The sequence below is a fragment of the Parafrankia elaeagni genome, assembly GCF_000374165.1.
Lineage (GTDB): Bacteria > Actinomycetota > Actinomycetes > Frankiales > Frankiaceae > Parafrankia > Parafrankia elaeagni.
Genome location: NZ_KB893671.1, coordinates 230,686 through 288,356, shown reverse-complemented (window position 1 = coordinate 288,356; position 57,671 = coordinate 230,686). Strand labels below are relative to the sequence as shown.

At 73.7% G+C, this 57,671-nt stretch carries 47 protein-coding genes and 1 pseudogene (2 of these 48 only partly in view); 19 read left to right on the top strand and 29 right to left on the bottom strand.

Annotated elements, in window-relative coordinates; translation table 11 throughout:
* Positions 1-641, top strand: partial view of an isoleucine--tRNA ligase gene (gene ileS / locus B207_RS0102970; RefSeq protein ID WP_018635023.1) — the end only. Its footprint begins 2,803 nt before the window's first position; only the last 641 of its 3,444 coding nucleotides appear in the window; the start codon falls outside the window, past its left edge; the stop codon is at positions 639-641.
* Between the two features lie 68 nt (positions 642-709).
* Here ileS and B207_RS0102965 read toward each other — a convergent pair whose 3' ends face one another.
* The 7 genes from B207_RS0102965 to ftsZ all read right to left on the bottom strand — a co-directional run bounded on the left by B207_RS0102965 (position 710) and on the right by ftsZ (position 6,311).
* Positions 710-889 carry a hypothetical protein gene (locus tag B207_RS0102965; protein WP_018635022.1) on the bottom strand — a complete coding sequence of 60 codons (180 nt, stop codon included), beginning with the start codon at positions 887-889 and terminating at the stop codon, positions 710-712.
* Between the two features lie 103 nt (positions 890-992).
* Positions 993-2,018 (bottom strand): DivIVA domain-containing protein, encoded by a 1,026-nt coding sequence (locus B207_RS0102960; RefSeq protein ID WP_018635021.1) that lies wholly within the window; start codon positions 2,016-2,018, stop codon positions 993-995.
* Between the two features lie 93 nt (positions 2,019-2,111).
* Entirely contained in the window at positions 2,112-2,366 is a 255-nt protein-coding gene (locus tag B207_RS0102955) for a YggT family protein (RefSeq protein WP_018635020.1), read from the bottom strand.
* 95 nt (positions 2,367-2,461) lie between these two features.
* A complete protein-coding gene (locus B207_RS0102950) occupies positions 2,462-3,019 on the bottom strand; it encodes a cell division protein SepF (RefSeq protein ID WP_018635019.1) in 558 nt (185 codons plus the stop codon).
* A 10-nt stretch (positions 3,020-3,029) separates the two neighbouring features.
* Positions 3,030-3,965, bottom strand: coding sequence for a YggS family pyridoxal phosphate enzyme (locus B207_RS0102945; RefSeq protein ID WP_026310607.1), 936 nt, complete (start codon positions 3,963-3,965; stop codon positions 3,030-3,032).
* Positions 3,966-3,983: 18 nt separating this feature from the next.
* Entirely contained in the window at positions 3,984-4,658 is a 675-nt protein-coding gene (gene pgeF, locus B207_RS0102940) for a peptidoglycan editing factor PgeF (protein WP_018635017.1), read from the bottom strand.
* A 6-nt stretch (positions 4,659-4,664) separates the two neighbouring features.
* Positions 4,665-6,311, bottom strand: coding sequence for a cell division protein FtsZ (gene ftsZ, locus B207_RS0102935; RefSeq protein WP_018635016.1), 1,647 nt, complete (start codon positions 6,309-6,311; stop codon positions 4,665-4,667).
* Between the two features lie 578 nt (positions 6,312-6,889).
* On the opposite strand from ftsZ, the gene murC (B207_RS32275) reads away from it, so the two are divergent.
* Together murC (B207_RS32275) and B207_RS0102925 are read left to right on the top strand one after the other, a co-directional pair.
* Positions 6,890-8,407 carry a UDP-N-acetylmuramate--L-alanine ligase gene (murC, locus tag B207_RS32275; RefSeq protein ID WP_018635014.1) on the top strand — a complete coding sequence of 506 codons (1,518 nt, stop codon included), beginning with the start codon at positions 6,890-6,892 and terminating at the stop codon, positions 8,405-8,407.
* A 113-nt stretch (positions 8,408-8,520) separates the two neighbouring features.
* Positions 8,521-9,087 carry a nitroreductase/quinone reductase family protein gene (locus B207_RS0102925; RefSeq protein ID WP_026310606.1) on the top strand — a complete coding sequence of 189 codons (567 nt, stop codon included), beginning with the start codon at positions 8,521-8,523 and terminating at the stop codon, positions 9,085-9,087.
* 60 nt (positions 9,088-9,147) lie between these two features.
* Here B207_RS0102925 and murC (B207_RS0102920) read toward each other — a convergent pair whose 3' ends face one another.
* The 11 genes from murC (B207_RS0102920) to mraZ form a co-directional block, all read right to left on the bottom strand.
* Complete coding sequence (gene murC, locus B207_RS0102920) at positions 9,148-10,608, bottom strand: UDP-N-acetylmuramate--L-alanine ligase (protein WP_018635012.1); 1,461 nt, start codon at positions 10,606-10,608, stop codon at positions 9,148-9,150.
* Positions 10,609-10,618: 10 nt separating this feature from the next.
* A complete protein-coding gene (gene murG, locus B207_RS0102915) occupies positions 10,619-11,749 on the bottom strand; it encodes an undecaprenyldiphospho-muramoylpentapeptide beta-N-acetylglucosaminyltransferase (RefSeq protein ID WP_026310605.1) in 1,131 nt (376 codons plus the stop codon).
* Between the two features lie 128 nt (positions 11,750-11,877).
* Complete coding sequence (gene ftsW / locus B207_RS32270) at positions 11,878-13,464, bottom strand: putative lipid II flippase FtsW (protein WP_018635010.1); 1,587 nt, start codon at positions 13,462-13,464, stop codon at positions 11,878-11,880.
* A gap of 57 nt (positions 13,465-13,521) precedes the next feature.
* Positions 13,522-15,066, bottom strand: a complete 1,545-nt coding sequence (locus tag B207_RS0102905; RefSeq protein WP_018635009.1) for a Mur ligase family protein — start codon at positions 15,064-15,066, stop codon at positions 13,522-13,524.
* A 2-nt stretch (positions 15,067-15,068) separates the two neighbouring features.
* A complete protein-coding gene (gene mraY, locus B207_RS0102900; RefSeq protein ID WP_018635008.1) occupies positions 15,069-16,136 on the bottom strand; it encodes a phospho-N-acetylmuramoyl-pentapeptide-transferase in 1,068 nt (355 codons plus the stop codon).
* 58 nt (positions 16,137-16,194) lie between these two features.
* The gene (locus tag B207_RS0102895) at positions 16,195-17,625 is read right to left on the bottom strand and encodes a UDP-N-acetylmuramoyl-tripeptide--D-alanyl-D-alanine ligase (protein ID WP_018635007.1); all 1,431 of its coding nucleotides are present in this window, start codon (positions 17,623-17,625) and stop codon (positions 16,195-16,197) included.
* On the bottom strand, positions 17,622-19,238 hold the full coding sequence (locus B207_RS0102890; RefSeq protein WP_018635006.1) for a UDP-N-acetylmuramoyl-L-alanyl-D-glutamate--2,6-diaminopimelate ligase: 1,617 nt from the start codon (positions 19,236-19,238) through the stop codon (positions 17,622-17,624). The genes B207_RS0102895 and B207_RS0102890 overlap by 4 nt, the downstream gene beginning before the upstream one ends.
* Before the next feature lie 136 nt (positions 19,239-19,374).
* Positions 19,375-22,041 (bottom strand): peptidoglycan D,D-transpeptidase FtsI family protein, encoded by a 2,667-nt coding sequence (locus tag B207_RS0102885; RefSeq protein ID WP_018635005.1) that lies wholly within the window; start codon positions 22,039-22,041, stop codon positions 19,375-19,377.
* Positions 22,038-23,825: a hypothetical protein gene (locus tag B207_RS39440; RefSeq protein ID WP_026310603.1), complete on the bottom strand. Its 1,788-nt coding sequence runs from the start codon at positions 23,823-23,825 to the stop codon at positions 22,038-22,040. The genes B207_RS0102885 and B207_RS39440 overlap by 4 nt, the downstream gene beginning before the upstream one ends.
* The gene (gene rsmH / locus B207_RS0102875; RefSeq protein WP_018635003.1) at positions 23,822-24,805 is read right to left on the bottom strand and encodes a 16S rRNA (cytosine(1402)-N(4))-methyltransferase RsmH; all 984 of its coding nucleotides are present in this window, start codon (positions 24,803-24,805) and stop codon (positions 23,822-23,824) included. Before rsmH ends, B207_RS39440 begins: the two co-directional genes overlap by 4 nt.
* A gap of 240 nt (positions 24,806-25,045) precedes the next feature.
* The gene (gene mraZ / locus B207_RS0102870; protein ID WP_018635002.1) at positions 25,046-25,477 is read right to left on the bottom strand and encodes a division/cell wall cluster transcriptional repressor MraZ; all 432 of its coding nucleotides are present in this window, start codon (positions 25,475-25,477) and stop codon (positions 25,046-25,048) included.
* A 507-nt stretch (positions 25,478-25,984) separates the two neighbouring features.
* Between mraZ and B207_RS0102865 the strand changes: the two genes are divergently transcribed.
* From B207_RS0102865 to B207_RS0102855, 3 genes are read left to right on the top strand one after another with little or no spacing between them, the layout of a single operon-like run.
* Positions 25,985-27,013: an AAA family ATPase gene (locus B207_RS0102865; protein WP_018635001.1), complete on the top strand. Its 1,029-nt coding sequence runs from the start codon at positions 25,985-25,987 to the stop codon at positions 27,011-27,013.
* A gap of 6 nt (positions 27,014-27,019) precedes the next feature.
* The gene (locus tag B207_RS0102860; protein WP_018635000.1) at positions 27,020-28,648 is read left to right on the top strand and encodes a DUF58 domain-containing protein; all 1,629 of its coding nucleotides are present in this window, start codon (positions 27,020-27,022) and stop codon (positions 28,646-28,648) included.
* Complete coding sequence (locus tag B207_RS0102855) at positions 28,642-31,188, top strand: transglutaminase family protein (RefSeq protein ID WP_018634999.1); 2,547 nt, start codon at positions 28,642-28,644, stop codon at positions 31,186-31,188. Before B207_RS0102860 ends, B207_RS0102855 begins: the two co-directional genes overlap by 7 nt.
* Before the next feature lie 108 nt (positions 31,189-31,296).
* Here the strand turns inward: B207_RS0102855 and B207_RS0102850 are convergent, their stop codons facing one another.
* The 4 genes from B207_RS0102850 to B207_RS0102835 all read right to left on the bottom strand — a co-directional run bounded on the left by B207_RS0102850 (position 31,297) and on the right by B207_RS0102835 (position 34,343).
* Positions 31,297-31,725 carry a DUF3040 domain-containing protein gene (locus tag B207_RS0102850; protein WP_018634998.1) on the bottom strand — a complete coding sequence of 143 codons (429 nt, stop codon included), beginning with the start codon at positions 31,723-31,725 and terminating at the stop codon, positions 31,297-31,299.
* Between the two features lie 208 nt (positions 31,726-31,933).
* A complete protein-coding gene (gene dinB / locus B207_RS0102845; protein ID WP_026310602.1) occupies positions 31,934-33,157 on the bottom strand; it encodes a DNA polymerase IV in 1,224 nt (407 codons plus the stop codon).
* Positions 33,158-33,164: 7 nt separating this feature from the next.
* Positions 33,165-33,365: a hypothetical protein gene (locus B207_RS32265; protein WP_018634996.1), complete on the bottom strand. Its 201-nt coding sequence runs from the start codon at positions 33,363-33,365 to the stop codon at positions 33,165-33,167.
* A 318-nt stretch (positions 33,366-33,683) separates the two neighbouring features.
* A complete protein-coding gene (locus tag B207_RS0102835) occupies positions 33,684-34,343 on the bottom strand; it encodes an SAV_6107 family HEPN domain-containing protein (protein WP_018634995.1) in 660 nt (219 codons plus the stop codon).
* Between the two features lie 271 nt (positions 34,344-34,614).
* Here B207_RS0102835 and B207_RS32260 point away from each other — a divergent pair, with 271 nt between their 5' ends.
* The 5 genes and pseudogenes from B207_RS32260 (at position 34,615) to B207_RS0102810 (ending at position 40,112) form a co-directional block, all read left to right on the top strand.
* On the top strand, positions 34,615-35,400 hold the full coding sequence (locus tag B207_RS32260; RefSeq protein WP_018634994.1) for a hypothetical protein: 786 nt from the start codon (positions 34,615-34,617) through the stop codon (positions 35,398-35,400).
* A gap of 170 nt (positions 35,401-35,570) precedes the next feature.
* Positions 35,571-36,185, top strand: coding sequence for a GNAT family N-acetyltransferase (locus B207_RS0102825; RefSeq protein ID WP_018634993.1), 615 nt, complete (start codon positions 35,571-35,573; stop codon positions 36,183-36,185).
* Positions 36,186-36,316: 131 nt separating this feature from the next.
* On the top strand, positions 36,317-37,213 hold the full coding sequence (locus tag B207_RS0102820; protein ID WP_230204800.1) for a carotenoid biosynthesis protein: 897 nt from the start codon (positions 36,317-36,319) through the stop codon (positions 37,211-37,213).
* 14 nt (positions 37,214-37,227) lie between these two features.
* Positions 37,228-38,025 (top strand): annotated as a pseudogene (locus tag B207_RS41030) (glycosyltransferase family 2 protein); the annotation flags it as partial.
* Positions 38,026-38,540: 515 nt separating this feature from the next.
* The gene (locus B207_RS0102810; protein WP_018634990.1) at positions 38,541-40,112 is read left to right on the top strand and encodes a phytoene desaturase family protein; all 1,572 of its coding nucleotides are present in this window, start codon (positions 38,541-38,543) and stop codon (positions 40,110-40,112) included.
* On the opposite strand, the gene B207_RS0102805 is transcribed toward B207_RS0102810, so the two are convergent.
* Positions 40,074-40,790, bottom strand: a complete 717-nt coding sequence (locus B207_RS0102805; protein ID WP_018634989.1) for a CDP-alcohol phosphatidyltransferase family protein — start codon at positions 40,788-40,790, stop codon at positions 40,074-40,076. The genes B207_RS0102810 and B207_RS0102805 overlap by 39 nt on opposite strands.
* A 25-nt stretch (positions 40,791-40,815) precedes the next feature.
* Here B207_RS0102805 and B207_RS0102800 point away from each other — a divergent pair, with 25 nt between their 5' ends.
* The gene (locus tag B207_RS0102800; RefSeq protein ID WP_018634988.1) at positions 40,816-41,067 is read left to right on the top strand and encodes a hypothetical protein; all 252 of its coding nucleotides are present in this window, start codon (positions 40,816-40,818) and stop codon (positions 41,065-41,067) included.
* Positions 41,068-41,310: 243 nt separating this feature from the next.
* Here the strand turns inward: B207_RS0102800 and metF are convergent, their stop codons facing one another.
* Positions 41,311-42,213, bottom strand: a complete 903-nt coding sequence (gene metF / locus B207_RS0102795) for a methylenetetrahydrofolate reductase [NAD(P)H] (RefSeq protein WP_018634987.1) — start codon at positions 42,211-42,213, stop codon at positions 41,311-41,313.
* A 238-nt stretch (positions 42,214-42,451) separates the two neighbouring features.
* The gene (locus tag B207_RS0102790; RefSeq protein WP_018634986.1) at positions 42,452-43,138 is read right to left on the bottom strand and encodes a DUF4097 family beta strand repeat-containing protein; all 687 of its coding nucleotides are present in this window, start codon (positions 43,136-43,138) and stop codon (positions 42,452-42,454) included.
* Positions 43,139-43,271: 133 nt separating this feature from the next.
* Here B207_RS0102790 and crtI point away from each other — a divergent pair, with 133 nt between their 5' ends.
* From crtI to B207_RS0102765, 5 genes are all read left to right on the top strand, one after another.
* Positions 43,272-44,792 carry a phytoene desaturase family protein gene (crtI, locus tag B207_RS0102785; protein ID WP_018634985.1) on the top strand — a complete coding sequence of 507 codons (1,521 nt, stop codon included), beginning with the start codon at positions 43,272-43,274 and terminating at the stop codon, positions 44,790-44,792.
* A gap of 137 nt (positions 44,793-44,929) precedes the next feature.
* Positions 44,930-46,129, top strand: coding sequence for an AAA family ATPase (locus B207_RS0102780; protein WP_018634984.1), 1,200 nt, complete (start codon positions 44,930-44,932; stop codon positions 46,127-46,129).
* A gap of 149 nt (positions 46,130-46,278) precedes the next feature.
* Positions 46,279-47,343: a DUF58 domain-containing protein gene (locus B207_RS0102775; protein WP_018634983.1), complete on the top strand. Its 1,065-nt coding sequence runs from the start codon at positions 46,279-46,281 to the stop codon at positions 47,341-47,343.
* Complete coding sequence (locus B207_RS0102770; RefSeq protein WP_018634982.1) at positions 47,340-48,299, top strand: VWA domain-containing protein; 960 nt, start codon at positions 47,340-47,342, stop codon at positions 48,297-48,299. Before B207_RS0102775 ends, B207_RS0102770 begins: the two co-directional genes overlap by 4 nt.
* A gap of 31 nt (positions 48,300-48,330) precedes the next feature.
* Positions 48,331-49,371: a phytoene/squalene synthase family protein gene (locus tag B207_RS0102765; protein WP_018634981.1), complete on the top strand. Its 1,041-nt coding sequence runs from the start codon at positions 48,331-48,333 to the stop codon at positions 49,369-49,371.
* On the opposite strand, the gene serS is transcribed toward B207_RS0102765, so the two are convergent.
* Positions 49,344-50,606 (bottom strand): serine--tRNA ligase, encoded by a 1,263-nt coding sequence (gene serS, locus B207_RS0102760; protein WP_018634980.1) that lies wholly within the window; start codon positions 50,604-50,606, stop codon positions 49,344-49,346. The two genes, B207_RS0102765 and serS, sit on opposite strands and share 28 nt — an antisense overlap.
* Positions 50,607-50,793: 187 nt before the next feature.
* Here serS and B207_RS0102755 point away from each other — a divergent pair, with 187 nt between their 5' ends.
* Positions 50,794-51,651: a peptidylprolyl isomerase gene (locus tag B207_RS0102755; protein ID WP_026310596.1), complete on the top strand. Its 858-nt coding sequence runs from the start codon at positions 50,794-50,796 to the stop codon at positions 51,649-51,651.
* 25 nt (positions 51,652-51,676) lie between these two features.
* Here B207_RS0102755 and B207_RS0102750 read toward each other — a convergent pair whose 3' ends face one another.
* Entirely contained in the window at positions 51,677-53,467 is a 1,791-nt protein-coding gene (locus B207_RS0102750; RefSeq protein ID WP_026310595.1) for a DEAD/DEAH box helicase, read from the bottom strand.
* A 192-nt stretch (positions 53,468-53,659) separates the two neighbouring features.
* Here B207_RS0102750 and B207_RS0102745 point away from each other — a divergent pair, with 192 nt between their 5' ends.
* On the top strand, positions 53,660-55,129 hold the full coding sequence (locus tag B207_RS0102745; protein ID WP_018634977.1) for a helix-turn-helix domain-containing protein: 1,470 nt from the start codon (positions 53,660-53,662) through the stop codon (positions 55,127-55,129).
* Positions 55,130-55,210: 81 nt separating this feature from the next.
* On the opposite strand, the gene cutA is transcribed toward B207_RS0102745, so the two are convergent.
* Complete coding sequence (gene cutA / locus B207_RS0102740) at positions 55,211-55,540, bottom strand: divalent-cation tolerance protein CutA (protein WP_018634976.1); 330 nt, start codon at positions 55,538-55,540, stop codon at positions 55,211-55,213.
* Positions 55,541-55,736: 196 nt separating this feature from the next.
* Positions 55,737-57,671: the 3' portion of a RelA/SpoT family protein gene (locus tag B207_RS0102735; protein WP_018634975.1), read on the bottom strand. Its footprint extends 618 nt past the window's final position; 1,935 of the gene's 2,553 nt are visible here — the last part of the coding sequence; its start codon lies beyond the right edge, outside the window; its stop codon occupies positions 55,737-55,739.

Genomic DNA, 57,671 nt, shown 5'->3' with positions numbered 1-57,671 from the left:
TCGCCGAGGAGCTGAACGTCGTCGCCGTCGAGGCGGCGACCTCCGACCTGGTCGACATCAGTGTCAAGCCGAACTTCCGCGCACTCGGCCGGCGGTTCGGCAGCCGCACCAAGGCGGTCGCCGCCGCCGTCGCCGCCGCCGGCACGCCGGTGGACGGCCGCCTGACGGTCACGGTGGACGGCGAGGCCATCGACCTCGGCGGCGACGAGCTGATCATCACCGAGACGCCGCGGGAGGGCTGGTCGGTGACCAGCGAGTCAGGGCTCTCGGTCGCTCTGGACCTGACGGTCACTCCCGAGCTCGCCCGCGCCGGCCTGGCCCGCGACGTGGTGCGGGTGCTTCAGGACGCCCGCCGTGCGGCCGGGCTGGAGATCACCGACCGGGTCACGCTGCGCTGGTCGGCCAGCCGGGAGGAGACCGCTGCCGCCCTGCGCGAGCATGGCGGCACCGTGGCCGACGAGATCCTCGCCACCACCTTCGAGGAGGCACCCGGGGGCGCGGCCACGCCCGCGGAGACCCACGCCGTGGTCTCCGCCGCGATGCCCGCTACCACCGACGGTAGCGGGCGCTACGAGGGCGCCTCCGCGGAGCTCGGTCTGACCTTCACGCTCACCCGGACGACCCCCGCCGCCGTGGGCTGACCCGAGACGGCCCCCACCCTCGACAACCCTCCGCGCCCCGGCCCGGCTTCCCACCGGGCCGGGCTGGCCTAGCCGGCGCCGGCGCCGGGCCCTGCGGCGCCGGCCCGACGGGCTGCGGCGACCGGCAGCAGCGCTGCGGCGAGGCAGAGCAGCACCAGCGAGGCGTAGGTCCAGGTGGTCGCGACGAACAGGCCGACGACCGCGAGTACCGCGGCGACCGCTATCAGAGCACCGCTGACCATGACCATGCCGCACCGACTCTCAGCTCAGCCACCGAAAAGACCACAGAACGCCTCCGACGCCCGGCCCGTGAGTACTGGGGCAGGACGTCGGAGGCACGCGGAGCAACGATCAGAATTCCTGCATACCGGCTGCGTCCCGCCGGCTCGGGTCGAGGTCCGGACGCCCATGGTGGCCGTTGCTCTCGCGGGCGAGGGCAGGTGCGCCCATCGGCGGAGCGGTCTGGAAGGCCTGTGCCCCGACGTGCTGGGGTGGCTGCTGGCCGGGGCCGGTGTTCTGCGGACCACCGACGTTCGCCGGAACCGGCGTCGGGTTCGACGCACCCGGGTTGAGGCCGGGACGGGACGGACCGCCGGGGCCGACGGCCGGCTGGGTCGGCATGCCGTCGAGGTCGCGGAGCTGCATCTCCAGGTAGGCGCGCAGCCGGGTGCGGTACTCGCGCTCGAAGGCGCGCAGCTGCTCCACCTGGCTTTCCAGCCGGCGCTTGTCGTCCTCCAGCCCACCGAGCTGCTCGGCCACATGGGCACGTGCCTCGCCGATGATGCGGTCGGCGTCCGCCCGCGCCTCACGGCGGGCCCGCTCGGACTCCGCCCGCGCCTCCCGCAGGGCCTCGTCAGCGGTGCGCTGCGCGAGGACGAGCGTGCGGGCGACCCGCTGCTCGATGTCGGCGTCGTTCTGGCCGGCGGCGCCGGGGCCCGTCCGGGCCGGGCCCTGCCCGCCGCCGCCGACGAGGGCCGGCATGACGGTGGTGGGGCCACCCGGGGCGGGCGGGGCACCGCCCGGCCCGCCCGCAGGCGGGCCCGCCTGCGGGCCGGGCGGACCCACGGGCTGCGGGCGCTCACGGACGGCCTGCGCTGCCTGGGCCTGCGCCTGGGACAGGTGCCGCCGGGACTCCTCCAGCTGGCGTCGGAGCTGCTGGTTCTCCTCGAGGAGATGCGCCGGGACACCGGGACCACCGCCACCCGAGCGACGGGCTTCGTCGAGCTGCCTGCGCAGGTCGCTGCTCTCATCCAGCAGACGCGTCAGCTCGGCTTCGACCTCATCGAGGAAGGTGTCCACCTCGTCCTCGTTGTAGCCCGTACGGAACCGTGTCGGGCTGAAGACCTTGTTCTGAACGTCCTGCGGTGTCAGCGCCACGTCGCCTCCTCGTGCGGCATCGCCGCTCCCCGAAGAGAGGGCGGTCTGCGGGCAGTCTGCCGTGCCCGCTCTCGCGGTGTGCACATGACCTCGTCACAGCCTCTGCGCATAGCCCTGCAGTATGAAGATCACTATGACGAGCAGCATGAAACCGAGGTCAAGAGCAACGCTACCTACCCGCAACGGCGGAAGGAAACGCCGGATGAAGCGCAGCGGAGGGTCAGTCGCCGTGTACACGATCTCGAAGAACAGGACCAGGGGGCCGCTTGGCTGGAAGGACCTGTTGAGTGTTCGCACCAGGTCGATGATCCACCGGGCGATCAGGAGCAGCAGGTAGGCCGTCAGCACCCAAAAAAGCAGCGTTCCTAGTGTGCTGATGGTGCTCTCTCCCGGGGTAGCGAGGGGAAGCCTCTGGGCGACCCTACCGGACGGTCACGCCCTGACTATGACTGGTTGTAGAACCCACCCTCACGGATGCGTCGCTTGTCCGTCTCGGTGACCTCGACGTTGTGCGGCGAGAGCAGGAAGACCTTGTTGGTCACCTTCTCGATGTCGCCCCGGAGGCCGAAGATCAGCCCTGCGGCGAAGTCGACCAGCCGCTTGGCGTCGACGTCGTCCATCTCGGTGAGGTTCATGATAACGGGCGTGCCGTCACGGAACTCCTCACCGATCTGACGCGCCTCATTGTAGCTGCGCGGCTGGAGCGTCGTGATCCGGTACGGCCGGGGCTCCTCGATGGGCGCGACGCGGCGCATCGGCGTGGGTGCGGACGGTCGCAGATGCTCCACCGGCGGACGTCGCGGCATGGCGACTGGCTCCTCACGTACGTCGAGCCGGCGGACCGACCGGTCTATCGGGACCGGGTCCAGCGTGGTCCGTCGATCGTCCCTGACGGCACCTCGGGCGGCGTCGTGCCCGTCATCGTCATAGTCGTCATCGAGGTAGTCCTCGTCCTCCTCGGCGAGCCCGAGGTAGACCATCGCCCTGCGACCGAGCCCCATGGGCGCGACTCTAAGGGACACCGTGCCGTTCACCGAACAAAGCGGTGCCGATCCGAAGGTGTGTCGCGCCTTCCGCGACCGCGTCTTCAAGATCACCGGACATTCCAGCACTCACCATCGTCGCCGCCGGAAAGTCAGAACGCAACCGCTCGGATACTTCACGCAGCCGCGCAAAGGCGGGCCGGGACGGTGCCCCGCGCGGCGCCACGGCCATCACGCCGGCCAGAACAAGCCCCTCCGCCCGGGCGACGAGCTCGGCGAGCGCCGGCACGTCCGCCGGCAGCGCCCCGCCGCGCGCCGCCCCGCCGGCACCCGCGACAGGCGCGTTCTCCCCACCCGGAAGGGATTTCCGCACTCCGGGCCCAGGCCGCGCCCCGGGCGACGCCTCCTGGTCGAGATTGACCTGAATACAAACAGCAGTGATACAGCCACGCTCTGTAGCCGCTCGGGAAAGGGTCTCGACCAGTCGCGCTCTGTCCACGGACTGCACATAGTGCGCCCAGCCAGTCACGGCTCGGGCCTTGTTCCGCTGAAGCTGGCCGACGTAATGCCAGACCGGCACATCGAGCACGCCAGGTGACCCGAGGGTGGCAGGACCGTCGGCACGTGACGGAAACCATGCCCCCGGCGTGCCGCCGGGGAGGCCCGGATGGCGGATCCGGTCGCCGGGCGCGGGCACGCCGGCCCCGGCCCCGGCCCCGGCGAGGGCCGCGTGGACCGCCGCGGCCTTGGGACCGGCCTCCTGCTCCCGGTTCTCAGCGAAGTGCCGAACCCCAAGAGAGCACAGCGCGACCACATCCTCGAACGGCCGGGTCTTGCTGACCGCGATCAGCGTCAGCGCGTCCGGGTCGCGTCCGGCGGCCCGCGCGGCAGTCACGAGCCTGTCCCGGACGACTGTCAGGCGGGAGCGCAGCCCCTCCACCCGGCGCGCATCCAGCCCGGACACTCAGGCCAACCCGGGCACTCAGGCCAGCCAGGCGAGGCCGGCGAAACGCCCGGTCCGCCCGTCCCGGCGGTACGAGAAAAGATCGTCGGACTCCGCGCTGCACCGGTCGGAGACCGTCACCGCCCCGACGCCGGCCGCCGCAAGCTGGCCACGCAGACCAGCCCGCAGATCAAGCGAGGGAGTACCGGCGCGAGTCGCCGCCGCACTGCCCGGAACGATCCGCTCGACCTCGGAACGCATCAGCGCGGGCACCTCGTAGCAGTGCGCGCAGATCGCGGGCCCGAGGGTGACCCTGAGGGCGCCACGGTCCACGCCCAGCTCGTCGAAGGCCGCCAGCGTGGCTGCGAGGACACCCGAAGCCATCCCCTGGCGCCCGGCGTGGGCCACGCCGACAGCGGCCGGCGACTCGAACATCACCGGCACGCAGTCGGCCACCAGGACGGCGAGGGCCACCCCGGCCACGTCCGTCACCATCGCGTCGGCCTCCGGCGGCGGGCCAGCCTCGCGAACGAGGCTGACCTGCGCGCCGTGCACCTGCCGCATGAACTGGACCGGCCGACCGACGCGGGACGCGACCAGCCGCCGGTTCTCGGCGACGGCGGCCGGCTCGTCACCGACGTGGTCGCCCAGGTTCAGCCCTGTGTACGGCGGTCCGCTCGTTCCACCGCCACGCGAGGTCACCAGAACGGGCACGGCCGGCTACTTCAGGAAGTCCGGGACGTCCAGCTCGTCATCGTCGGCCACAGGACGCACCGGGCGGCGTGGCGGGTAGTTCGGGCGCGGGCCCGACCGGGCCGCCTCGGCCCGCTGGGCCGCGGCGACAGCGGCCGGCCCGGGCTCCTGCCCGCCGGCCATGCCGGCACCGCCCACACCCGCCGGGCCGCCGCCGCTCGGCGGAGCACCGTGGGCGAAGCCGGGCCGGGGCGGCATGCCCGACGCCGTGGCCGGCGCGGCGACGCCTGGCTGGCCCGCGGGAGCGCCGGCCGCGGCCGGCGGCCGGGCGAACCCAGCGTCGGCACCCGGACCGGGGTACTCCCGGCGCGGCGGCCCGCCGGCAGGCCGCTGGTCGCCGGCGCCACCCGGCTGGCCCCCACCCCCGGCCGGGGCCGCGGGGCGACCGTCCGGCAGCGGTTCCGGCACGTAGTGGCCGGCGGACCCGCCGGACGGCGGCTGGTAGGTGGAGTGAGCCGGCGCGGGCCGCGCAGCCACGGGCATACCCGGAATGGGCGGTAGCACGGTGGTGCTCGGCGCCGCGGTCTGCGGCGACTGACCCGGGCCCTGACCCGGACCCTGGCCCGGGCCGGAGTCAGGCGCACCCGGCTGCGGCGGCCCCGTCGGCCCCGTACCGCCGGGGCCTGGTGGGCGCCGTTGGTTGGCCAGCGTTCGGGTACGCCGGTCCTGGACGGTGTCGAAGCCGGCGGCGATCACCGTGACCCGGACCTCGTCACCGAGCGCGTCGTCGATCACCGCACCGAAGATGATGTTCGCCTCGGGGTGCGCCGCGTCGGCGACCAGTTCCGCGGCGGCGTTGATCTCGAACAGGCCCAGGTCGGACCCGCCGGAGATGTTCAGCAGGACGCCCTGGGCGCCGTCCATGCTGGCCTCGAGCAGGGGTGAGGCAATGGCCTGCTCGGCGGCGACGGTCGCCCGGTCGTCGCCGCGGGCCCGCCCGATACCCATGAGGGCGCTGCCCGCATGGGACATGACGGTCTTGACGTCGGCGAAGTCCAGGTTGATCAGACCGGGAGTGGTGATCAGGTCGGTGATGCCCTGGACACCGGAGAGCAGTACCTGGTCGGCACTGCGGAAGGCGTCCAGGACGCTGATGTCGCGATCGGTCATCGCGAGCAGGCGGTCGTTCGGGATAACGATGAGGGTGTCGACCTCGTTGCGCAGAGTGTCGATACCCGTATCGGCCTGGGTGGCGCGGCGGCGGCCTTCGAAGGTGAACGGACGGGTCACGACGCCGATCGTCAGCGCGCCGAGCGACCGCGCCACGTTGGCGACCACGGGGGCGCCGCCGGTACCGGTGCCACCGCCCTCGCCAGCCGTGACGAAGACCATGTCGGCCCCCTTGAGGACCTCCTCGATCTCCTCGCGGTGGTCCTCTGCGGCCTGCCGACCCACTTCGGGGTCGGCGCCGGCGCCGAGGCCCCGGGTGAGTTCACGGCCGACGTCGAGCTTGACGTCGGCATCGCTCATCAACAGCGCCTGGGCGTCAGTGTTGATGGCGATGAACTCGACACCCTTGAGCCCGACTTCGATCATCCGGTTGACGGCGTTAACGCCGCCTCCGCCTATCCCGACGACCTTGATGACCGCGAGATAGTTCTGGGGGGCTGCCATGCGGTGTCGGTCCTCCAGCGGCGTCGGGTGGGCAGGCAGGGGGCTCCCCGGCTCCGGAGCCCGCGGCCTCTGGAGGCCGATGGAGCGGGGAAGCAGCCGAGCAGCCTCAACCTTCACCGTCAGCTAGACGGTTACAGTTATGTCAACTTCCGACTGTGGATCGGACAGTAGGCACGGCTTCGGCAGTGGTCAAGGACGCTGTCGGCGCGTCACACCATTGGGATTCACGTCCCCTTCGTCACACCGGTCCCAGCTCGCCCGGGCGCCTTCGCACAGGCCCGGCCGGGTGGTGTGTACTGCGTGGCGTGACCGGTCAGAACTCCGCGGACCCGCCCGCCGTGACGACCCCGCGGCCGGCCCCGGCCGGCCCCTCGACCGAACCCCCCGCGGTCCGCTCCGCGGAGCCGGCCGCCAGCCCCGTTCCCAGCCAGGGCTCCGGCCCGGGCACGAGTCCTGGCGCAGGCCCGGGCCCTGGTGCGAGCCCGGACCCTGGTGCGAGCCCGGACCCTGGTGCGAGCCCGGGCCCTGATGCGAGCCCGGACCCCGCTGCCCACGGTGCCGGCAGGCACGGGAGGCGCGTGCACTTCCTCGGTATCGGCGGCTCGGGCCTGTCGCCACTCGCCCGGATTCACCTGGCCGGCGGCGGTCTGGCCTCCGGCAGCGACCAGGAGGACTCGCCGCGGATCACCGCGCTGCGGGCGCTGGGCGTCCCGGTGCGCGTCGGCCCGTCCGCCGGCCCGGCGGCGCTCGCCGCGGAGCTGAGCGGAGCCGAGGTGGTCGTGGCCTCGAGCGCCCTGCGTGACGACCACCCCGAGGTTGTCGCCGCCCGCGCGCTGGGCATCCCCGTGCGGCGCCGCGCCGACTGGCTGCCGGAGCTGACCGCCGCCTACCGGCTGGTCGCGGTCGCCGGCTCGCACGGCAAGACCACGACAGCCGCCATGCTCACTCTGGTACTGCGGGCCGGCGGGTTGGACCCCACCGCCGTGATCGGGGCCGAGGTGGCCCAGCTGGGCGGCAGCGCCGTCACCGGGACGAGTGACGTGTTCGTCCTGGAGGCCGACGAGTACGGCGGTGCGTTCGCCGGTCTGGACCCCGAGCTCGCCATCATCACCAACGTCGAGTGGGAGCATCCCGACCTCTTCCCCGACGAGGCCTCCGTCCAGGCCGTGTTCACCGACTTCGCGGCCCGGGTCCGCCCGGGCGGGCGGCTCGTCGTCTGCGGCGACCACCCGGGCGTCGTCGCCGTGCTCGACCGGCTCGGCCGGCGTACCGGCCAGGGCGTTGAGGGCGGCGCGGGCGGCGCGGCGGGCCGAGCCCGGGTGGTGGACTACGGCTTCGAGGCCGGGCGGACCTGGCGGGCGGCGGGCTACACCCCCCGTCCGGGCGGGGGGTCGGTGTCGACCGTGCTGCGTGCCGGCGCCCCGGTGGGGCAGCTGTCGCTGGCGCTTCCCGGCCCGCACGTCGCCCTCAACGCCCTCGCCGCCCTCGCCACCGCCGTGGAGCTCGGCGTGCCGCCAGGCCGGGCGCTGGAGGCCCTGGCGACGTACACGGGTGCCGCGCGGCGGTTCGACACCATCGGGCGGGCGGTCACGCCGGCCGGCACCCCGGTCGAGATCGTCGACGACTACGCCCACCACCCGACGGAGATCCGCGCCACCCTGCGGGCGGCCCGCGACCGGGCGGCCGGGCGGCCGGTCTGGGCGGTGGCGCAGCCCCACACGTTCAGCCGCCTGGCGGCGCTGCTGGACGACTTCGCGACGTCCTTCGGCGACGCCGACCGCGTCTACGTGACCGACATCTACGCGGCGCGTGAGACCGACGACCTCGGCCTGCACGCGGCCGACCTGACGGCGAGGATCAGCGAGCCGGCGGACACCGGCTACGTGCCGTGGCCGGACCTGCCCGCCCGGCTGCTCGCGGACCTGGACGCCGCGGCGGGTGACGCGCCCGGCGGCGTCCTGCTCCTCACTCTCGGGGCGGGCACGGTCACCACGGTGGGTCCCGGCCTGCTCGACCGGCTCGCGCGGCCCGCCGGAGCAGCCCATTCGGGAGGCAGCGGGACAGAGTCCCAGGACGCGACCGGCCTGCCGGCCTGACCCTGCGGAGCGCCTCCCCGCGTCAATGGTTGACTGCGCCGCGTGACGTTCACAGGTGAGCGGGCGTGTGCCAGCCCTCCCGGCAGCCCGACGGCGAAGGTGAGGACCCGACGATGACCGAGACGCGTGACGCGCAGAGCCGCGGATTCGACTTCCGGGTGGTCAACCAGGCGGTGATCACCGAGTACCGGGCCACCGGCGGGAAGCTGGAGAAGACCCTGGCCGGTTCACGGCTCCTGCTGCTGACCACCGTCGGCGAGCGCACCGGCCGCGGGCACACCACTCCGCTGGGCTATGTCGTGGACGAACCGGCGAGCGTGGGCGAACCGACGAGCGTGGGCGAACCGACGAGCGTGGGCGAACCGGCAGTCGAGGGCGGATCGGAAGCCGAGGACGGATCGGAAGCCGTCGACGAACCGGAGGCCGGGCGTCGTCTCGTCGTCTACGCCTCGAACATGGCGGCCGCGGAGCACCCGCAGTGGTACCGCAACCTGCTGGCGCAGCCGAAGGTCACGGTCGAGCTCGAGGCCGACCGGTTCGACGCCGAGGCGGCCACCGCCACCGGACCGGAACGCGAGCGTCTCTACGCGGCGCTGGTCGAGGGCATGCCGGGGCTGCGCACCCACCGGGACCAGGCGACCAGGGAGATCCCCGTCGTCGTCCTGACCCGGCTCCCCTGAGCGGGGTGGCCGCGGCTGCGCCGGCGGCATCGGCCACCACCACGCGGCGAGCGGCACCGGCTAGCCGGCGCGGCCCGCCAGCAGACGCAGCAGCTCGGGGCCGATCTGCGTCACATCGCCCGCACCGAGGGTGAGGACGAGGTCGCCCGGGGCGGCCCGGTCGAGCAGGACGCCGGGAACCGCGGACCACGACGGTTCGTAGACGACCTCGGCCGCCCCGCCCCGGGCGGCCGACGCGACCCGGGCACCGCCCGCGCCGGGCTCGGGCCGCTGGGCACCGCCGTAGACGTCCATCACCACCACCACGTCGGCGGGCCGCAGCGCGGCGCCGAAGTCCTCCGCGAGCAGCGCCGTGCGACTGTAGAGGTGCGGCTGGAAGGCGACCACGACCCGGCCGCCGCCGGCCAGCGCCCGCGCGGTGGCGATCGCCGCGGCGACCCGGTCGGGGTGGTTGGCGTAGTCGTCGACGACCCGCACCCCGCGGGCCGACCCCAGTGGCTCGAACCGGCGCCGGACCCCGGCGAACGAGGCCAGGCCCGTCAGCAGGCCCTCCGGCCGGGCGCCGAGCGCGAGCCCGGCCGCGAGCGCCGCCGCGCCGTCGAGGAGATGGTGGCGGCCGGGGACCCTGAGCACCATCCGGCCGAGCGGGACGCCGTGCGCCACGACCTGGGCGCTGGTCCGGGTGGGCGAGATCTCCACGGCGGAGAGCCGGACGTCCGCCGACGGGTCGAAGCCGTACCCGATCAGCCAGGACGGCCGCTGCACAGCCCCGTCGCCGGGCGCGCGGGCCGCGGCGGCGTCACGGGCGGCCTCGGTGGCGAGGGCCCAGCCGGCCTCGTCGTCCACACAGGCGACCAGGAACCCGGCGGGTTCGATCCGGTGCAGGAAGGTCGCGAACGACGCCCGCAGGGCGGGCACCGTCCGGTAGTAGTCGAGATGTTCGGGGGCCACCCCGGTCAGCACCGCGCCGTGTGGCTGGAGCTGCCAGAAGGCCGCGCCCTCCTCCTCGGCCTCCACGACCATCAGGTCGGAGCTGCCCGCGTGGGTGTGCGAACCGGCCTCGCCCGGGTCCCCGCCGACCGCGAAGGTGAGGTCCTCCCCGCCGGCCTGCAGCGCGGCGGTCAGCATCATCGCCACCGTCGTCTTGCCGTGGGAACCGGCGACCGCCACCCCGCGGTGCCCCTGCATGAGCCCCGCCAGCGCCGCGGACCGGGTCAGGATCCGAAGTTCGCGCCGCTGCGCCTCGGCGAGCTGGGGGTCGTCGAGACGCACCGCGGGTGCGACGACGACCAGCTCCACACCGTCGAACCGGGCCGGGTCGACGGCGGCCGGATCGCGGCCGACGGTGATGGGGATCCCCAGCGCACGCAACGTCGCCAACTGGCGGGACTCGACCGCGTCACTGCCGGACACCACCGCGCCCCGGGCGACCAGCAGCCGGGCGAGGCCACTCATGGCCACCCCGCCGATGCCGACGAGATGTACCCGCCGCCAGCCGTCGGGGAGATCTCGCGCCACCACGCCGCGGCCCTCAGCCTGCCGCGTGCCGCGGTCCGGCGTGCCGGCGGCCCGCCTCCGCCTGCCTGATCATGGCGACGATCGCGCGGGCGGCGTCCGGGTGGCCGGTGCCCGCGCAGGCGGCGGACATCTTCGCCAGCCGCTCGGATGAGGTGAGCACCGGGAGCAGGTTGGCGGTCAGCCACCCGGGGCTGAGCTCGGCGTCCTCGACCAGCAGGCCGCCGCCCGCCTCGACCGTCGGCAGCGCGTTACGGCGCTGCTCTCCGTTGCCGTGTGGCAGCGGGACGTACACGGCCGGCAGCCCGACCGCCGCGAGCTCGGCGCAGGTCATCGCGCCGGAGCGGCACAGACTCATGTCGGCGGCGGCGTAGGCGGACGGAATGTGGTCCAGGTAGGGCACCACCCGGTACGGCGCCGGCAGGCCCGGTGGCAGCGCGGCGACCACCTCGTCGTAGTTCTTGGGCCCCGCCGCGTGCAGGACCTGGACCCCGGCCGCGGTCAGCTCCCGTGCCGCCCCGGTGAGCACGGTGTTGAGCGAGCGGGCGCCCTGCGAGCCGCCGAACACCAGCAGCGTCGCCCGGTACGGATCCAGGCCGTAACGGGCCCGCGCCGCGCGGGCCGCCGGCGCCGAACGGTCCAGGGTGAGGATCTCCGCACGCAGCGGGATGCCGGTCAGCGTGCCGCCCCGCAGCGGGGTGGCCGGGTAGGAGGTGGCGACGAACGGCGTGAGCCGCGCGCCGAGCCGGTTCGCGAGCCCCGGCAGCGGGTTCGCCTCGTGCACCACGATCGGCAGCCGCAGCCGGCGGGCCGCCAGGTAGGCGGGCACCGAGACATAGCCACCGAAGCCGACGACGACGTCGGCGCGGACGTCCCGCGCCGCCGCGCGCGCCGCCGACACCGCGGCGAGCAGCCGGTTCGGCACCGTCAGCAGGGCCGGGGTCGGACGCCTGGGCATCGGCACCTTCGGCACCGTCGCCAGCTCGTACCCGCGGGCGGGGACGAGCTTCGCCTCCAGGCCCGTCTCGGTACCGAGCAGGGTCACCCGGATCCGGGGCTCGTCCGCGCGCAGCGCGTCAGCCACCGCGAGGGCTGGTTCCACGTGGCCGGCAGTTCCGCCGCCGGCGAGCAGCACACTTCGCAACATCGGCCCTGACGATTCCACATCGGCACCGCCCACACGCAACATGGTCGCCCGAGAGCGTCGGCGCGCCGAGACCGTTGGCGTGCTGAGACCGGCGGCGTGCCGAGACCGGCGGCGTGCCGAGACCGGCGTCAGCCGGCGTCGAGCGCGGCGCCTCCGGCCCCGGCAGCCGCGGGCCCCTCGCCCGTCGCGGCGGTCGCGCCGCGCGCGGCGGGTTCGGCCCGGCGGCGGCGCAGCCAGCGGCCCGTCCGGCCGGCGCGGCGGGCCTCCGCGCGGGCGGCCAGATAGCTGGCGGCGTCCGGCTCGCAGCGTGCGAAGGCCAGCAGCATGCCGAGCGCGCCCATGGTCGGCAGCAGCGCCGAGCCGCCGAACGACACCAGCGGCAGTGTGACCCCGGTGATCGGCAGCAGGCCGACGACGGCACCCATGTTCACCACGGCCTGCGCGACGAGCCAGGCGGTCACCCCCGCGGCGGCGAGCCGGATGAACAGGTCGTCGGTGCGGTGCGCGATGCGCAGGCCAGCGTAGCCCAGCACCCCGAACAGGCCCACCGTCACCAGGCTGCCCAGCAGGCCCAGCTCCTCCCCGATGATCGCGAGGATGAAGTCCGTGTGCACGGCGGGCAGCAGGTCGGGCCACTTCTCCTTGGAGGCGCCCAGCCCCTCACCCCACCAGCCGCCCGAGGACAGCGCGTAGATGCCCTGGACCGCCTGGAACCCCGTGTTGTCCGGGTCGGCGAACGGATCCCGGAACGACATCAGCCGTTCCAGCCGGTAGGACGCGCTGACCGCGAGGATGGTGGCGCAGAGGACCATGCCGCCGAGCAGGCTGGCGTAGATCCGCAGCGGGGTGCCGATCACCCACAGCACCGCCAGTGGCACCACCGTCACGCAGATGGCCCCGCCCAGGTCGGGCTCGAGCATGAGCAGCAGGTCGACGAACAGGAAGCCGGGCACCACCGGGATGACCAGGTGCTTCCAGTCCACCAGCAGCCGGCGCTTGCGGACCAGCACGTCGGAGCACCACAGCAGCAGCGAGATCTTGGCGAACTCGCTCGGCTGCAGCGTGTACGGGCCGATCGGGATCCACTGCCGGGCGCCGTTCTCGACGTGCCCGATGCCGGGGACGAGCACCGCCAGCAGCAGCACCAGCGTGATGCCGAGCAGCGGGTACGCCGCCGCCCGGAAGACCCGCACCGGCAGCCGGCTGGCGATCATCAACAGCGGGAGACCGATCGCCGCCCAGGTCGCCTGGCGCAGGAAGAGCGTGTAGGACGAGCCGAAGTCCTGGAACGACCGCACGCTGGACGCCGACAGCACCATGACCAGGCCGAGGAGCAGCAGCAGGCCGGCCGAGGAGAGCAGCAGGTAGTAGGAGGCCATCGGGCGGTCGAGGATCGGGGTCCGGGGATCGCTGGCCCAGGCCTGGCCGGCACCGTCCGGGCCGGCACTGCTCTGGCCGGCACTGCTCTGGCCGGCTCCGGACCGGTCGGCTTCGTCCTTCCCCGCCGCACCCGCCGCACGAGCCGCGCCAGTCGCCCGGCTGCTGGCGCCCGCGCGTTTCGCCGCACCGGTGCCGGCCGCCGCGCCGCGCGCTCCGGTGCCGGGCGGCGCGGGGGTGGCGCCCGCGGCGGCGGCCGACGGGACGGGGGTCGCCGCGGCCCCCGCCGTGGCTCCGCTGGGGACCTTGTGTGGTCCGGTGGTCCGCGCGCCGGTCATGCGCTCTCTCCGCTCCCCATCCCCGGCGCGTCGGTGGGGACGGGTCCCGCCTGCCGGTCAGCCTCCCCGCACCCGCACGGCCGCGGCGAACAGGTCACCGCGCTCCGCGTAGTCACGGAACATGTCCATCGAGGCAGCCGCCGGCGCGAGCAGCACCGTGTCGCCCGGTACCGCGAGCTTGGTGGCGGCCTCCACCGCATCGTCCATGCTGCCGGCGCGTTCTACGGGGACATCGGGGGCGTGTCGGGCGAGAGCGGCCGCGATCTCATCGGCGCACCGGCCCATCAGCACCACCGCACGCAGGCCGCTGCGGGCCCTGACCACCAGATCGTCGAATTCCAGGCCCTTGTTCAGGCCACCGGCGACCCACACCACCGAGGGGTACGCGCACAGCGACGCCGCGGCCGCGTGCGGGTTGGTGGCCTTGCTGTCGTCGACGTAGCGGACGCCGGCGAGGCGGCCGACCGTGACATTGCGGTGGGCGCCGGGCCGGAACATCGCCAGCGCGGCGCCGATGGCCGCGGGATCCACCCCGTCGGCGCGGGCCAGCGCGGCCGCGGCCAGCGCGTTGGAGATGTTGTGTGGGCCCAGGTCGGCGCCGACCGCCGGCGCCGGGCCGGCGCCGAACCCGGGCGCCCCGGCCCCCCGCCGCCCGCCCGGACCGGACCCGGCCGAGCCGCTGGTGCCGCCTGGGCCGCCCGCGGCCCGCGGCCCGGAGTTGCGCCCCGGGGAGTGGCCGGCCGCGCCGAGATCGGCGACCGCGATGAGACGTCCGCCGGAGAAGGCCCGGTCGACGAGGTAGCCGTCGACGACGGTGAGATCGGGGCGGGGGTCGCCGTCGGGGTCCAGGCCGAAGGTCACCTGCCGGCCGGGTGCCCGCGCCAGCAGCGCCAGGCTGGCGGGGTCGTCGGCGTTGCCGACCGCCACGGTCTGCGGGGCCGCCCAGATCCGGGCCTTGGCCTGCGCGTAGGCCTCGGCGCCGCCGTGCCAGTCGAGGTGGTCGGGGGCGACGTTGAGGATCGCCGCGGCGTGCGGCGCGACCGTCGTCGTGTAGTGGAGCTGGAAGCTGGACAGCTCGACGGCGAGCACGTCGTAGGGCGGGCGGGCGCCGACCGCCGTCACGATCGGCGTGCCGATGTTGCCGGCGGTCGTGGCGCGCCGGCCACCGGACAGGAGCATCGCACCGAGCATCTCGGTGGTGGTGGTCTTGCCGTTGGTGCCGGTGACCGCGAGCCACCGGGACAGCCCGCGCCAGTGCCAGGCGAGCTCCACCTCCCCCCACACCGGCACGCCGGCGGCCCCGGCGGCCCGCAGCAGCGGCGTGGTGGGCGGCACCCCCGGCGAGGTCACGACCAGCGAGGCCGGTCCGGCCTCGGCGGGGAGGCCGCCGAGGCGCACCTCGATCCCGCTGGACCGCAGCCGCTCGGCGGCGGCGCGCTGGGCGGGGCCGTCGGCCGCGTCGACCACGAGCACGCGGGCGCCGCGGGCCGCCAGGGCGTCCGCCGCCGCGGCGCCCGACGTCCCGACCCCGACCACCAGGACGTCCGTCCCGGACAGCGCGGACGAGTCGGCCGGGTCGTGCCGGGCCTCGGACGTGATCATCGTCAACCGCCCCCGTGGGAGAGATACTCGGCGTAGAACAGGCCCAGCCCGAACGCGACGGCCAGGCCGGAGACGATCCAGAACCTGATGATCACCGTCGTCTCGGGCCATTCGGCGAGTTCGAAGTGATGGTGGATGGGCGCCATGTTGAACACCCGCCGTCTGGTCGCCTTGAAGAACGCCACCTGGATCATCACCGACAGGGTCTCGATCACGAACAGGCCACCGAGCACGAACAGCAGCAGCTCGGTACGGCTGACGATGGCGATGCTGGCGAAGGCCCCGCCGAGCGCGAGGGAGCCGGTGTCACCCATGAAGATCTTCGCCGGGCTGGCGTTCCACCACAGGAAGCCGAAACAGGCTCCCATCGCGGCCGCGGAGACCAGCGCGACGTCGAGCGGGTCGCGGACGTAGTAGCAGCCCTGGGTCAGGGCCCCGGCCTCGCAGACGTTGCCGAACTGCCAGAACGAGATCACGACGTAGGCACCGAACACCATCGCCGAGGTCCCGGCCGCCAGCCCGTCCAGGCCGTCGGTGAGGTTCACCGCGTTCGAGGTCGCGGCGATGATGATCCAGGCCAGCAGCGGGAAGCCGATCAGCCCGATCGAGAACCCGGTGTCGCGCACCACCGAGATGAACGTCGAGCCGGGCAGCAGCCCCGCGTCGTTCTTGAACCGCACGGCCAGCAGGCCGAAGGCCAGCGCGACGGCGGCCTGGCCGGCGAACTTCGTCCGCGCGGTCAGCCCGAGGCTGCGCTGTTTGCGGATCTTGATGTAGTCGTCCAGGAAGCCCACCAGGCCCAGGCCGGTCATCACCATCAGCACCAGCAGCCCGGAGGCGGTGAACCCGATCCCGGTCACCAGGTGCGAGACGAAGTAGCCGGCCAGCGTGGCGACGATGATGACGGTGCCGCCCATCGTGGGCGTCCCGCGCTTGGTCAGGTGGCTCGACGGGCCGTCCTCGCGGATCTCCTGCCCGTAGCCCTGCCGCCGGAAGAAACGGATCACCGACGGAGTGCCCAGCAGGGAGATGACCAGCGCGACCAGTGCGGCGAAGAGAACGCCTCTCACCCGAGCGTCACCCGCGCGTGCCAGGTTCGCCGGAGTGTCCCACCGTGTTCCACGTGTACTAGGTCCCCTCGATCGCGGCGCCCGGGACGCCGTCCCGCCGGCCCTCACGGCCGGCACCACCACCCGCGGCGAGACCCGCGGCCACCCTTTCGAGCCCGAACGACCGGCTCGCCTTCACCAGAACGACATCACCGCCGCGGACCCGCCCGGCCAGATGGGCCACCGCCTCCTCGACACCGGGCACCCAGGCCGACTCCCCCCGCCAGCCGGCCGTTCCGGCAGCGGCATCGTGCACCCCCCGTGCTCCGGGCCCGACCGCGACCAGCCGGGGCACACCGAGCTCGGCGACGAGGCTCCCGAGGGAGCGGTGCGCCTCGTCCGCCGCGGCACCCAGCTCCCCCATCGGGCCCAGCACCGCCCAGGCGCGACCCCCGCCGCGAATGTCGAGGAGGGCGGTCAGCGCCGCCCGCATCGACTCCGGGTTCGCGTTGTAGGCGTCGTTCAGCACGACCACACCGTCCGGCGTGGTCGTCACCTCCATCCGCCACCGGCTGCGCGGGCGGGCCCGTTCCAGGGCCGCCGCCGCGTCCGCCGGCGCGAGGCCGAGGCCGATCGCCACCGCCGCCGCGGCCAGCGCGTTCGGGACCTGGTGCGCGCCGACGAGGCCCAGCCGCACGCGGTGGCGCTCACCACCGGCGAGCAGGTCGAACGCGGCCCGCCCGGTTCCGTCCACCTCGGTCCGCCCGGCGCGGACGTCCGCCCCGGCGCTGGTCCCGAACGTGACCACCGCGGCGCGGGCGCGGGCCGCCATCGGTGCGACGAGCGGATCGTCCGCGTTGAGCACGACCAGGGTGCCGGCCGCCTCGGCCAGCTCCCCCTTCGCCACCGCGATGCCACGCCGGCCGTCGGCGTACTCGCCGACATGCGCCGACCCGACATTGAGCACCAGCCCGACCTGCGGACGGGCCAGCGCGCACAGTGCGGCGATGTGCCCGATGCCGCGGGCGCCCATCTCCAGCACCACGAAGCGGGTGTCGGCCTCGGTGCGCAGCATGGTCAGCGGCAGGCCGATCTCGTTGTTGAACGAGCCCTCGGCCGCGACCGTCGGACCGAGGCCGGCCAGCAGGTCGGCCAGCAGGTCCTTGGTGGTCGTCTTGCCCGCCGAGCCGGTCACGCCGATGACGGTGGCCGGCGCGAGGTCACGCACCCGGGACGCGAGCGCCGCCAGCGCCGCCGCCGGGTCGGCGACGACGACCGCGGGCACGCCCGTCTCCCGGCCGGCCAGCACCGCCGCGGCGCCCGCTTCCCGCGCGGCGGCGGCGAAGTCGTGCCCGTCGACCCGCTCACCGAGCAGGGCGACGAACAGGGCGCCCGGCACGACGTGGCGGGAGTCGATCACCACGCGGGTGACCGGGGCCGCCGGGTCCGCGCCGCCGGCGAGCCGGCCGCCGGTCGCCGCGGCGACGTCCGCCAGGCTCAGCGCGATCATCGGTCGGCCGCCGACCGAAGCGCCGCGGCCAGCACCTCGCGGTCGTCGAACGGGGTCACCACGCCGGCGACGTCCTGCCCGCTCTCGTGGCCCTTGCCGGCGACCACGACGGCGTCGGCCGGCCCGGCCTCGGCGACGGCCAGCGCGATCGCCGCCGCCCGGTCGGGCTCCACGACGAACCGACCGGGCCCGCCGCCGGCACCGGCGGGCACGCCGCGGGCGCCGGCGACGATCTGGTCGAGGATCAGCGCTGGGTCCTCGGACCGCGGGTTGTCGTTGGTGAAGACCGACAGGTCCGCGAGCCGGGCGGCGGCGGCGCCCATCAGCGGCCGCTTGGCGCGGTCACGGTCCCCGCCGCAGCCGAGGACGATGATGACCCGCCCGGTCACCAGCGGCCGCACCGCGGCCAGCAGGGTGGCGACCGCGTCGGGGGTGTGCGCGTAGTCGACGAGGGCGAGGAACGGCTGGCCACCGTCCACCCGCTCCATCCGGCCGGGGACACCGGTCAGCGCCGAGATCCCCTCGGCGGCGGCTTCCAGCGGGACCCCGGTGGCGCTCAGCAGCGCCAGCGCGGTCAGCGCGTTCGCCGCGTTGAACCGGCCGGGCAGGGCCAGTGAGACGTCCGCCTTCGCGCCGTCCGGGCCGAGAGCCCGGAACACCGTGCCGGCCGGGCCGGCGACGACGTCCTCGGGCCACCAGTCGGCCTGGTTGCCGGCGACCGAACAGGTCCGCGCGTCGGGGCGCGAGGCCGCCAGCCGGCGCCCCCACTCGTCGTCGACGCAGATCACGGCGGCCGCGCTGCGGTCGGAGTCGAACAGCGCCGCCTTCGCGGCGAAGTAGTCCTCCATCGTCGGATGGAAGTCGAGATGGTCCTGGCTGAGGTTCGTGAACGCCGCGCCGGCGAAGCGCAGCGCGTCGACCCGGTGCTGGGCCAGGGCGTGGCTGGAGACCTCCATCGCCGCCGCGGTCACCCCGCGCTCGATCATCGTCGCGAGCAGGGCCTGCAGGTCCGGCGACTCGGGGGTGGTGCGCACCGCCGGAACCGCCGCCCCGGCGACGCGGGTCTGCACCGTGCCGAGCAGGCCGGTGGTGTGGCCGGCGGCGCGCAGGCCCGCCTCCAGCAGGAAGGCGGTGGTGGTCTTGCCGTTCGTGCCGGTGACCCCGAGGAGCGTGAGGGTGTCCGAGGGCCGGCCGTAGATCCAGGCGGCGACCGGCGCCAGGTCACGGCGCGGGTCGTCGGTGGCGATCACCGGCACGCCGAGGCCGCGGCCCGCCAGCCGGGCCGCGCCCGCCGGGTCGGTCAGCACGGCGACGGCGCCGGCCGCGACGGCGGCCTGGGCGAAGTCCGCGCCGTGCGCGTGCGCGCCGGGCAGGGCCGCGTACAGGTCACCGGGCAGCACCGCGCGGGAGTCGTGGGTGACGCCGCTGAGCAGGACGGACAGGCCCGCCGGGGCCGCCGGGGCGGCCTGGCCGAGCCGGCCGGGCGGGCGGGGGATGCTGGACGGGCCGGGCAGGCCGGCCGCGACAGCGACTGGGCTGGGGCGCAGGACACCAGGCAGCTCGCTGAGCGACCGCGGCGAGAGGGCTGCCGGACGTAGTGCCGGGGTGGTCACGGAGACGACCTTAGTGGGAGGCAGGTCGGGGGATCCGCACGGGCGTCGCCGACGCCGCTGGTCCCCCGGGACGATCCGGCCGTCTCCGGACAGCCTGCCCCGAACCGGGCGGTGCGCCTCGCGGCCCGCGGGGCACTCAGCGGTCCAGGTCGAGGACCAGTGAATCCGGCCGCGTCCCCGGCGGCGGCACGCCCAGGGTGGTGAGGGCGAACTTCATCACCTCGGCGAAGACCGGCGCGGCGACCTGCCCGCCGTAGTAGCGCGTACGCGGGTTGTCGAGGACGACCTCGACCACGACCTGCGGGTCGTCCGCCGGCGCGAAGCCGACGAAGGACGACACGTACCCGTCGTAGCGCTCGCTGACCGGGTCGTACCGCGTGGCGGTGCCGGTCTTGCCGGCCACCCGGTACCCGGCGACCTCGGCGAGCGGGGCGGTGCCGTCCTCGGTCGCGACCTCCTCGAGCATGCGGGTCAGTGTGGCCGCCGTCTCCGGCGAGACCACCCGCCGCTCGGGCTCGTGTGCCGTCTCCTGCTCCTCCCCGTCCGGGCTGATGACGGCGTCCACCAGGCGGGGGGCGACACGCATGCCGCCGTTGGCCACCGTGGCGTACACCGAGGCCATCTGCAGGGCGGTGGCGGACATCCCCTGGCCGTAGGCGATGGTCGCCGCCTGGCTCTCGGACCACTCCGAGGCCGAGGTCAGCGCGCCCGCCGTCTCGCCCGGGAAGTCGAGCTCGGTGACCGCACCGAGCCCGAACGCCCGCATCATCTCCTCCAGGCGCTGGTTCCCGACCTTCTCCGCGATGAGCACCGTGCCGATGTTGCTGGAGCGGGCGAGCACGCCGGCCGCGGTGAGGTGCTCCGTCCCGTGCGGCTCCGAGTCGGTGATGGTGTACCGGCCGCGCTCGATGGACGGCGGCACCGTGATCGGCGTCATCGCGTCGATCAGGCCCCGGTCGAGCGCCGCGGCCATCGTGATGACCTTGTTGACGCTGCCGGGCTCGAACGCCTGCCCGGTGGAGCGGTTCCCGATCGCGTCCAGGTCCCGTTCGGTGATGTTGTTCGGGTCGAACTGCGGGGCGTCGGCCATCGCCAGCAGCTCGCCGGTCCTCGGCTTCATCACCACGATGGTCCCGCCGTCGGCCTCGTAGGTGCGGACCGCCTCCGCGAGCTCTCTCTGGGCCTGCCACTGGATGTCGTTGTCGATGGTCAGCCGCAGCGTCGAGCCGTCGAGCGGCTCCTTCTCCATGCTCTGCGCCGAGGGGATCTCCCGGCCGGACGGGTCGGCCTCGATCTGGCGCCGGCCGTCCGTGCCGCGCAGCACGCTGTCGTAGGCCTGCTCCAGCCCGGCGCGGCCCACGATCGCGTCCTTGTCCCCGTAGTTGGTGAAGCCGACGAAGTTCGCGCCGAGCTCCCGCAGGGAGTACCAGCGGCCCCGCTCCTCCAGCACCCCGATGCCGTGCAGATCGAGCTCGGTCACCTCCTCGCCCACCGACCGATCCAGGCCCCGGTCCAGGTAGACGAAGCGCTTCTTCGCGTTGGCCGTCATCCGCGAACGCAGCTCGTTCTCGGACTTCCCGAGTACCGGGGCCAGCCGGCGCGCGGCATCGCCGATCTGGCTGGGAGTCATCAGCAGCGGGTCGGCGTAGACCGCCCGCTGCTCGATGTCATGCGCGAGGCGGCCGCCGCGCCGGTCGATGATCATGCCTCGGTCCGCCGGCAGCACGGACCTGTGTCGCAGCTGCTCCTCGGCCTGCTCGGCATAGGTGGAGGAGGCGAAGCCCTGCAGCTGCGCGAGCCGAGCGGCGATCACGACCAGCACGGCCACCATCAGGACGACGGCGACCCGCACCCGGCGGCGGGGGCTCGCGAGGACGAACGGCCGTGGTGTACGCGCCGCCGCCCCGCCCAGACCGCGCCGCGCCGCGCCGGCCCGTGCCCGCGGCGGCCCCCCGCGCGACGGCTGGGCCCGGCGGGCCGGATGGACCCGTACCGGTTCCGTCCGGCTCGCGGTTGCGCGGGTCGGGTTCCGCGGCACCGCCGCGCCACGCTGCGCCCCGGCACGGGCGGTACCACCGCGGGTCGTACCACCGCGGGTCGTGCCAGCGCGGGTCGTGCCAGCGCGGGGAGTACCGGCCCGGGCGGTGCCGGCCCGCGGCGCCGCACCGTGGGAAGTCACGCGGGAGATGTCGTTACGGGAGTTCGCGGCGGCATCGCGTGACGTTCCACCGCGTGACGCCGTGGTACGCGCCCCACGGCCCGCTGCGGCCCTGTCCGCCCTGTCCGCGCCGGCCCGCCCCTCCGTCATCCGGCCGGCTCTGGTCCGGCTGGACCCGGGCTGACCTGCACCGGTGCGGCCGGACCTGGCCGAGCCTGCTCCGGTCCGGCCCGCGCCGGCCCGCCGTCCACGCGCGGTGGGCCCGGTTCCGGATCGGCGGCTGAAGGGTGCCTCGAGGTCACCCTGCGCGTCGTCGACGTACTCCTCGACGACAGCCTGACGGGCCTCATGGTCCTCGGCGTACCAGTACTCCGTGTCCGGATCATGGACGTCGGGCTCCGGCCGGCGGCGCGGCGGTTCCCGGCGGGCCGGCGGAGCGCCGGAGCCGCGCGGTGCGGGCCGCCGGCCGGGTGCCGCCCGCTCGGGCCCACGTTCCGGGTCGCGGCCGGAGAACCTCCGGACGGACGGGTCGAGCAGGTCGTCGCCACCGGACCGCGGGTCCGGAGATCCCGAGGGCGGGCCGGTGACCAGGCGCAGTCGGGAACGTCCACGGCCGGCCGCCGGCCCCCGGCCCGTCGAGCTCACTGACCAGCTACCGCCTCTCCGTCAGTCCGGGCGCCGTCCTGAGATCCACCGCCCGCCGTCGCTCCGCCGCCAGTGACGCCCTCGCCACCGGCGGACGTCTGACCGCCGGCGGTCCGGCCGTCGCCCGCGGTCTGCCCATCCGGCACAGGCTGACCCTGGGTCTGGGTCTGGGTCTGGGTCTGGGTCTGGGTCTGGGCTTCGGCCGCCGGGTCGTCCTCGGGGGTCGTCCCGTCGCCGGGCGGTGACGTGCCCTCGGGCGCCGCTGCGCTGGCAGGCGCCGCCGGCGGGGGGACGACCACCAGCAGCATGCCGCCGCCTTCCTCCCGCGTCAGAACACGCGCCCCCGGCGGCAGCGGTGCACCTGGCGGAAGGTACTCGGGCATCCCGCCGGAGACCATCCCGAGCTGGCTGGCGCGGGCGGCGAGCTGACCGGGGTCGGCCTGCTCGTCCAGCTGAAGCGACAGTTCCTTCTCCTGGGTGCTGAGCGTGACGGCATCCCGCTCCAGCCGGTTCGCGCGGAAGGCGTTCTCCATCAGCGCGGTGTTCAGCAGGAGCAGCGCCAGCAGGCCGGCGCCCATCAGCACCAGCAGCAGGGCCACGAACGGGCCACGGGGCGCGGTCGACCGCGACACCCGCAGCGGCGAGTCCAGCAGCGGCATCGTGGTCGCGCCGACAGCCATCGCCGCGGAGAGCCGCCCGCCGCCAGGCCGCGGCACCGTCGCGCGACCCGTGCCCGACCGGGCCGTGGTCTGTCGGGCCGGGGTCGCGGACCGACCCGTGCCGGTCCGCGGGGCGGCGGAACGAGCAGCGTCGGAACGGGGCGGGTTGGAACGACCCGTGGTGGAACGACCCGTGGTGGAACGGGCCGCGGCGGAACGGGCCGCGCGCGACCGCGTGGCGTCCGTTCGGGTCGCTGTTCCCGATCGCCCGGACGAGGAGCCACGCGCCGCCGCGGCGGTCGCCCGAGAACCCGCGGCGCCCGCCGTTACCCGCGCGCGGGTTCCCCCAAACGCGTCTTCGTGGACCTGGCCGGAACTGACCTCGCGGGCCGACACGGTGGCACGGGAAACACCGGCCTGATACACGGCCGTAGCAGTGCCGACATACCCGGCGGTTACCTCGTCGACATACCCGCTCGCCTCGAAGCCGGCACCGTCGCAATCCGTCGTTTCAGAACCGGCGTATCCGAAATGGGCATCCTCGTTTGCACCGATGTCGTGAACAGCGACCTCGGAACCAGCGGGCGGGTATTCCGCCGCCCCGCCGACCGTGTTCGCGGTGCCGGGCATTTCGTCGCCGCTCCCGGCGTATCCCACCTCGCCATATGCGGCGCCGTCCGCGCCACCGGCGAACCCGACGCCGGCATACCCGGAGCCCCCGTATGCGGAACCGGCATGAACGGCACCCTCGTACCCGGCGCCGCGATGGGCCGTGTCGCCCTGCGCGGCATCGCCGTACCCGGCGCTCCCGTACCCGGCGCCGGCGTAAGCAGCACTCTCGTAGCCGGCACCGTCATAGCCGGCATTGGGGTACGGAGCATCGGGGTACGGAGCATCGGGATACCCGGCGTCGACATACCCGGCTTCGGGGTATGCACCGTCGGGGTACGCGGTGCTGTCATACGCCGCCTCGTACGCCGCATGGTCATACGCGGTGCTGTCGTGCGCGTACTCGGCGCCACGGAACGGCGTGGCGGCGTGGTCCGTCCCGTGGCCACCCGAGCCGGCCACCCGATGAGCCGGGCGGCCGTGACCGCGAGGCAGTGGCTGCGCGGGAGCGGTCATCGGACACCTCCGGTCGGATGCTGGGTGCGGCCAGGCTCGGCCGCGGTGCGTTCCGCGGCGCGCAGCCGGACGGATCCGGCGCGCGCGTTCTGTTCGATCTCCTGCTCGGACGCCGCCTCGGCGCCGCGGGTCAACCACCGCAGGGTCGGCTGGGCGTCGTCGGGCACTATCGGCATGTCCGGCGGCACGGACGGGGCCGCCCGCGGGCCCAGCGCCCGCTTCACCAGACGGTCCTCCAGCGAGTGATAGGACAGGACGACGATCCGGCCCGCCACGGCGAGCGCGTCGAAGGCCGCGGGCACCGCACGCCCGAGCACCTCCAGCTCCGCGTTCACCTCGATCCGCAGCGCCTGGAAGGTGCGCTTCGCCGGGTTGCCGCCGGTGCGGCGGGCAGCCGCGGGGATGGCATCGCGGATCAGGTCCACTAACCGCGCGGAGGTGGTGAACGGTGCGGCCTGCCGCTGGGTCACCACCGCCTGCGCGATCCGGCGCGCGAAGCGTTCCTCCCCGTAGTCCCGCAGCACGCGGGTCAGCGCGTTGACGTCGTAGGTGTTGAGGACGTCGGCCGCGGTGGGGCCGCGTTCCTGGTCCATCCGCATGTCCAGGGGCGCGTCACGGGAGTAGGCGAAGCCGCGCTCGTCCAGGTCGAGCTGCATGGAGGAGACGCCCAGGTCGAAGAGAATCCCGTCGACCGCGGGCACCCCGAGCTGTTCCAGTACGTCCGGCAGCCGGTCGTAGACGGCGTGCTCGAGGTCGACCCGCGCGCCGAGCCCGGCCAGGCGCAGCCGGCTGTGTTCCAGGGCTCGGGTGTCACGGTCGAGACCGATCAGGCGGATGTGTGGAAAAGCCTCCAGCAGGGCAAGGGAATGGCCACCCAGCCCGAGGGTCGCGTCCACCACCACCGCGCCCGGACGTCGCAGCGCCGGCGCGAACAGGTCGACGACCCGCTCGATGAGCACCGGCGTATGCGTGACGTCCACTGCCAACCCCTCGGCCGTTTGTCGAATCTGGAACTTCCCCCCGAACCTGCCACCGGTCCAGTGACGGGGGGCGCCGCCAATGGCGCGCTGAGCGACCATCGGGACGCAGAACGGCCGTTCAAGGTCGTACGCCCAGGTCCCGCCCCGCTCGGTCCGCCGGACGCCGGGGAAGTGGCGTCCGGTGGGAGCGGGGGGAGACCTCGACAGACGACCAGATGATCACATGGTGCCTGCGAAAACTCAGACGACCCCGGGCAGAACCTCCTCCGACAGCTCGGCGAAGGTCTCCTCCTGGTCCGCCAGATAGGTCTCCCAGCGCCCGGAATCCCAGATCTCGACCCGGGTGTTGGCTCCGTTCACCACACATTCGCGAGCCAGACCCGCATAGGTACGCAGTGGCGGCGGTATGGTGATCCGCCCCTGCCGGTCGGGAACGTCATCCGACGCCGAGGAGAAGAAGACGCGGCTGTAGTCACGAAGCGCCTTTGCCGTGACCGGAGCGGTACGGAGGGACTCACTGATCCGGGTGAACTCCGCCAGGGGGAACACGTAGAGACAACGCTCCTGCCCCTTCGTGATCACAAGCCCCCCCTCCAGCTCTTCCCGGAACTTCGCCGGCAGAGTCAGCCGCCCTTTGTCATCCAGTCGGGGCGTGTGGCTGCCGAGAAACACCGGCACCTCCCCGCCAGGCCCGACGACGTGCCATGGCGGCCAGACAACGACCGGTTCACCAGGCGACGGCTACCCGCAAGCTCCCTTCCCCCACTGCGCGCCACTCTACTCCACTCGCCCCCACCTCACACCCCCACGACACCCCGCTCCGCCCCACCCGCCCCACTCCGGACCGGCTCCAGCCCTGGCCATCGATCCGAAGGTGGTATAAAGCGGCCGAAAGATGATTGATAGACGACAGAACGCGTCCGACAAATGCCGTGAATGCGCATCCTGGCACCGTCCGGGAGCATCAGTCCTCACCTGCCCGTCCCGCTGTCGAGGACGATCGAGCGCCAGCCCCTCCGGCCGCCCCCGAACGGATGTCACACTGAAGGGGCAACACGGCGCGTCGCGATCATGTCCAGACGGCTCCGGGACCCCCGGGAGACGAGCAGGGACGCCACGGGACAACATCCCCGTAACGGGGCGGCGACCGGGACGAGAGATCCAGAGGAGGCCGACACCGTGGCGACGGAGCCGGGAGTTCTGCACTGGCATGCCCCCGCGGCCGACATCGACCATCTCTACGAGGTGGCCGACCGCATCCGGCGCTCGGCGGAGACCGTGATCGACGGCAAGTCGGACGTGATCCACACTGCTCTGGTCGTGCTGTTCGCCGAAGGCCACCTCCTGATCGAGGACGTGCCCGGTGTCGGCAAGACGATGCTGGCCAAGGCGCTCGCCCGGTCGATCGACGCCCGGGTCCGCCGGATCCAGTTCACGCCGGACCTGCTGCCCAGCGATGTCACCGGGGTGAGTGTCTACAACCAGGGCACCCGCGACTTCGAGTTCCGGCCCGGCCCGGTGTTCGCCAACATCGTCGTCGGCGACGAGATCAACCGGGCGGAGCCGAAGGCCCAGTCGGCGCTCCTGGAGTGCATGGAGGAGCACCAGGTCACGGTGGACGGCGTCACCTACCGCCTCGAGGCGCCGTTCATGGTGATCGCCACCCAGAACCCGATCGAGATGGACGGCACCCGCGCCCTGCCGGAGGCGCAGCGCGACCGCTTCATCGCCCGGGTCTCGATGGGCTACCCGTCACCCACCGCCGAGCTGGCGATGCTCGACAACCACGGGCGCTCCGACCCGCTGACCGGCGTCGTGCCCGTGACCAACGCCGCCGAGGTGGCGAAGCTGGCCCGGGTGGTCCGCGCCGTGCACGTCTCGGACGAGGTCCGGCAGTACATCGTCGATCTGGTCGGTGCCACCCGGAGACACCCGGAGATCACACTTGGCGCTTCGCCCCGGGCGGCGCTGCACCTCATTCGCACCGCTCGAGCCCACGCCGCCATGGACCGGCGCGGCTACGTGCTCCCGGACGACGTCCAGGCGCTGGCCAGCGACGTCCTCTCGCACCGGCTGCTACTCCATCCCGAGATCACGTTGTCGGGCGAGCCGACGAACGACATCGCCGCGCGGATCGTGTCAGATCTGATCGCGCGGGTGCCGGTCGCCCGGTCGGCCTCGGCACGCCCGACCCGTCGCGGGCGTTAGAAACACGTGCGCGACTATCTCTCCGCGGTGCGCGGGCTGACAGTGCGGGGCTGCGCGTTCCTCGCCGCCGGCGGCGCCAGCGTCGTGGCTGCCGTCGTGATCGGTGAACAGGACCTGATCGCGGTGGCCCTCCTGCTCGCCGGGCTGCCTCTGCTGGCGGCCGCCGCTGTCGCGCGGACGCGCTACCGGCTGGCCTGTACCCGCCGGCTGGAGCCCGGTCGGGTGACCGCCGGTGACACGGTCTCGGTGCGGATCAGGCTCGACAACGTCTCCCGGCTGCGGTCGTCCGTGCTGCGCGTCGAGGACGTCACCCCCCACCTCGGCCACCGGGCCCGCTTCGTGGTCGACCGGATCGAGCCGGGCGGCTCCCGCGACCTGTCGTACTCCATGCGTGCCGAGACCCGCGGCCGCTACCAGGTCGGCCCGCTGACGATTCGGCTCACCGACCCGTTCGGTCTGTGCGAGCTGGAGCGCAGCTTCCGCAGCAAGGACGACCTCACCGTCGCGCCCGCGCTGGAACGCCTGCCCCTGGTGCCCCCCGTAGGGCTGTCAGCCCTGAACAACAAGGTGCGCCGCGCCACGGTCAGGATCGGCGACGAGGAGTCCAGTACCAGGCCCTACCACTCCGGCGACGACCTGCGCAAGGTGCACTGGAAGAACACGGCTCGGCTCGGCGAGCTCATGGTGCGTCGCGACGAGCGGCCGCTCACCGGCGCCGCCGCCGTGCTCCTCGACACCCGGGCCGGGGCCTGGCCCCAGAGCGACCACCCGGACGACCCGTTCTCCCGGGCGGTCAGCACCGCCGGCTCCATCGCGGTGAACCTCGCGCGCAGTGGCTACGGCGTCCGGCTGATCACCGACTCCCGAGTCGCCGCGACCGGGCCCGGCAACGCCGTCGGCGCGCTGCTCGACCAGCTTGCGGTGATCATGCCGGCTCCCGTGACGGCGCTGAACCCGGCGCTGGCACTGCTGCGGTCCGCGGAGCACTCCGGCCTGGTCGTCGCGGTCCTCGGCCGCACCGACCAGGCGACAGCCTCCCTCGTCGCCGGCGCGCGGCCGCGGAACGCGCCCGCCATCGCCGTCCTGGTCGACACCGCCCGCGGGGACGGTACGGACGCCCCCGCGGTCAGCGCCGACATCGAACTGTCCCGAAGCGTGCTGTCCAGGCACGGCTGGACGGTCCTGGTCGCCGACCGCACCACCCGCCTCGCGGACACCTGGCCCGCGATCTTCCGACCGGGCGCGGCCAACGGACAGCACCACCTCGGCAGCCCCGGCACACAACGTGCCGGCGCACAACGTGCCGGCGCACGCGGCAGTGATGACGCGGGCGTAAGCCGCGTGAGCCGGGCACCCCGCGTGCCCTCGGCCGCCGCCGCGGCCGGGCCGGAGCCCCCGAGGCACGGCAACTCCGGCCCGGCCGCGGCGACGGCCGCCACCGGAGCAGCTCCGGCAGACGCGTCGGGCCGGGCCGGGCCAGCCGGTTCCACCACCGGGATCCCTCGCGGCAAGCGAACCCCGCCGTCACACCCTGCCCCGACCGGTCCGCTCTACCGCCCCGGCTCGCCGCACGAGCCACCCGCACCCGCGACCGTCACCGGCGGCCCGACCGCGCCCGCGGGCAGGGGATGCTGAGCCCCCGCCCGGTCGCGGCGGTGCTCGGCGGGCTGGCCTGCCTGCTGGCCAGCACGGCGCTGGCACCGCTGTTCGCGGGAATCCTCTGGTGGTTCCGGCCGGTGCTGATCGCGACAGTGGTGGCGGTCGGAACCGCGGTGCTGGGCCGCCTGATCGGCCGGAGCCTCCGCCTGCCGGCGCTCACCGGCTTCAGCGCGAGCCTGATCGGTCTGGCGGTGGCCGTGACGGCGGTCGGCGCCCGGGACACCGCCATCCTCGGTGTGATCCCCACACCGGGCACGGCGACGGCGCTGGCCGACCTCGTCGAGCCGACCATGAACGAGGTGCGGGAGCTCGCGGTACCCGTCCCGGAACGCCCTGGGCTGGTCGTCCTGGTACTGGTGGCCACCTACGTCGTCGCCATGGCCGTCGACCTGCTCGTCGTCGTCGCGGACCGGCCGGCCCTGGCCGGCATCCCGCTGCTCGCCGTGTTCCTGGTCCCGGCCACCGTCCTCCCCGCGGGTGTGGGAACGCTGCCGTTCGTCCTCGGCTCCGCCGGTTTCGTGGCGCTGATGCTCCTGGACGGCCGGCGGATGGTGACCAGATGGGGCCGTCCGGTGGGCGACCGCCACGCCAGGGCCATCAGCAGCGGCCTCGCCGCACTCGGCGTCCAGATCGCCGCCGGGTCCCTGGTCATCGCGTCCCTGCTCCCCCTGGTGCTGCCGTCGTTGGACGGCAAGGGTGTGATCTCCGCGAACGGCGGGTCCGGTTCCGGCTCGGGGCGCAACTCCGCGAGTGTCATCCAGCCGATCGTCTCCCTGTTCCAGCAGATCCACGACGAGCGCGACCTGCCGCTGCTGCGGGTGACCACCGAAACCCCGCAGAACCTGCGGCTCACCGCGCTGGAGAACTTCGACGGTCAGCGTTTCACCCTGCGGGCGCTCAACGCGACCAAGGACGCCCGGGTGGACCGAACCCTGCCCGGCCCCGAGGAGGACATCCGGACCATCCCCGCGGTCACCGAGGTATCCGTCAGCAGCGAGTTGGCGGAGCGGTACCTGCCTGTCCCGGGCATCCCCACCAGGTTCACCGGACTGGAGGGCGACTGGCGGCTCGCCAGCCCGACCGGCACCATCTTCTCCACCCGCACCTCCACCTCCGGCCAGGACTACACCGTCCACGCGCAGATCCCCGCCCCGACGCCCGAGCAGATCAGCGCGGCCCGCGGGCCCCGGCCCGCCTCGATGGACGTCGTCACCGCACTGCCGGCGTCCCTCGACTCGCGGCTTCCCGGGCTGCTCGCCGAGATCACCGAGGGCGTCGACTCGGACTACGACAAGGTCGTCGAGATCCAGAACTTCCTGCGCGGGCCGGCGTTCACCTATGACCTGAGCGGTGCGCCCACCATGCGGGAAGGTGCCCTCGCGGACTTCCTGTTCAACAGCCGGCGCGGGTACTGCGAGCAGTTCGCCTCCGCGATGGCAGTCCTGGTGCGGCTGCTCGGGCTGCCGTCCCGGGTGGCGATCGGCTTCACCCACGGCGTGCTGCAGACCGACGGCACCTGGCTGATCACGAACAAGCAGGCCCACGCCTGGCCCGAGGTCTGGTTCCCGACCCTCGGCTGGATCCCGTTCGAGCCGACCAAGCGGGGGGACGGCACGACTCCGGCCCCCGCCTACGCACCGTCAGCCGACGAGCCCGCCGGTCCGGACGCCTCGGCCGAGGGCGAACCCACCGTGGAGACCGATGTCGTTCCGGTCCCGGTCGTGACGCCGGTTCCCGCCGAGCCGGACGCCGCCGGGCAGGATCCGGCCCTGGAGGCGGAGGCCGCGGCGGAGGACGCCGAGAAGGACACGGCCATCCCGACCTGGCTCGTGTGGGTCCTGCTGGGGCTCGGCGTGCTCGGTCTGTTCAGCATCCCGGCGCTGACCCGGCTCATCCTGCGGCGACGCCGCATGTCTCCCGTCGGCCAGCGCCGGATGTCCCCTGCCGGGCGGCGTCGGACCATTCGCGCCCCTCGCCCGAACCCCGCCTTCACCGGGCCGGGCACGGAGGACACCGAAACAATCATGAACGCGGCGGCGGTGGCCCAGGTCGACGCGGCCTGGGCGGAGCTGGTCGACGTAGCCGCCGATCTGAGGATCCGGCTACGCAGGAGCGATTCCCCGCGGTCCGGAGTGCAACGGCTGATCACCTACCTCGAGGCCGGTCCCGAGGAGGGATCCGCCGAGGTCAACGCGGCCAGCCAGGCGCTCATCCGACTGGCGACGGCACAGGAGCAGGCCCGCTACGCCCCGCCAGGCACCTATATCCCGGATCCGTCCCTGCTGGACGATCTGACCCTGGTGCGCCGGGTGCTGTGGTCGGTGACCCCGCGCAGCCAGCGGGCCCTGGCACTCGTCGCCCCGCCTTCCATGCTGCGGCGGATCGAGGGGATCCAGATCCGCCAGGTCGCCGACTGGGTGCGGCGCCGACGCTCCGGTACCGCGAAGAACGACCTGGCCCCCAGCGGCACCGCTGCAGAATCCGGCGCCGGAAGGCCGTCCCAGCCGGCGCCGTGACCGGCCGGGGGCAACCCTGCCGCCGGGGGCAACCCTGCCGGTGGATCGGACCCACGACGGTTCGGACCCCCGACGCACCGTCCGTCGGACCAGCGCCGGGGGCTCAGCTCAGGAGTTGTCCTCCCAGCGGCGACGCCACCGCTCCTCGACCCGCTCCATGAACGACGACGACGACCGGGACTGGCGTGTCTTCCCACCAGAGCCCGACCTGCCCCTCGCCCCGGGTGGACGACGCCCCGACTCCTGCCCGCGGCCACTCATCCTCCGCAGGTCCGCCGCGCCGCGCAGGGCGGCGAAGAGCATGGTGACGAACCCCAGGATCCCGAGGGCCACCGTGAGTGGCCCCTGGTTGATGACCACGCCCACTACGAGGACCACGAGACCGAGGAGAAACAGCCCCCCGCTACGCCGGACCCGCCTGAGCAGGTAGGTCCGGGGATTGGTCGATCGGACCGTACTCGCGAACTTCGGATCGTCCTCGACGAGAGCGCGCTCGATCTGCTCCAGTAGGCGCTGCTCGTTCTCCGAGAGCGGCATCGACGCTCCTCCCACGACCTTCAGGCCCGCCGGACGGAACCTGACACCCAAGAATAGGCATGTGCGGGGCCGAGGCGGTAGGCAACTGGTCATGCTGTGTCCAAGCCGGTCCGAACCGTCCCCGACCAGAGCGATTCGGCGTACTGGGCTCTTGCCCGGGCCACCGTCGTTCATGCCACGCTCATCCTACGATCATGGATTTCTGTGATCATCCGGGACCCGCCCGTGGCGGCGGTTGCCGGGCGCGGCCGGGCAGCAGGGAGGCGGGCCGGACGGACGCCGCCCCGAACCGGCTGCGCGCCCCGTCGGTGGCCCGGTCGACCTCCGCCCAACCGGCAGGCCGTTCACCGAAGGCCAGCTGGCGCCCACCGAGCGTGACAGCGGCCAGCCGCGACGCGCGCACGCCGACCAGGCGGATCAGCGGACGGCCGTCGCCCCGCAGCTCCGCGAACAGCGCCCGGGCGGACCGGTAGATCATCCAGGTGACGTCGGTCGGTTCGGGAAGTGTCCGGGCACGGGTCACGGTGGTGAAGTCCGCATAGCGGACCTTGATCGAGATGTTGCGGGCTACCTGGCCGCGGGCCCGCAGCCGGCCGCCGACCCGCTCGCTGAGCCGCAGGAACTCACGGTCGAGCCGCTCCGGGTCAGCCAGGTCGGCGGGAAAGGTCTCCTCGGCACCGAGAGACACCTCGGCGCCGTCCGGATCGACCCGGCGCCCGTCCCGCCCGTGCGCCAGCGCGATCATGTGATCGGCCGAGCCCTTCCCGAGGGCCCGCTGCAGCGTGTCCGCGGGTGTCCGTGCGATGTCGCCGATGGTGCGCAGTCCGAGCCTGGTCAGCGTCTCCTCGGTGCGCGGCCCCACCCCCCACAGCGCCGCGACCGGCAGCGGGTGCAGGAAGGAGAGCACCCCCTCGGGCGGTACGGCCAGCAGGCCGTCGGGCTTGCACCGGGCCGACGCGATCTTCGCCACGAACATCGACGGCGCCACCCCGACGGAGCAGGTCAGACCCTGCTCGGCGGCGATCCTGGCCCGGATTCCCCGCGCGATCTCCACCGGCCCCCCGAACAGCCGCCGCCCGCCGCTCACGTCGAGGAAGGCCTCGTCCAGCGAGATCGGGGCCACCAGCGGGGTGACGTCCCGGAAGACGCCCATGATCGCACGGGAGGCCTCACGGTACCGGCCGTGATCCGCGGGTACGACGACGGCCGTCGGACACATCCGGCGCGCCCGTGCCATCGGCATGGCGCTGCGCACCCCGAAGGCGCGGGCCTCATAGGTCGCGGACAGCACCACACCCCGCGTGCCCCCGCCGACGATCACCGGGCGCCCCCGGAGCTCGGGGGTGTCGCGGACCGCGACCGAGGCGAAGAACGCGTCCATGTCGACATGCAGGATGTGGCTCCCCGCCGCCCGCGGCGGGCGCGTTGTCACGACGTCCCTACCGCGGGAGCCGGAAGCCGATGATCAGACCGGCGACGAGGCTGCCGGCCGAGAGCCCGGCCATCCGCCTGAGCCAGGCGTTGCGCTGTCGCACCCTGGGGTTCTGCTGCCCCTTGGCGCCCTGCCGCACCCTGGGCGACTGTGGCGGCGCACCCGCCCGCCCTTCGTGCTCCTCGACGCCCGCACCAGCGATGACCATCAGGCATCACCACTCTCAGCACTCACCTCAACCTTGAAAGTAACTGATAGTGACCGCCTTCCTGGTTACGCGCAAGGGCTGTGTCACCCTCCGAAGCCCCTCGACCGCGCGCCCACCGGACCGCACCAGACACCCGCCTGGGACGGTGCGGCCAACAGCGTCAGCAGCAGCGAGGAGGAACCGCCGACGCCGGCTGTCGTACCCCGGCGCAGACCGCCTGACGGCAGGACCCGTGCCAGCGCCGGCAGCGCGGGAAGAATCCGCTCGCCGCCTCTTCCCCCCGCTCCGCGGGAGGAGCCGCGATCCGCCGGAGAGCACTCAGCGCCACGTCCACACCTCGGTAGGGGCGGCCTGGGACAGCGAGGGCTGGGAAGGGACGCCGAGCGCCGCCTCGACGATCCCGAGAAAGAGCTCCACCTCACGGACAAGATCATCGGCATCTCTGGTTGTCACGACGGGGAGCCCTGCCTCGGCAGCCGCCCGCCGGCCGGCACCCGCGGCGAAGAAGGCCGCCCACTCCTGCAGCTCCGGAGCCACCACCGCAAGCAGCTGCCAGGCGCTCGCCGGGCGACCACGGTGACCGGGGCGGGGCTGGGCACGGTCGGCAAGGACAGCGGCTGCGACACGCAACGCGGCGAGGTGCGCCAGCGCGTAGCGCTCACCTGCCGGGCGGGTGAGCGCAGCTTCGGCCAGCCCTCGCCGAGCCGAGGACAGCAGCTCGTCCCGCGAGCGCCGTGGCAGCCCCGCGGCGGGAAGCATGGTCCGGCCCGCGGGCCGGTCCGGCACCTGCCCACGAGTGGCGGGCGCGCTCGGCCGGGAAGCCTGCGCGGGACCTGCCGGCCCCGACTGACCGGCCCTGTCGTGCCGACCGGCAACGGCGCCGTGGCCGGACATGCCCCGGTCTTCGTACTGGCCGCCGACCGCCGCGTTCCTCTCGACGACGTTCCCCCCGACCACGCTCTTCCGAACCGCGCCCACTGGGATCACCTCTCCGGTGCCGACCTGCCCCGGAGCCGGATCACCCGGCTCCGACCTGCAACGAACTCGACCCGCAACAAGCCCGACCTTCACCGAGCCCGACCCTCACCGAGCCCGACCTTCATCGAACGCATGTTCGAAGATACACGGTGGGTCAACAGACCGTCAACCACCAGCTGCCACGCCGTCAGGCCGCCGGCTCACCGCCGGAAGGCGGCAGGATCGCTGGTGCAGCGCCGGAGACCGGCGCCAGCCCGGGTGGGAGTCGTCCATGTTCGTCACCTTCGACCTCTGGCATGTCCCGCGGCGGCGGGCCGCGCAGGCCGCGGCCCGCACGGCGCTGGACCGCCCTGCGCTGCGCCGGACGTCCGGCCTCGCCTTCAGCAGGCTGCTCGGGACGGGCAGCGGGCAGCGCTTCACTCCCCTCGACGCCGACCTGTCGCGGTGGGCGCTGCTGGCGGTCTGGGACACCCCCGCCGCGGCGCGGGACTTCGAGCGTTCGCCGGCGCTCCGGGCCTGGGCCCGCCTCGCCGACGAACGCTGGCAGGTCGACCTGCGCCCGCTGGCCTCGCGCGGGCTGTGGGCGGGCCGTGCACCGTTCGACGTGCCGACCGGAACGTCCGGCGCCGGCACCTACCACCGGTCGGCGAACACATACCACCGGTCGGCGAAGGAGCGCGCAGACCACAACGAGGCGCCAGTGGTGGTTGTCACCCGGGCGCGGCTGACAGCGCGGCGGGCCGTGGCCTTCTGGCGCGCCGTCCCACCGGTGGCGACGGAGCTGCACCGCGCCGACGGGCTGCTGTTCGCCGCCGGCATCGGCGAGGCCCCGATCGGCTTCCAGGGCACCTTCAGCGTGTGGCGGGACGAAGCCGCCCTGCGTGCGTTCGCCTACCAGGGGCAGGCTCATGCGGCAGTGGTACGGCGCACCCCCCGCGCGGGCTGGTACGCCGAGGAGCTGTTCGCCCGCTTCGCCGTGCTCGGCTCACGGGGGACGGTCCGCGGCGCGGATCCCTGCGGGCCATGCCCGGCGGAGCACCGGGGCCAGCACCGGTGACGCCCACCAGACCCGGGTACACACCTCGTGGCCAGGCCGACAGCGGCGGTGCCAGGCCCGATGCCAGGCCGCAATAGCACTGTTCGCCAGACCGGTCCCAGCCAACAGGCAGCAGGCGTCCGCAGCGCGTTATCGTCGGATGGCCCGGGTGCGACAGGAGGCGAGAACTCGTGAACGACGTCCGGATCGTGCGGTGGTCGCCGGCCCGGATGCGGGCCCGGCTGGATGACGTCATCGCCGTCTACAAAGCCGCGTTCCTCGACCTGCACGAGGACGACCCGGTGCGGGCGGCACGGGACCGCGCCATCCACGCACGGCGCCACTTCGACCGGCGCGACCTGCACGCCGTGGTCGCGGTGACGGTGGAGGAGGAGGTCGTCGGCATGACCTACGGCCTGCCCGGCAAGGTGGGCCAGTGGTGGCACGACGTCGTCGCCGGCGCGCTGCCGCCCCAGGACGCGGTCCACTGGCTCACCGACTGCATGGAAGTGGTCGAGCTGCACGTGCTGCCCGGTTACCAGGGCCGTGGGATCGGCCGCGAGCTGCTGCGCGAGCTGCTGCGGGACGTCCCGCAGCGGACGGCGGCGCTGTCGGCGCTGGAGCTGCCCGGCAGTCGCGCCCGCCGGCTGTACACCAGCGAGGGCTTCGTACCGCTGCTGTCGCACTTCCGGTTCCCCGGGAGCTTCACCGAGTACGCGGTGCTCGCCAAGGAGCTGCCCGGGCCTGCGCCGTCCGACCCGTGCCGGAGCACGGAGACCGGGCAGCAGCCTGCCCAGGTGCCTTGACCTCCTCCCCCGTTCCCGACCCGTCCCACTCGGCCCCATCCGGCCCGGCCCCGTCCGGCCCGGCCTCCTTCCGTTTCGGCCTCGTCCGCGTCGGGCGCGGGCCTTTCTCCGTATGGATGCGGATCGGCGCGGTGCCGTGGGTCGCGGCCGCGGTGACCATCGGGCTCCAGATCAGCTACCCGTTGACGTCCGGAGACCAGCGGGCTGCCGTCACGGTGTTCTCGGTCGTGGCCTTCTTCACCGCGTCGGTCAGCGCGACGGCCGTCACCCACGGCCCGGCCCGAGCCACCGCCGCGGCGGGCGCGGCGGGCGGCATCGGGCTGCTCGCCGAAGCGGTGGGAGTCCACAGCGGCTGGCCGTTCGGTGACTACTCGTACGGGACCGCGCTGGGCCCGAAGCTGGCCGGCGTGCCGGTGGTGGTCCCCCTCGCCTGGACGATGATGGGCCTGCCCGCGCTGATGCTCGGCCGCCGCTGCGCGGCCCGCCTCGACCGCACCGGACGTCCGGCAGCAGCACGGCGGGCGACAGCACGGCGGGCGGTGACGGCGCTGGCGGGCGGCGCCACGCTGACCGCCTGGGACCTCTTCCTCGACCCCCAGATGGTCGCGGAGGACTACTGGTCGTGGGAGTCGGGCGGCGGCCCGGCCCTCAACGGCATTCCGGTGAGCAACGCGGCGGGGTGGCTGCTAGTGGGCATCGTGGTCACCGGAGCCCTCGCCGCGCTGCTCCCGGAGAGCAACGCCGCGGCGTCGGCAGCGGGGCCGGGCGGTCCGGCTGCCCGTACGCGCGGGCGCGGGGGCGGGCACACGGGCGGTGCCGGCGTTCCCGCGGATCCGGGCCGCCGGGTGCTGATGGTGCTGCTCGTCTGGACCTACCTGTCCTCGGTGCTGGCCAATCTGGCCTTCTTCGGCCGCCCGGGTGTCGCCCTCGCCGGCGGTGTGGCGATGGGGATGCTGCTCGGTCTCGGCGTCCTCCCGGACCGCCGCGGCGCTGCCCGGCGGGGGAACCTGGCACGCTCTGGGAACTGACGCCCTCCCCCCGGATGATCGCGGGAGAGGATTCGAGGTCCTGCCCCCGCCGGGGAGAGAGGTGCGGTTCGTTGAGGCCACGGACGGGGCGGGCAGCGGCAGAGAGCCCGGCCACGCGGGTCGCGGTGCGGGTGGCGGTGCGGGTCGCGGTGCGCTCGGGTGTCGCCGGCGCGGTGGCCGTCGCCGCGCACACCGCGGTGAACGCCCTGCTGCTGCGGGCCCCGGGACCCTCCGCCCCGGTCCGGGAACGGGTCAGTGTGATCCTGCCGGTGCGTGACGAGGCGACGCGGGTCCGCACCTGCGTGACGGCCCTTCTCGGCTCCCGGCACGTCCCGGATCTCGAGGTCCTCGTCTACGACGACCGCTCGTCGGACGGGACGGGTGCGGTCCTACGCGAGCTGGCCGCCCGGGACAGCCGCCTGCGGCTGCTGACCGGGCCTGAGCCAGGCGCGGGGTGGCTGGGCAAGCCGCACGCCTGCGCCCGGGCCGCCCGCCATGCCACCGGCTCGGTGCTGGTCTTCGTCGACGCCGATGTGACAGTCGCGCCGCACGGGCTCGCCCGCGCGGCGGGCCTCCTGCGGAGCACCGGTCTGGACCTCGTCTCGCCCTATCCGCGGCAGGTCGCCGTCACCGCGGCGGAGCGCCTCGTCCAGCCGCTGCTGCAGTGGTCGTGGCTGGCGCTGCTGCCGCTGCGGGCCGCGGAGCGTTCCGCCCGCCCGTCGCTGACAGCGGCCAACGGCCAGTTCCTGTGCGTGGACGCGGCGGCCTACGCCCGGGCCGGCGGGCACGCCGCCGTCCGCGACGCGGTGCTGGACGATCTGGCGCTGCTGCGTGCGGTGAAGCGCTCCGGTGGTCGGGGGGTGGTGGCCGACGGCACCGAGCTGGCGGTCACCTGGATGTACGACGGCTGGCCGGCGCTGCGGGACGGCTACGCCAAGTCGCTGTGGGCCGCGGGCGGCAGCCCGGCGGCGAGCGCGGGGCAGCTGGCACTGCTGGGATGGATCTTCGTGGGTCCTGCCGTCGCCGCCGCGAGGGGTTCGCGGGCCGGGCTGGTCGGCTGTCTGGCCGGTCTGGTGAGCCGGGCCATCGCCGCCCGCCGCACCGGCGGGCGCTGCTGGCCCGACGCGGTGGCCCATCCGTTGTCCGTCTGCCTGCTGGGCCACCTGACGGTGCTGTCGTGGTGGCGGCGCGGGCGGGGCACCGCGCGGTGGAAGGGACGTCCGCTGCGGCCCGCGGCAGCGCAACCGGCACCAGCAGCGCAACCGGAACCGGCGGGACAGCCGGAACCGGGAGAGCCGCCGGAACAGCCGTGCGTAGGGTCGGGAGCATGGCGGCGGTCGTGGTGGTCGGAGCGGGTGTCGGCGGGCTCGCGGCCGCGGCCCGGCTCGCCGCCGCCGGGCACCGGGTCACCGTCTGCGAGGCCACCGACAGTGCCGGCGGGAAGCTCGGCTGGTACGAACGCGACGGCTACGGGTTCGACACCGGGCCATCCCTGCTGACCATGCCCGAGGTCTTCGAGGACCTGTTCGCCGCGACCGGCGGTCCGCTCGCGGCCGCTGTCACGCTGCGCCGCCTGGACCCGATCGCCCGTTACCGCTTCGCGGACGGCACCACCCTGGATGCCCACTCCGACGAAGCCGCCTTCCTGGCGGAGCTGGACGCGCGGCTCGGGGCCGGCACCGGCGAGCAGTGGCGCCGCCTCGACGGCCGCGCGCGCCGTGCCTGGGCGGCGTCCGAACAACCGTTCCTGCACAACCCGGTCTCGCTGCCGGCACTGGCCGGTCTGGCGGTGCGGCGCCCGGGGGCACTGGCGGCTGTCGCCCCCGGCGCCACCCTGCGCGGCCTCGGCCGCCGACACCTGACCGACCCCCGGCTGCGGATGATGCTGGACCGGTACGCGACCTACACCGGCTCCGACCCGCGGCGGGCCCCGGCGGTCCTGGTCACGGTGCCGCATGCCGAGCGCCGGTTCGGCGGCTGGTACGTCCAGGGCGGGCTGCGCCTGCTGGGGCGGGCGATCGCCGGGCGAGCCGCCGAGCGTGGCGCGGTGATCCGCACCGGTACCCCGGTCGCCCAGATCACCCGGACGCCCGGCGGGCGAGTTGACGGTGTCCGCCTCGCCGACGGTGTCCTGTTGCCCGCCGACATCGTCGTCTCCGGGGTCGACGCGGCGAGACTCTACGAGGGGGCGCCGGCCGAGCGCCCCGGCCGGCGGGGCGCCCGCCCGCTCGTCGATCATCCGGCCAGCCGGCGGCGGCTACGGCGGCTCGCCCCCTCGCTGTCCGGTTTCGTGCTGCTGCTGGCGCTCCGCGGGCGGACGCCCGGTCTGGCCCATCACACCGTGCTCTTCCCCGCCGACTACGACGCCGAGTTCGACGCGGTGTTCGGCGGCAGGCTGCCCCGGGACCCGACGGTCTATGTCGCGGCGCCGGACGACCCCGTGACCGCCCCACCGGGCGACGAGGCCTGGTTCGTGCTGGTGAACGCCAGCCCGCACGCCCACCCGCGGAGCGGTGACAGCACCAGCGACAGCGACGACGGCCACGGCCACGGCCACGGCGGCAGTGGAAGCGGCCTGGACTGGGACCGTCCGGGGCTCGTCGACGCCTACGCACGCCGGATCCTCGACCTGCTGGCGGAGCGTGGGCTTGATGTCCGGGAGCGGCTGCGCTGGTACCGGGCCGTCTCTCCCGCCGACCTGGCCCGCGCGACGGGTGCCCCGGGCGGGGCGATCTACGGCGTGTCGTCCAACGGGCCACGCTCGGCGTTCCTGCGGCCCCGCAACCGTTCCCCGGTGCCCGGGCTGTTCCTGGTGGGTGGATCGGCGCATCCGGGTGGCGGGCTGCCGCTGGTCACCCTGTCAGCGAAGATCGTCGCGGAGATGATCGGGCCGGCCTGAGGCGGTCAGCGCCGCCCGCACCGACAGCAGGTACTGGACGAGCCCGACGGCGCACACCGCCGCGGTGGCGGCGGCGCCCACCGTGGCCGCGGTGGGCGCGTGGTCCGGCACGAGCCCGGCCACCGCCAGCGCCAGCGCCGCCAGGATGACACGGGTGGGGCGTTCCCCGACCGTCACGGTGCCGATCTCGCCGTGACCGGCCCCGGACGCCCGCGCCCGGACGTACTCCAGCATCATCAGCCCGGCGCCGGCCGCGGTGGCCAGCCCGCCCGGTGCGCCGACCAGCCACAGCGCGACCAGGTAGGCGGCGTCGCAGACCCGATCGGTGGCCGAGTCGAGCACATAGCCCCAGCTGGTCACCCTGCGCCGCAGGATGGCCACCGCACCGTCCAGGTTGTCCAGCAGCCCGCTGAGGATCACGACCAGCGGGCAGACCAGCACCCAACGGCCCCCCACCCATGCGGCGGGTATCACCGGCATCGCGGCGGCGGCCGCGGCCGCCGTCACCGCCCCCGGCGCCACGCCGGCCGCCGCGAGCGGCCTGGCCAGGCAATATGTGAGCGTCAACCAGATACGGATCATGGCCGGCCCGGTTCGCGGATCGTAACCACCGTGCAACGCGGCCCATTCGACCAGGTAGGTCTCCCGATCGGGGACTGGGGTACGCACGCCGTCCATCGTGCCCGCGCCGTAAGGTTCCGTCGTGGTATCCGACCAGCCGACCGGTGTCGTCGAGTCCATTGAGGATCTGGACCCCGATCGTGTATTCAGCGCCCACCGCGACCAGGTGATCCTTGCCGTGCGTATCACCCCGGTCTTCAACACCCTCGATCTCGGTCTGGTCACCGCCGTGGTCGATGCGGCGAACCACGCGGGATTCGCTCTCGTGCGGGAACAGACGTTCCGCGACGAATGGCTACTCTGTGTTTTTGACGCTTACGAGGAGCAGGACTGATCCGACCCGTACAGGCACGGAAAGACATCGGCTCCTGACGCCTGGTGGCCGCGCGGGACCGGGTACGAACCGGGTACGAACCGGTCCCGCGGCGGGGCGCCGGGGCAGGCGGATCGCGGCGTTCCGTACCGCCGTGACCGTTCCGCCCGGGGCCGCGCGAACCACGGTCACCAGGCTGTGGGCACGGGAAGGGCGAGCCTGCGGGGAAAGACGAACGCGCCGGAGGATTGAACGTGCCGGGGGTCAGGGGCGGATCGCCTGGTAGATCTCGCGCGTCGCGCTGGACCGGTTGAGCGTGATGAAGTGGAGGCCGGGCGCGCCGCCGGCGAGCAGCCGTTCGGAAAGCTCGGTCGCGACCTCGATGCCAAGGGCACGCACCGCGGCGGGATCGTCAGCGACCGCGTGCAGCCGCGCCGCCAGCGCCGCCGGGAAATCCGCCCCGGACAACTGCGCCATCCGCTTGATCTGCGCGACGTTGGTGACCGGCATGACACCCGGAATGATCGGCACCTCACACCCCAGCTGGCGAACCCGCTCCACCAGTCGGAAATAGTCGTCGGCGCCGAAGAAGAACTGGGTGATCGCGAAATCGGCCCCGGCGTCGAGCTTTCTCACCAGGTAACGCGCGTCGGTGTCCAGGTCCGGCGACCGGGGGTGTTTGTCGGGGAACGCCGCGACCCCGACGCAGAAGTCGCCCAGGGAACGGACCAGCCGGACCAGGTCCTCGGCGTAGGCGAGGCCCTCGGGATGGCGCACCCAGTCCGCCTGCGGGTCGCCCGGGGGGTCGCCGCGCAGCGCCAGCACGTTGCGCACACCGGCGCCCGCGTAGCTCCCGATGACCCGGCGCAGCTCGGCCACCGAATGGTTCACCGCGGTGAGGTGCCCGATCGGAGTGAGGGTCGTCTCGGTGGCGATCCTCTCGGTCACCCGGATCGTCCCGTCCCGGGTCGATCCGCCGGCGCCGTAGGTGACGGAGACGAACGTGGGGTGCAGGGCCTCGATCTCACGCAGCGCCGTCCACAGCTGCCGCTCACCCTCCGCCGTCTTCGGTGGGAAGAACTCGAAGGAGAAGGACGTACGACCCGACGCCAGGCACTCGGCCACCGTCCTGGTCGTCGCCCGCGCCATGTTCCCGACCGCCGTCATGAGAGGGAGCCCTTCATGCAGAAGAGAGTAATCCGGCGGCGCTGATGTCCGGACACGGCCCGCCGGCTCCGGGCACGGCTCCCGCGGCAGCTCCGCTCGAGGCACCCGCCGCGGCATGCCGCACCCGGAACTCCCGTGAGGGCAGGCAGATCCGGGCGGAGCCCGACGCTGAACCCGACGCGGAGCCCCGGGTGGAAACGGGACGCTGATCCGCCCGGGCCCGGCGGCGAGGCGGGCGTCAGATCCGGACGGGACCCTGGGGCGAGGCGGCCCTGATCCGAACCCTGCCGGCGAGGCTGCGCGCGAGCACCCGGCGGCCGGATCCGGGCACGCTCGGCAGCTCGACGCCTGCCAGCTGCGGGTTGCCGGTCTCGACCTCGATCCCGTAGTCGGCCTCGGGCAGGACGAGGGTCACCATGCCGTCGTCGCTCACCGCGGAGAGGTTGTCCGGTGGCCCGTCGAAGTGCAGGTTGACATCGCCGGACTGGCTGCGGGCGCTGATCCGGGAGCCGGTGAGCTCACGCCCGGTGATGCCGCCGCTCTCGGTGACCAGCAGCAGATCGCCGGCGGCGCCCCAGAGGGTGATCTCCCCCGTCCGGACCTCGGCCCGGACCTTCGTCCCCCGCGGCAGCTTCAGCTTGGCCACCGCGTCGCTGGCCTTGCCGTCGAGGCGCAGCACCTCACCCGATCGGGTCAGGGTGGGCCGGGCCCGGCCCGGACGTCGCTTCGCGGTGAGCTCGATCCGGGCGTCCCGGCGGTCGTACTCGCCGATCTCGACCCGGCCGGCGGCGAGCCGCACCTCGACGGCCCGCACCTCGTCCACCGTGGTCTCCAGCCGCTCCGGCGGCATGCGGAGCAGGACGAAGGCGCTCGCAACCACCACCAGCAGCACGATGCCGAGTACGACGACAACGAGATCGAACACGACACCTCCGGACGCCGGAACCCTCGGCGGGCCCGCCTGTTCGCCGACGGTCGAACGCTACTCTTTCCCCCGGCCGGCGGACCGTGCCGGGGAAGCACTCCGGTGTGACCTCCGAGCGGCGGGAAGGACGTCCATGCGAACGGTGACCGGACCGACGGACCATGTGGTGATCGTCGGGGCGGGGCTCGGTGGGCTGTCGGCCGCGCTGCGGCTGACCGGCGCGGGCCGCCGGGTGACCGTGCTCGAACGGGGCGACGCGCCGGGTGGGCGGGCAGGTGAGCTCCGGCTGGGCGGCTACCGCTTCGACACCGGGCCCACCGTCCTCACCATGCCGGAGCTGATCGCGGACGCCTTCGACTGTGTGGGCGAGGATCTCGACCGGTGGCTGGACCTGCGCCGCCTCGACCCGATGTACCGGGCGCGGTTCGCCGACGGCTCGGTGCTGGACGTCCGCGCCGACCCGGCGGACACCGAGCAGGAGATCCGCGACCTGTGCGGGCCGGCGGAGGCCGCGGGCTTCCGCCGGTTCACCCGCTTCGCGACCCGCATGTTCCGCGCACAGCTGCGGGACTTCATCGACGCCCAGGTCGACTCGCCACTCGCGCTGCTGCGCCCCTCGCTCGCCCGGGTGGCGGCGCTCGGCGGGTTCCGGCGGCTGGACACCGTGGTCGGACGCCACCTGCGCGATCCGCGGACCCGCCGGCTGTTCTCCTTCCAGTCGATGTACGCGGGCCTGGACCCGCACGACGCCCTCGCCCTGTACGCCGTGATCGCCTACATGGACTCGGTCGCCGGCGTCTACCACGTCGACGGCGGGCCGCACGCGGTGGCGGTGGCCATGGCGGCCGCCGCGACCCGGCACGGGGCGACCTTCCGCTACGGCACCGAGGTCAGCCGGGTCGAGGTCCGCAACGGGCGCGCGGTGGCCGTCCACACCGCCGACGGCGACCGCGTGGCGGCGGACGTCGTGATCCTCAACCCGGACCTCCCGGTGGCCTACCGGGAGCTGCTTCCCCCGTCGGCCGCACCGGCGCGACTCGGGCGGCTGCGGTACTCGCCGTCCTGTTTCCTGCTGCTCGCCGGGGCACGGGTGGCCCACCCGGAGACCACCCACCACACGATCCACTTCGGCAGCGCGTGGCGGCGCACCTTCGAGGAGATCATCCGGCGCGGCGAGCTGATGAGTGACCCGTCCTTCCTGGTGAGTACTCCTTCGGTGACGGAGCCGTCCGCCGCACCGGCCGGGGCGCACAGCTACTACGTGCTGTTCCCCACCCCGAACCTCACGGCGCCGCTGGACTGGTCGGTCCTCGGCCCGCGCTACCGCGACGAGGTCGTCGCCACCCTGGAGCGCTCGGGCTATCCCGGCTTCGGCGCGGCGATCGAGGTGGAGCAGGTCACCAGCCCGGCGGACTGGCGCGAGCGCGGCATGGCCGCGGGCGCCCCGTTCGCGGCCGCCCACACGTTCACCCAGACCGGCCCGTTCCGGCCGGGCAACCTGGCGCCGGGCCTGGAGAACGTGGTTTTCACCGGGAGCGGCACCCGCCCCGGCGTGGGGGTGCCCATGGTGCTGATATCCGGCCGGCTGGCTGCGGAACGGGTGCTGGGCCGCGACCGCGGCTACCGGTCGCGGGCACTGATCGACATCAGCTGATTCCGGTAGGTGTCCGGCGCGTTTCCCGCCGGCATTAAGTGAGAAGTTCCTGAAGGGCACCTTAGAAGAGCCTTCCCACCACACTATCCCGAGTCCTTGGGCACTCAATTCCGTCTGCTGTCTGGGAAGATGGCGCCATGAACGAGTGGACGACCGATCCCGGCGTGGCGGCATCCGGCGTCGAGGTGCGGGCGCCCGCCGCGACGGGCTCGGCGGACACCCGCCGACCCGATCCGCCCGCGAACGCCGTGGCCGACGACGCCGCGCTGCTGGAACGGGCCCTCTTCGAGGTCAAGAAGGTCATCGTCGGCCAGGACCACATGGTCGAGCGCATGCTGGTCGCCCTGATCGCCCGCGGGCACTGTCTGTTGGAAGGCGTGCCCGGGGTGGCCAAGACCCTGGCCGTGCAGACGCTCGCGACGGTGGTCGGCGGCTCCTTCGTGCGGATCCAGTTCACCAGCGACCTGGTTCCCTCCGACATCATCGGGACGCGGATCTTCCGCAGCAGCCGCGAGATGTTCGACATTGAGCTCGGCCCCATATTCGCCAACTTCGTTCTCGCGGACGAGATCAACCGGGCTCCCGCGAAGGTGCAGTCGGCACTCCTCGAGGTGATGTCGGAACGGCAGGTCTCGCTCGGCGGGGTAACCCATCCACTGCCGCTTCCCTTTCTCGTCCTGGCCACCCAGAACCCGATCGAGTCCGAAGGCGTGTATCCGCTGCCGGAGGCCCAGCGCGACCGATTCCTGATGAAGGTGACGGTTCCCTACCCGACCTCCGGCGAGGAGCTGGAGATCGTCCGGCGGATGGGGGTGCGGCCGCCGACCGCCGAGCCCGTCCTCGACCCGGAGGCGCTCCTGCGGCTGCAGCACCGTGCCGACGACGTGTTCGTGCACCACGCGATCACCGAGTACGCCGTGCGCCTCGTGCTCGCCACCCGCGCACCCGCCGAGGTGAACCTGCCCGACCTCGCCGGGCACCTGGCCTACGGCGCCTCGCCGCGTGCCTCACTCGGCCTCATCGCCGCCGCCCGGGCACTCGCCCTGCTCCGCGGCCGTGACTACGTCGTCCCCGACGACGTGGCCGCGGTCTGTCTCGACGTCCTCCCGCACCGCCTGGTGCTCTCCTACGAGGCGCTGGCCGAGGGGCTGACCGCCGAGGAGATCGCCGGCCGCATCCTCGAGGCGCTGCCCCACCCGCAGATCGCACCCCGCCAGCAGAGCGCCACGGACCGCGGCGGGCACTTCCCCCCGCCGCCGATGACCCACTCCGGCCGCTGGCGCACCGACCCCAGGACCGGCTTCCCCGAGTACTTCGACAGCGGGCCGGCCCAGTGAAAACCCCCGGCGGGCGACGTCGCGGGGCCCGCCCGGAGGGGCCGCCCCCGGGCGATACACCGGCTCCCGGTCCTGCGGCTCCCGGTCCTGCGGCGGCTCCCGGTCCTGCGGCGGCTCCCAGGAACGCGCCGCCCCCGCCCCGGCCGGGCGTGCTCGTCCAGCCGTCGGTCACCTCGCCGTCCGTGGAGCGCACGCTGCGCCGCCTCGAGATCGCCGTGACCCGCCGTCTCGACGGGATGCTGCTCGGCGAGCACCTGGGCCTGCTGCCCGGGCAGGGCACCGAGAAGGCCGAGAGCCGCGAGTACCACGTCGGCGACGACGTCCGCCGGATGGACTGGGCGGTCACCGCCCGGACGACCGTTCCGCACGTGCACGACCTCGTCGCCGACCGGGAGCTGGAGACCTGGGCGCTGGTCGATCTGACGGCCAGCCAGGAGTTCGGCACCACCTCCCTGCGCAAGCGGGACCTGGCGATCGCCGCCACCGCCGCGGTCGGCTTCCTGACCGCCCGGACCGGCAACCGGATGGGCGCCGTGGCGCTCACCCCGACCGGCCCGCGGCTGATTCCCGCCCGGCCGGGCCGCCAGGGGCTGCGGAGCCTGCTGCGGACCCTGCTCTCCGTCCCGGAAGGCGCTCACGACCGGCCGGCCCGGCAGCCCGATGCCGGCGCGGCCACCGACCTCGCGGCGGCGATCGCCGAGCTGGACCGCCCGCGCCGCCGCCGTGGTCTCGCCGTGGTCGTGAGTGACTTCCTCTCCACCGACCTGAGCTGGGAGCGGCCGATGCGGGTGCTTTCCGCCCGCCACCAGCTGCTGGCCGTGGAGGTCCTCGACCCGGCCGAGCTGATCCTGCCGTCGGTGGGCCTGCTGCCCGTCGTGGATGCCGAGACCGGCGCGCTGGTGGAGATCCCGACCGGATCCCGGCGGGTGCGCGACCGGTACCGCGAGGCGGCGGCCGAGCACCGGGCCCAGGTGGAGCTCGCGCTGCGCCGGGTCGGCGCGGCGCACCTGGTCCTGCGGACCGACTCGGACTGGCTGGTCGACATCGTGCGCTTCGTCTCCACCAGCCGGACGACCCGCGGTGCCGCGCGCCGGCCGCCGGCCGACCGCGGGAACCTCGGGGGCGCCGGGAGGGCACCGGCGCCGCCCCGCTCCGGTGCCACCGGTGCCACCGGCCGCCCCCGCGGCCTCGCCGGGCGGGTGGCCCTTCCTTGAGCTTCCTGGCTGGCCACTGGCTGTGGCTGTTCGTGCTGGTGGCCGCGCTCACCGCGGCCTACATCGTCCTGTCACGGCGCCGCCGGGTGTACGCGGCCCGGATGTCGTCGACCGCGATGCTGTCAAGCGTGCTGCCGCGGCGGCCGCAGTGGTGGCGTCGGCATGTTCCGGCGGCGCTGCTGCTGCTCGCCCTGGCCGGTCTGGTCATCTCGCTGGCCCGCCCGGCGCGGGCCGAACGGGTCCCCCGCGAGCGCGCGACGATCATCCTGGCGATCGACGTGTCGAACTCGATGGCGGCCACCGACATCCAACCGACCCGGCTCGAGGCCGCCAAGCAGGGCGCCGAGGCCTTCGTCGACCAGCTGCCGCCGCGCATCAACCTCGGGCTCGTCTCCTTCGCCGGCTCGGCGGCCGTCCTCGTCCCCGCGTCGACCGACCGGGAGGCCATCCGCTCCGGCATCCGCGGGCTGCAGCTCGGCCCGGCGACCGCCGTCGGCGAGGGCATCTTCGCCTCCCTGCAGGCGATCACCACCGCCGGGCAGCGGATGTCGGACGAGGGCCAGCCGCCGCCCCCCGCCGCCATCGTCCTGCTCTCGGACGGCGAGACCACGCGCGGACGACCGAACACCCAGGCGGCGACGGCGGCGAGGGACGCCGAGATCCCCGTGGACACCATCGCCTACGGCACCTCCGACGGGAGCCTCGACGTCGGCGGGCAGGAGATCCCCGTGCCGGTGAACGAGGACGCGCTGCGCGAGCTCGCCGAGCAGACCGGCGGTTCCTACCACCGGGCGACATCCGGTGACGAGCTGGAGTCGGTCTACCGGGGCCTGGGCAGCTCGATCGGTTACCGCACCGAGTACCGCGAGATCACCGGCTGGTTCGTGGGGCTCTCCTTCCTTCTCGGGATGGGCGCGGCGGCCCTCTCCCTGGCGTTCGCCTCCCGCCTGCCCTGACGGACGGGACGGCCGGCTACTCTTGGCTGCTGTGAGCGCTCTGCGCGGCGAGCTGGACGCCGCCGGCATCTCCGGGGAGCGCCTGCGGGCGTCGTACCGCTGCGCCCGCGAGCTGAACGCCGCCCACGGCCGCACCTACTATCTGGCCACGCTGCTGCTGCCCAGGTGGAAGCGCCCGCACGTGCACGCGCTGTACGGCTTCGCCCGGTACGCGGACGAGATCGTGGACGATCTCGACGCGGCCCTCTCCGATGAGGCCAGGGCGCGGCGGCTGCGGCAGTGGGGCGGCACCTTCCTCACCGCGCTGCGCTCCGACACCGACGACACCGACGGCACCGACGGCACCGACGGCACCGACGGCACAGCAGGTACCGACGGCAGGGCGGGGGCTGGCGGGCTGCCGGGCTCGGCGGAGCCGACCGTGCTGCCGGCCGTCCTGCACACCACCCGCCGGTTCGGCCTGCCGGCGGAGTACTTCGAGGCCTTCCTGACGTCGATGGCCATGGACCTGACAGTCTCCGGCTACGCCACCTGGGACGACCTGATGGTCTACATCCACGGCTCGGCGGTCGTGATCGGCCTGCAGATGCTGCCGATCCTCGAACCCGTCCACGGCGCGGCGGAGCCGTACGCCCGTGACCTTGGTGTGGCGTTCCAGCTTGCGAACTTTCTTCGGGACGTCGGTGAGGACCTGCGGCGCGGCCGGGTCTACCTGCCACAGACGTCGCTGGACCTGTTCGGCGTCACCCGTGAGCGCCTGGCCACCGGCGTCGTCGACGGGCCGGTGCGGCGCCTGCTCGCCCATGAGATCGCCCGCGCCCGGGAGCTGTTCCGCTCCGCCCGGCCCGGTATCCGGCTGCTGCACCCGACGTCCCGGGACTGCGTCTGGACGGCGTTCCGTCTGTACGGCGGCATCCTCGACGAGATCGAGCGGGCCGACTACCAGATCCTGGACCGCCGGGTCGCCGTCGGGGCGGGCCGGCGTCTGGCCGTCGCCGGCCCCGGGCTCGTCCGGGCCGCCCGTTCCCGCCGGGCCGCGCCGGATCAGAGCAGCTCGCGCCCGCCCAGGTAGGGCCGCAGCACCTCCGGGACACGCAGCCGCTGGTCCGCGGTCTGGAAGTTCTCCAGGATCGCCGCCAGCAGCCGCGGGGTCGCCACCGCCGTGTTGTTCAGTGTGTGTGCGAAACGGATGTTCCCCTCGGCGTCGCGATACCGCAGGTTCGCCCGCCGGGCCTGCCAGTCGTGCAGCGTCGAGCAGCTGTGCGTCTCGCGGAAACGGTCCAGCGTCGGGAACCAGGTGTTGATGTCGTTCATCCGGTACTTGCCGAGGCCCATGTCCCCGGTGGCGCATTCGACGACCTCGTAGTGCAGGCCGAGATCGGTCAGGATCCGCTCCGCGGTGGCGAGCAGTTCCGCGTGCCAGCGGGCGGATTCGGCCGGGTCGTTCACACACAGGACGAACTGCTCGACCTTTTCGAACTGGTGCACCCGCAGCAGCCCGCGGACGTCCCGGCTGGCGCTGCCGATCTCGCGGCGGAAGCACGGCGAGATACCGGCGTACCTGATCGGCAGCTGGCTGGCCTCGAGAATCTCCCCGGCGTGCAGACCGACCAGGGCGACCTCGGCGGTACCGGCGAGAAAGGCGTTGTCGGCGGGGATCTCGTAGATCTCGTCGCGGCCCTTCGGCAGCATGCCGGTGCCGACCAGCGGCGCCTCCTTCACCAGCGCGGGCACCGACACCGGGGTGAAGTCCTGGCCGCGCAGCAGGTCCAGCGCGTAGGAGTGCACCGCCCGCTCCAGCATGACCAGATCGCCGACCAGGGCGTAGGCCCGCTCGCCGGAGATCCGGCGGGCACGGGCGAACTCGGCCCAGCCGCGCCGCTCCGCGAGCTCGGTGTGGTCCAGCGGCGTGAAGTCGAACTCCGGCCTGGCGCCCACCGTGCGGATGACCACGTTCGCGGACTCGTCCGGCCCGACCGGCGCGCCCTCCCAGGGGAGGCCCGGCACCAGCAGCATCAGCTCGGCAAGCCGGGCGCTGGTGCGGGCCAGCTGCTCGCGCAGCTCGCGGAGCTGGCGGTCGAACTCGGTGTGCTCGACGCGCAGCTCCGCCCGGCGGGCCTCGTCGGCCTTGGCGAACTGCTTGGCGAAGGACTTGCGGCGCGCCTGAGCCTCGTCGACCTCGAACTGCAGCTTGCGGTTCTCCTGGTCGAGCTGGAGAAGCTCGTCGACGTCGAGGTCGACGCCCTTGAGACGGACGGCGTCCTTCACAACGTCGGGGTTCTCCCGGATGAAGCGCTTGTCGAGCATCAGTTCGTGTCAGCCTTCGCGTCGGGTCCTGGGGCGACGCTATCAGCCACGTCACGACCGTCGCCGTACCCTGTGTGACGGAAGTGGGCTACGGACGGACGCCCTGGACGGACGCTTCGCACGGCCGCCACCGACGGACGCCTCGGACGGACGCCTCAGACGAACACGGAGCGGGAGGCCTGCGAGGGTGTCGAGCACGAGGGAACGGCGGGCGCGTGAGCTGGCCGCCGCGCGGATGGCACGACAGGCGGAGCGCCGGCAACGGGCTGTGGCACGACGGCGGCGCCGGCTGAGCGTGGTCGCCGCGGTGGTCCTGGTGGCCATCGTGGCGTCGGTCGCTGCACTGCTCCTTGTCACCGCCGGATCGGACGACGACGAGGTCAGCGCCACCCCCGAGTCCACCCCGGGCGCGTCGGCCGCCCCGGCCCTGCCGGCCGGCGAGACGAGCAAGGTGGGTGACTGCGTCTACACGGCCTCCGGTGAGGCGCCTTCCCGCGAGGTCGGGCTGCCCGCGGCCGCGCCGGCGGTGAACCGCAGCCCGGCCACGATGGTCATCACCACCGACCAGGGCACCATGACGGCCGCGCTGGACGCGGACAAGGCCCCCTGCACCGTCAACGCGCTGCGTACGCTCGCCGAGGCGGGCTTCTACACCGACACCCCCTGCCACCGCCAGACCGGTGGCGCCGACGCCGGCATCAGCGTCCTGCAGTGCGGCGACCCGACCGGGACCGGCACGGGAGGGCCCGGCTTCGGCTACGCCAACGAGAACACCGAGGGCGTGAACTACAACCGGGGTGTGCTGGCCATGGCGCACAGCAGCCAGCCGGACAGCAACGGCAGCCAGTTCTTCATCAACTACGCCGACCCCTCCCAGGAGGGGGCGTCCGCCCTGGCCGGCGGCTACACCGTCTTCGGCCACATCACCGAGGGCCTCGACGTGCTGGACAAGCTGACCACCCCGGGCGTCAGCGGCGGCGGGTCCGACGGCGCGCCGACAAGCGGGGCGAAGATCCAGTCGATCCAGATCGCCCAGGAGCCCTGACCCCCCGCGCGGAGGCCGTCCGCCGCTATCCCGCCCAGCGGCGGACGGTGTCGATCCGGGCCTGCAGCTGGGCGGCGCTGGCCTGCGCACTCGGTGGGCCGCCACAGGCCCGACGCAGCTCGGCGTGGATCATGCCGTGCGGCTTGCCAGTGCGGTGGTGATGGGCGGCGACCAGCTTGTTCAGGTCCTTCCGCAGCTCACCGATCCGTTCGTGGACGGGCCGCTGCTCCGCCTCGTCGGCGGTCTCGCCCGCCCTGGCCGCCGGGATGCCCGGCCCGGCCGAAGCCGCCGAGGAAGCCGCCGAGGACCGTGCGGCGGCTGCGCGCTGGGCGGCCTCCCGCTGCCGTAGCAGTGTCGCGACCTGGTCGGGCTCGAGCAGGCCGGGCAGGCCGAGGAAGTCCTCCTCCTCCAGCGACCCGGACTGGGCCGGTGTACCGAACTCTCCACCATCGAAGATCACCCGGTCGAGCTCCGCGGACGAGTTGAGCGCGGTGAACAGCGTGTCCGGCTTGTCGGGGGTGTCGCGGCGCCGGTTCGCCTCGCGCAGCGCGTCGTCGTCGAAGGCGTCCGGCTCCCGCTGGGGCTTGTTCAGCGCGTGGTCGCGCTGCGCCTCCATCTCCCCGGCCAGGGCGAGCAGCGACGGCACGCTGGGCAGAAAGACGGACGCCGTCTCCGAGCGCCCGCGCCCGCGGACGAACCGGCCGACGGCCTGGGCGAAGTACAGCGGGGTCGAGGCCGACGTGGCGTAGACGCCCACCGCCAGGCGGGGAACGTCCACCCCCTCACTGACCATGCGGACCGCGACCATCCACCGGTCGGCGGACTCGCGGAACGAGGCGATCTTCGTGCTGGCGGTGGGGTCGTCGGAGAGGACCACGACCGGGGACGTCCCGGTGATGCGGCGCAGCAGGCCGGCGTAGGCCCGGGCGTTGGTGTGGTCGGTCGCGATGACGAGCCCGCCGGCGTCCGGCATGCCACCGCGGCGGACCTGGGAGAGCCGGGTGTCGGCGGCGGCCAGGACCGCGGGCATCCAGTCGCCCCGCGGGTCGAGGGCGGTGCGCCAGGCAGCCGCGGTCTGCTCGTTGTTCAGCGGCTCACCGAGCCGCGCGGTCAGCTCCGCGCCGGCGCTGGTACGCCAGGACATCTCGCCCGAGTAGGCCAGGAAGAGCACCGGACGGACCACACCGTCGCGCAGCGCCTCGGCGTAGCCGTAGCTTGAGTCGGCGACGCTGCGGATCACCCCCTCCGCGTCGGGCAGGTAGGTCACGAACGGAATGGGGTTGACGTCCGACCGGAACGGCGTTCCGGTCAGCGCGAGCCGGCGGGCGGCCGGGCTGAAGGCCTCCCGGACCGCCTCGCCCCAGGAGAGCGCGTCTCCCGCGTGGTGGATCTCGTCCAGGATCACCAGGGTGCGCCGCGCGGCGGTGCGCATGCGGTGCAGCGCCGGGTGCGCGGCGACCTGGGCGTAGGTGACCGCCACGCCGGTGTAGTCGGAGGCGGTCGCGCCCGCGGCGTTGCGGAAGGTCGGGTCCAGGTCGATCCCGGCAGCCGCCGCGGCCACCGCCCACTGCCGCTTGAGGTGGTCGGTGGGCGCGACCACGGTCACCGCCCGGATCTCACCGGCGGTCAGCAGCTCCGCGGCGATCTCCAGGGCGAACGTCGTCTTGCCGGCGCCCGGGGTCGCCACCGCGAGGAAGTCGCGGCCTCCGGATGCGCCGCGTGACCGGTAGATGTCGAGGGCGGCGCGCTGCCACGCCCGCAGCGGCCGGGCCCCCGCACGCGCACGGGGGCCTTGGGGCAGGGGACCAGCTCTCACGACATGAGACTCTATGGCCGCGCACCGACCGGCCGACGGCGCCGCGCGCCCGTCACCGCCCGCAGCAGTCCGGTCTGGTCCGCACGATGATTTGTCGGTTTCCTGTCATCGAAGGACCACACAGGGGGTATCACCGACTTTGCTAACGCAAGGTTAAGCTCCTGACGTCAACCGCTTGACCCGGAGGTATCGATGGAGCGCCCGGCAGGATCGTCGGCGGGTCATACCTCGCCGAGGACGACGCAGCCGAACGACCACAGACCGGCAACCGCCGGCCTGGCCCGTACCCCGAACGTCCGGCTGCGCACCTCACGGGAGGAACGCGGCTGGTCCCAGGAACGTCTGGCGAGCGAGATCCGGCGCTTCTCGGTCATCCACGAGGGCCGCGAGGCCGGCGTGACCGGAAATATGATCTGCAAATGGGAAAAGGGCGACAAAAAGCCCAGTCTTCGCTACCAACGGCTGCTGCGCGCCCTGTTCGAGCGTTCCTCGGCCGAGCTCGGTTTCGTCGACGACGACCCGAGCACCGGTCTGGCCGGCCTGCGCGCCGCCCCCGCCGGGCGGGCCTCCCGGGAGATCGGCAGCCCTGCCGGCACCCTTCTCATCCAGACGGAGAACGGGGCCGATCCCGCCGGTGACATTCCCGTCGAGCGCCGCGGCTTCCTCCGGCTGTTCGCCGCCGCGGGCGGCGTCGCCGTCGTCCCGCTGAGCACGGCCGGCGCCGACAACGCGCCGTGGGAGCGGCTGTCCGCCGCCCTGCGCCGGCGCACCACCGTCACCCCGGAGCTGACCGACGAGCTGAGCCGGTGCACCGCCGGGCTGTACAGCCTGGAGGAGCGCGTTCCGGCCCGGGCCCTGTTCCCTCGGGTCACCGGTCATCTCGGCACGCTCACCCAGCTCCTGGAGTCCAGCGGCCGCTCTCCGGCCCGCCGCGACCTCGCCTCGACCGCGGGTGAGACCGCCGCGCTCGCCGGCTGGCTCGCGTTCGACATGAACGACGTTCCCTCCGCGCTGGCGTACTACCGGGTCGCCATCGAGGCGGCCCGGGAGGCCGACGACAGCGCACTGTGGGCCTGTGTGCTGGGTTACGAGAGCTACCACAGCGCCGGCATCGGCCGGCACGACCAGGCCTGCGCGCTGCTCGCCGAGGCCCAGCGCCGCGCCGCGAGCGGCAGCACCGTCATGACGAAGGCCTGGCTCGCCGGGCGGGAGGCCGAGGAGCAGGCCGCCCGCGGCGAGGGCCGGGCCGCGCTCGCCGCCCTGGACCGAGCCCAGGACTCGTTCGACCGCGCGGACGACGGCGACCGGGTCTGGACGCAGTTCTTCGACCGCGGCCGGCTGGACGGCATCAAGGTCACGACCTACACGCGGCTGCGCCGCCCCGCAGCGGCCCACGCCGCCGCGACCGAGGCACTACGGACCTCCCCGCACAGCGGTACGAAGAAGCGATCTCTGCTGCTCGGTGACATCGCCGAGGTCCATATCCAACGGCGGGAGATCGAAGCGGCGACCCAGTACGCGACCGAATCGCTGGCCATCGTCGCGGCGACCGACTTCTCGCTGGGGCTGACCCGGATCCGGCGCGTGCGGGAACACCTGCGCCCCTGGCAGAACACTCAGGCGGTGCGGGATCTGGACGAACAGCTACGGGCCCTGGTCTGAGTCAGCTCTCGCCGCCCGGAGGCGGCGCGGAGGCGGCGCGGGATCAGCCACCGCCCGGTCACGGCACTGGCCCCGCGAGGATCAGCTCCGGATCGACGGAGCGGTCTCCGCGGTGATCCAGTCCAGATAGTCGACGTGGCCGGAGACGATCGGAGTCGCGATGATCTCCGGCGTCTCGTAGGGATGCGCGGCGGCGAGCTCCGTGATCAGGTCGGCCACTCGCTCACTCGTTGTTTTGGCGAGACACAACCATTCGTCGGACTGCTCGATCTCGCCGTTCCACCGGTAAGTGCTCCGAATCGGCCCGACCACCTGGAAACAGGCGGCGAGGCGCTGCTCGACGAGTGCTCTGCCGATACGGTCCGCGGCGTCTGGTGAGTCGATGCTCGTGATGACCTGAAGGTATCCCACGCGTACTCCCACCCATAACCGATGGCTACGCGGGATACTCTACATCGCACACCCAGCAGGACCGTTGATTTTTTGCCGATGACGGCGGGTGGCACATTAGATACAAGCCCGACTAGTTCCGGAATGACGGGTCGCTTGTTTCGGGTCAAATCGACACGGAGCGCGTAAATCATCCCCGGAGTGCTCGCCCGCCACGTCACCCCGTCGTCTGGCACGCCCGGTAACAGTCATAGACCCCGCCGACACTCCGTACCGCTGCCAGCACCCGGTCAAGCTGGTCGGGACCGGTGACCTCGATGGTGAAACGGGCGTGTGCCACCCTGTCCTCCGAGGTCGACGTCGACGCCGCCCGTACCGAGGCTGAGGTGTCGGACAGGACCTCGGTGATATCTGCCAGCAATCCGTAACGGTCGAAGGCCTCCACCGCGATTTCCGTGGGGAAGGTCTGACTCTCCGCAGCGGTCCATCCCTGCACGGTCACCTGTTCGCGTGATGCCGCCGACGTGGCGGCGTTCGCGCATTCCTGTCGGTGCAGGGAGACGGCGCTGCTGTTGCCGGCGAAGCCGACCACGGTGTCCCCGGGGAGCGGAAGGCAACATCGGGCCAGACGCACCGGCACGTCAGTGCCCCCGATCTCGGCGAAGCCCGCCCAGTTCTGGGTTCCGCGGCGGGTGGAAGCCTGCGCTGCGGCAGCACCGGCCGATTCACGTCCACGCGGGCCGCCGGCCGCGCCCGGCCGTTCCTCGCGCCTTCCCGACCCGCCGCGCCGCGCCCGGCGCCCGGCGCGGGCCGGCTCCGTCTCCGCGGCCTCATCGGCCTGCTCAGGTCCGGCCGTCCCCGCGACCGGTGCGGAACCGGCCTCGGCTGGAGGGCCGTCGAGAACCGGCGATCGGCCGGGCGTCACTCCCCCGGCGGTGGCGGCGGTGGCGAGCGCCACCGCCGCGCCCGCGCCGGTACGGATGCCCCCGGGCGCCCCCGGGCGGCCGACTGCGCCATGCGGGCCTGTCGCTCGGGCGGGTGGTACCTGGTCGCCGTCCCAGGAGCCGGCAGCGACCGCAGGCCGCGCGACGGGCCCGCCCGAAGCGCCCGAGCCACCGGAAACGGCGGGAGCGACGGGAGCGCCGCTCTGGGTCGCGCGCGCCTGCGCGTCCCGGCGGGCACGGGCCAACCGCTTCCGGATTCGAACCCGCGCGCGGGACGTCCGCACGAACTCCAGCCAGTCCTCGCTCGGACCCGCGCCGGGCAGGTTGGAGGTGAGGATCTGCACGACGTCGCCGTTGCGCAGCCGGGTGTGCAGCGGCACCAGCCGGCCGTTGACCCGGGCTCCGATGGCCCGGTGGCCGACGTCGGTGTGCACCGCGTAGGCGACGTCCACCGGTGAGGAACGCGCCGGCAACGCGATCATCTTGCCCTTCGGAGTGAAGGTCAGGACCTCGTCGGAGTTGAGGTCCGAGGAGAGGGATTCCAGGAACTCGCCCGGGTCGACGGTGTCGACCTGCCAGTCGAGCAGGCTGTGCAGCCACGAGAGGCCTTCGAGACGCGCACCGTCCGCGCCCGGACCGACCGGTTTGGCCACGATGCCCGTCTCGGCCAGCCGGTGCATGGACGGGGTGCGGATCTGGATGTCGACGGTGCGCCCGGCATCGTCCGTCACGCTGGTGTGCAGGCTCTGGTACATGTTGAACTTGGGCGTGGCGACGAAGTCACGCAGCCGGCCCGGTACCGGCCGCCACATCCCGTGGATGACACCGAGGGCCGCATAGCAGTCGGTGATGTCGTCGACGAGGACGAGCACCCGGACGATGTCGTTGTAGTCGCGGGGCGGCCGGCCGCGCTCCTGGGCCCGCTTGTGGATCGAGAAGATGTGGCTGGTCCGGATGGACACGGAGCCGCCGACCCGGGCCTCGGCGAGCGCGCCGCGCAGCTGCGCGACCATCCCGCCCAGGACGCCGCTGGCCCGCTCCGCGGCGGTGAAGTCGTCGACCATCGCGGAGATCTGGCGGTGCTCCTCGGGGTTGAGCACCGCGAACGACCGGTCCTCCAGCTCCCGCTTGATCACGCTCACGCCGAGACGGTGCGCGAGCGGCGCCAGGACCTCCAGGGTGACCCGCGAGATCTTCTGCTGCTTGGG

Excerpts from the sequence above, each read along its gene's own strand:
- B207_RS0102965 (WP_018635022.1), bottom strand. The coding sequence starts at position 889 with ATGGTCATGGTCAGCGGTGCTCTGATAGCGGTCGCCGCGGTACTCGCG.
- B207_RS0102950 (WP_018635019.1), bottom strand. The coding sequence starts at position 3,019 with ATGGGGCTCGGTCGCAGGGCGATGGTCTACCTCGGGCTCGCCGAGGAG.
- ftsZ (WP_018635016.1), bottom strand. The coding sequence starts at position 6,311 with ATGGCAGCCCCCCAGAACTATCTCGCGGTCATCAAGGTCGTCGGGATA.
- B207_RS0102925 (WP_026310606.1), top strand. The coding sequence starts at position 8,521 with ATGACCGAGACGCGTGACGCGCAGAGCCGCGGATTCGACTTCCGGGTG.
- murG (WP_026310605.1), bottom strand. The coding sequence starts at position 11,749 with ATGTTGCGAAGTGTGCTGCTCGCCGGCGGCGGAACTGCCGGCCACGTG.
- ftsW (WP_018635010.1), bottom strand. The coding sequence starts at position 13,464 with ATGACCGGCGCGCGGACCACCGGACCACACAAGGTCCCCAGCGGAGCC.
- B207_RS0102905 (WP_018635009.1), bottom strand. The coding sequence starts at position 15,066 with ATGATCACGTCCGAGGCCCGGCACGACCCGGCCGACTCGTCCGCGCTG.
- B207_RS0102895 (WP_018635007.1), bottom strand. The coding sequence starts at position 17,625 with ATGATCGCGCTGAGCCTGGCGGACGTCGCCGCGGCGACCGGCGGCCGG.
- B207_RS39440 (WP_026310603.1), bottom strand. The coding sequence starts at position 23,825 with ATGACCGCTCCCGCGCAGCCACTGCCTCGCGGTCACGGCCGCCCGGCT.
- B207_RS0102855 (WP_018634999.1), top strand. The coding sequence starts at position 28,642 with ATGCTGAGCCCCCGCCCGGTCGCGGCGGTGCTCGGCGGGCTGGCCTGC.
- B207_RS0102850 (WP_018634998.1), bottom strand. The coding sequence starts at position 31,725 with ATGCCGCTCTCGGAGAACGAGCAGCGCCTACTGGAGCAGATCGAGCGC.
- B207_RS32265 (WP_018634996.1), bottom strand. The coding sequence starts at position 33,365 with ATGGTCATCGCTGGTGCGGGCGTCGAGGAGCACGAAGGGCGGGCGGGT.
- B207_RS32260 (WP_018634994.1), top strand. The coding sequence starts at position 34,615 with ATGTTCGTCACCTTCGACCTCTGGCATGTCCCGCGGCGGCGGGCCGCG.
- B207_RS0102810 (WP_018634990.1), top strand. The coding sequence starts at position 38,541 with ATGGCGGCGGTCGTGGTGGTCGGAGCGGGTGTCGGCGGGCTCGCGGCC.
- B207_RS0102805 (WP_018634989.1), bottom strand. The coding sequence starts at position 40,790 with ATGGACGGCGTGCGTACCCCAGTCCCCGATCGGGAGACCTACCTGGTC.
- metF (WP_018634987.1), bottom strand. The coding sequence starts at position 42,213 with ATGACGGCGGTCGGGAACATGGCGCGGGCGACGACCAGGACGGTGGCC.
- crtI (WP_018634985.1), top strand. The coding sequence starts at position 43,272 with ATGCGAACGGTGACCGGACCGACGGACCATGTGGTGATCGTCGGGGCG.
- B207_RS0102780 (WP_018634984.1), top strand. The coding sequence starts at position 44,930 with ATGAACGAGTGGACGACCGATCCCGGCGTGGCGGCATCCGGCGTCGAG.
- serS (WP_018634980.1), bottom strand. The coding sequence starts at position 50,606 with ATGCTCGACAAGCGCTTCATCCGGGAGAACCCCGACGTTGTGAAGGAC.
- B207_RS0102745 (WP_018634977.1), top strand. The coding sequence starts at position 53,660 with ATGGAGCGCCCGGCAGGATCGTCGGCGGGTCATACCTCGCCGAGGACG.